Below are 41,202 nucleotides of genomic sequence, written 5' to 3'. Positions count from 1 at the left end.
GGAGACGCCTTCGGCACCATCGTCTACAATGGCGCCAAGCAGGCAGCGGCCGATCTCGGGCCGAAGGTCGACTACATCTTTTCCGGTTGGGACGTCGAAAAGATGGTGCAGCAATTGCGCGAGGCGGTCGCCGTCAAGCCCCAGGGCATCGCCATGATGGGCCATCCGGGCGACGCGGCGATCATGCCGCTGGCCGAACAGGCGCATAAGGACGGCATCAAGATGATGTACCAGAACGTTCCGGTGCCGACGGTGGTGGCGGCGTTCGGGGGCGGTTATGTCGGCGCGCAGCAGGAACAGCAGGGGCGCGCGCTCGGCGCCGAGGCGTTCAAGCTGGCCGGGCTGAAAACCGGCGACAAGGCGATCATGATCGGCCCGTTCGAGAATGAAAGCCGCGGTGCGCGCGAGCGTGGGACGGTCGCCGCGCTGAAGGAGGCCGGCGTCGATGTCGTTCAGATCAGTTCGCAAACCGAATGGGCAGCCGATCCCAATCTCGCGATCCCGCCGATCACTGCCGCGCTGCTCAACAATCCCGGCGTCAAGGCGGTCGGCTATCCCGGCGGGCAGATGCTCGGCAATGTCGCCACCTACATGCAGGCGGCGGGCAGGAAGCCTGGCGACATCTTCAATTTCGGCTTCGACACCAGCCCGCAGATCGTCGAGGCCTTCAAGGGTGGCTGGGTGCAACTGACGGCCGACCAGCAGCCGTTCATGCAGGGCTACCTGCCGATCCTCAGCCTTTGCCAGCAGGTGGTGCTGGGGCTGGCGCCCATGAATGTCGACACCGGCGCCGGCTTCGTCACACCGCAGAACTACCAGATCGTCTCAGAGCTCGCCAAGCAGGCGCTGCGCTGACCTCCCAAGCCGCCGGCCAGAGATCGAGCCCGGCGCCCGCAGGACCCGGCAGACAGATCGTAAAGCCAAGACTGCCATGCCGAGCGCGTTAAGCTGCTGCCTAAGGCATTAGAACGGCGGAGGGCCGCCCGGTGGGGGCATTGGCGGGCGGCCAACACCGGGAGGCGCGCTGAACCGAGGCGGGCCGGCCAAACCCCTAGGCTGTGGACCATGCGGCCGGAATTGTGATCCGGGGGGCACAACACCCGGGCGCCGCGGGCCAATGCCGCGAGGCTGGTGGCCCGGCAAGGCACGAGGACCGTGCCGATGCGGAATGTCACCTCTCCCCGACAGGCTTCTGCCGTGCGGGCCGACACGCGGCCCTGGCTGAGACATTCCTGGCAGGGAATTTACGCGGTTCCCGCCCGGCATTCTTGGCCCCGCCGCAGGCATCCCCGGAACGCCCGGGTTTCCAGCTTTGAGGTTTTCCAGCCTGGTTCCCCCAACGGTCGGGAACGAGCGGCTAAGCGGGGTCTCTCCTCCATGCGGATTGAGGCCCGCCGCTCTTTCAGTCAGACTGTTGCTGCCGTCCGCCTTCAGGTCCCGCACCAGCGTGTTTTGATCGAGCCTACCCAAATTCGATCGATCAAAAGATATCCTGGAGCTGTCGACCTTGGCCCAATCGACCTGGTTTAAACTTATGTTGCCGCTGAAGTTTCGATCGTTGAAGCAGTAGTTACATTTGATTTCGACATCCCTCCCCCAGGATCCATAGCCACTCCAGGTCTCACCCTCGTACCAATCGATCGCTGCAGCCCAAGCGGCCCCTGTGAAATAAGCGGCGTAGTAAGTTGCCGTGGGGTCATAGTAAGATGAGTAAGAACCGGAGTTGTAACTTACTCCTTCCGATCCGCCGGTGGATGCGTAGAGCTCTTCGGAGCGGTAGACGGGGATATAGATCTTGTCAGCATGGGCCGGGGTGATCGTGACTCTTTCACGCTTCTGGACGATCACGTTTTTGTCGTCGCTCTTGATGATCCCCTTGGCGACCGCCGTTCGACGCAATTTCTGGATGGCCTCAAGCAGGTCCTTTTGCTGATAGGCCACCGCGTCCCCCATCTGTTGAGTCCACTTGAGATCTTCGCTCATCATCCTGATGATCTCGGGATAGTTCAAAAGGGATATGATACTCCCGTCCCAGCTTTTGTCGGGCTTCGCCTCCGGCTGGGTGCCGACCAGGTCAAGATACCTTTGGGCCTGAACGATCTGCAGAGGATGCAGGGACGCCGCTGCAATCGCAGCGACCAGTTCATCGGGATAGAGCGCGATGCGCGCCACTAGCACCTCCATCTGCGGCTCGTTCAGCGGCTCGCGCTGAACGGTGCGCACAGAGGCGCTTTGCTCCTGCGCGTGTGCAAGGAATGGGGTATTTGCCGAAATCACCAGTGCCAGCAACAACGCTCGCAGCAAGCGTGGGCGAGCGTTGTTACCTGCTCGCCCACGCGACCCTAAAAATCCCAGCCAAGCAGGCTGTATACAAAAGAACTTCGTCATGGAATTTCCCTTAACGCTCAGCCCAGGCCAGCCAATCCACGAACAGTGAGCGAGCACACAGGTGCGGCCCTCAACCGGATTGGCAGGTTGATTGCTAGGGCCAAGCCGGAATTAACTTTCGTGATCACCGATCCTTCATGGAACTAGGATTCCGCGACACGGGATTACAGGCCGCGAAGATCGAACCCGGCGTTCTGGAGAGCCGAACGCGCAGGGGCGGTCAGCGATAGAGCTTGTTTAGAAACACGTGCACGCGAACTGACAACGCGCGAGGTGATCTCGTTTGGCGCGTTTGTCGCCTTCGACATCCACGCGTGATGCGCCGCAGCATCGATTTCCTTATCCAAGCACCTGCTAATGGTGCTATCGTCCATGTCGCCCGCACTGCCGGCCTAAAGTCCCCAAACCCCTAAGTCCCCCGCCGGCTGCGAATTGGGGACCGGTCATCTGGTCGATGGCTGGTCCCCTCCTCTCCATGTGCCGTGCCCTTGGCAGGCGGCTGTCGCTTAGCTGTCCTCCGTGGAAAGGCGCGGGCCAGGGGCTGGTGCCGGTAGACGTTGGCCTCATCTTTTTGGCCTGTTGCCAAGGAGTAGCTAACCCTCAAATCCCTGAATGACGTCGAACTATGCGGCCCAACGATCTATCTTGGCGAAGTCGAGCGGGCTCCGGTCGAAACCCGGCAAAGAGCAATGGGCAAAAAGCGTTTGGCGCGTGACAGCTATCCCTGCCCGTTTGCCCAAGCTCCTCGTCAGAAGCTGGAACCGCCGTCCGCCACTGGGGCCGCACCTGTGGAAAGTAACCGCTTGTTCACCATAAGCCGGCAATCTGATTGAAGGCGACCCAATCACGCCTGAACCTCAGTATGCGCCACCGATGTGGCGTACCCGCCCGAGTGCCGACGGTCGACGTTTTCAAGTACCCATTCCCCAACAGTATACGTCGGCCGCCAGTTCGATAGCCAATGTCGTGGCGCTTCGCCGCGATCATCGTTCCTCATGCGAGGGAACCGTTTCCCGCCTCGAGCTCATCGAACAAAACCGCCGGCTCATAGAGGATGAAATCCTTGTGAGCGCACCCGAGCTAACTGCTGCGCCTGGCAAGGCATGGCAAATACGCTCATTAGTTCGTGAGCACGGCAAGATGTCTGCAACCAAGCGATCGACCTTGCCGCAGGCGTGGGAAGGCAGATCGTGGGGTTACGCTGCCAGATTTCACGCGTGTACCTGCCGGAATGAATGAATTGACGTTACTCAGAAATTGATACCGAGCTGCGCGCCCACTACCACCGCGTTTTTGACAGCGTCGGTGCCTCCCGGATGCATGATATATTGAACGTCTGGCTGGACAAACATCGCACCGTTCCTCACGTCGAACCGGTAGGTGGCCTCCAGAACGCTCTCACGGCCTTGACCGCCGATCGGGCCCGGCAATTGCCCGTCGCGTTGAGCCTGGCGCAGGTCGTCACTGAAGCGACCGTATGCAAAGCCTAGGCTAATTGCGTCTCGCGGTCGGCTATCAATGAAGCCGCGCGCCGAAATACCCGCCGTGAAAAAAGCTGATAACGGCTGCTTGTTGGGACTAGGCGCCACCGTAAACGAACCGAACACACCGAGGCCACGATTGCTGCCTGGAGCGCCGAACGGTACAATCACTTGGTCGAAAATGCCGTAAAAGCCCCAGCTTCCCCGAACCGGATCGCCCGACTGGAACTCCGTAAGCCGATTGCCATCATACCAGGCTCCGAGCTTGTAATTTCCTAGGAATTGGCTGTCGCCCGGCTGTCCATTGATCTGATAACCAACCTCGGCCATCGCAAAAGCCGGCCCGTGCATAGAAAAGTCGAGACCGTGGTGCTCGTCGGCGCGCACCTCTTGATCGCCATTGTACACGGCGCCCATGATATAGCTGCGCGGCGTCGGCTTGAACTTGGCCAACGCTCCCCAAGCCCCTGTATAGGCGCTAATTCCTGGTGCATCCAACAGGATGCCGAATGGGTTGCCGCAAAAGGCGTTGGATACCATACCGCAGCTGTAGGCTGAAACCATGAAGTCATCGGTCGCGGCGAAGCGTCCAAGACGAAGCTCGAGGCGGTCGTCGAACAGCTGCTGCTGATAGGAAAGATCGATCAGTCGCCAGGTTTGGAATCCGTATATCTGCTGTGCGCTGAAGACGTTTCCTACATAATCCGCGGACAGGCTTCGACCCCATCGCTCGGAGGTCGACATGAAGAGCGAGCCGCCGCTTATCCCCGCGATGTGGTCGAGGTCAGCCAAGAGGCTAAGCTCGACGCTTGTCGGTGCGGTTACACCCTTGGAACGGCCGCCACTCGGATTGCCCGCTAAGTCGGTAACCATGCCTAAATTTGCTGTGATTCCGGCGTTTTCGAGTGTTTGCCGCAGCCCGCCCCAGTCACCCAACATGTGGTCGGCCGGCAACACGAGTTGGAAGACGCGGCTTGTGGGGTCGATCGAGTTCGTGTCGGTGGCACTGCTGCTGCGAGCAGGGTCCTGAGCCGAAGCTGCCGACGCGGAGAAAATGAGCGCGAGCGCAAGAAGGCAGCCCCTCATACAGCAACCTCCACAATCTTGCGCCGATCATCCCATCGGCGAAGATTCTCGCAGAGATGGAGCGCGATGCGCGCCACCATCACGTTCATCTGCGTTTCGTCCAGCGGCTCACGCTGAACGCCGCGGGGAGAGGCGCTTTGCTCCTGCGCGTGTGCAAGGAATGGGGTATTTGCCGAAATAACCGGTGGCAGCAACAACGCCCGCAGCAAGCGTGGGCGAGCGTTGTTAGCTGCCCGCCCACGCGACCTTAAAAATCCCAGCCAATCAGGCCGTATAGAAAAGAACTTCGTCATGGAATTTCCTTGGTGCTCAGCGCAGGCCGGTCAGTCCACGAACATTGCGCGAGCACCACAGGTGCGGCCCTCAACCGTATTGGCGCATTGATTACTAGGCCAAGCCGAACTCAACTTTCGTGATCACCGGTCCTTCATCAAAGTAGGATCGAGCGACAGGGGATCACAGGCTGCGAAGATCGAACCCGGAGTTCTTGAGAGCCGAACGCGCAGAGGCGGTCAGCAATCGATCTTGCTGCGATCGAATGTCTTGCCGCAAGGTCAACCCGGGGGGAGTCGTACAAGCGTTCCCGCACCCCTTTGGCGGCAAAGGTCGATTCAATTCGAAAATCCGGGTGGCGTCTTTTTCCACGGCACGCCGGCATGGCCTATCTCGTAGCCTTTTTCATAAAGGGCACGCATGTACTTGTTATCGAAAGGGCTTTTTGCTTCGACGGTAAAGTCCGCGGGGATGTCTATGACATTGTAGTCGATGCCGTCCCGCTTTGCGGTGGCGTACAGACGGTAGAGATCACCGATTGCTTGCGTCTTGATCAGCGAAGAAACGGCTTTTCCTGCGATATCAGGCAGTGTTGCCTTAACAATGCTCGGTTCCGGCATAGTCCTGCCGTTGCGAATGATATAAAGTCGCGCCTTCATCTGAGTATGGAAGGTTCGATCGAGTTCGCTCAGTCTCAGCCCTGCGGGCATTAGGAATACCTCATTGCTGGTGCCACCGTCGACATGCATTTCGTGATAGGTCCTGCCTGCCGCCGTCACTTCCAGTTGGACCGGGGGAAAGATGCCGGGGATAGCGGTCGAAGCGAGCATAACTTGCTTGAAGAGCTTCAATCGATCCGGCCGACCGCTCGCTGCGATGGCACCCATGTCCCAGATTACAGCTCGATCGGCATCAAGGTTAGTTGTTCCGATGAAGAGCCGCCGCCCCTTAGCTGACTCCCGGACGATCTGATCGAGCATGGTGTACGTGATATGTTGGTCGAGCATCCTTGCGAGGGGCGCGTTGCTTGTGAACGATGAACTCGACACAAGACCCAGCAGGCTGTGCTTGATATAAATGTCGCTGTCACTGATTTTGGTAAAACTCTGTTTCAATTCGTCATCGTAGGCCGGCCCAAGGAATGCGAACGGCGCGATTAAAGCTCCGGTGCTGATACCGGTGACAATGTCAAATTGCGGCCTGGTTCCGGCCTTGGTCCATCCGGCGAGAATGCCAGCTCCGAAAGCGCCACTGCTGCCACCGCCGGAAAGTGTAAGCGCATTGAGCTCTCGTAATTTTATGGATGCGTCCGTCTTTGCCGCTATTTTACGTTGATCTCGCAGTCGCACGAGTCGATCGGCCGGGAAGCTTGCGTAGGAGTCTCCCCACACGCGAATGTCGCCTGGGTAGCCACTCACCTCGGCTTTCGACACGTATTGTGCAGGCACACCATCGCGAGGGTAAGCTGCTATGCAGCCTGTAAGTTGACTGGTGCACAGGGCAAGTAAGAGGATTTTGAGAAGGTTTTCCCTGAGCCCAGGGGTAGGCATCGTGCCGGGGGTGCGATGCAGCACCATGGATTGCTTGAAGAACCTCATCGCCATGAGCCTTTCATCCTACCGCAACTGGGTCAGTTCGAACCGGCAAGACTCCGCAAAGTTACGCAGGATGTCATTTGCGGCGATCTCCGGCTTGAGTGGTTCTAGAACAGTAGAAGGGGCCCCGTAGGTTTTGACGATGCTTGCCAGCGCAGCCTCAGCCGCCTCGATCGTGGCCGGCCTGGCAAAGAGACGTAGCTTGTTGATGGTGGCGTACATCGGAACCAGCTTGGCCGGGTCGTCCAGGCGTTCCTGGATTACGCCGTCAGCATAGGCCTTCGATGCCTGATCAATGAACTCGGCGAACAGTCGCTCGCGGCGCGACCCTTCCTTGTCGAGCCGCTTCATGTGATCTTGATGGTTTTGGGTGAGCCAAGTCGTGGCGAACGACGCCATAGCGCCAATGGCGGAGCCCGATAGCGCGGATACGGCCGAGATCGTTGCTGGGTCCATCGTCATTGGATTGTTCTTGGGTTTTCCGGTTGGAGAACGACACGACCCTGGGCACACCAAGGCTCTCTTTCCCGGCTGCCAGAAATCGACGTGGGCCGAGGCGCATAGCGAAAACGCTTGAGTTCGGCGTGATCAAACATTTGCGTGGATGAGAATTGTGTAGATCGTCGTCGCACCGATTCCGATCGTGAGAAAGCCGACGGCTGCTTGCAGGCCATGGTTCATACCGGTGAGCAGACGCGCGGACGCCATGAGCGGCACCGCAATGACACTCGACAACGCACCCATCCCGATCATCGAGCCCAGGCCGAACAGCATAATATAGACCACGCCCTGAAGCGGGTCCGCGACCTGGGACACCGTAAGCACCAGCAGTGCTGCCGAGCCGGCCATGCCATGCATCAGTCCGACGGCCAGGGAACGCCAACGAAATCCGTGCTTGGTGGGACGCTCCGTACTCCCATTCGCAGCACCATCGCCGACGTGAAGATGGCGGACATCAAGGCCATGCAAGAGGCGAATGCGGTCGCGCCATAGCTGCCACAGTAAGTTGGATCCAAGGGCGACGAGCATGACGCCAACTGCGGCTTCGAGGTGCCCAGCAAGTACAGCGGGAATGGTCCGACCTAGTATGATCGCGACGCCCGCGAACGAAGAAAGTGTCAACGTATGCCCCAGCCCCCAGGTCAGGCCATGCTGAACGATATCGGTCATTCTGGTTCGACCAGCAGCAATGGTCGACACCGCTGCTATATGGTCGGCCTCCAGGGCGTGACGCATTCCCATGAGAAAGCCCAGTCCCAGTATCGGCATCGAGATCATCAGACACCTTTTTTCAATATCGAGATGCCACCTCGCCTGCCCAGCCCACCTGCAAGTCGAGTTGACGGCCCGCAGCTGCAGCCGCGTAGGCAAGATTTCCCGTGTAGGTAGGAAACGCGAGTGGAACCCGTCCCAAATCATCCACCCGCATCTCGGCAGAGATCGCTATTGCGGCGACTTGAGCAATCTCCACTGCTCTTTCTCCAACAACGTGGCAGCCTAATATCTTCGCGGTCTTGCGATCTACGATAAGCTTGCAGAAGCCAACTTTGCGACCGTCGATAATCGTGCGGATTGTCGAGTCAAAATGTACTATCGAGATCACGACATCATGCGTCTCACGAGCTTTTGCTTCCGTCAGGCCCGCGCTCGCATACTCCGGATCCGTAAATCCGGCGCTCGTATTCACGCCTTCGTCGAGCCGCGTAGTGGGCCCCAGGACAGCGTTCGAGGCCGCTAGGAAACCCTGCTGTATGGCATGCGGAACGAGCATCAATTGGCCGGTCACATCGCCGGCCGCCGAGATATTGGAGGCCGAGGTTCTCAGAAAAGGATCTACCTTCACGAACCCCCGATCATCGCTCATGACGCCCGCTGCAGAGAGGTTCAACTTCGCAGTATCCGCGACCCAACCGGTCGCCATCACAACCAGCGCAGCCTCGGCGCAATCGCGTTCGCCGTCCTTCCGGAAATTCATCCGTACTCCAGTCGATGTTTTCTCGAAGGAGTCGATGTCGCCGAAATTTTCACGCACGATCATACCTGCCTTGCGGAAGGCTGCTGTGATTGCCGAGGCCACATCCGCATCCTCGGTTGAAAGGATGCGAGGTCCTCTCTCGAAGAGATGGACCTGCGAACCGAATGCGCTGAAAATTGAAGCGACCTGCACGGCGGTAGCTCCGCCGCCGACCACGAGCATCGATGGAGGAACTTCGGTCAAAGCCAAGGCACTGCTGTGGGTGCTCGTCAGCTCGAACCCTGGTCTTAGATCTCGCCGACCGACTCCGCCTGTACATATGATGATCTTTTCGGCATGCAGCCGCAACCCGCTTTCCGTTATGACCGTGTGGGGGTCGACGAAACTGGCATTGCCAGCCTCCTCGTAAACGGTGACCCTGGCGGAATCGATCTGCTCCCGCAATGAGGAATGCGTGACGACATCCCCGAGGACTGCCCGCACGCGCTCAAGCAGCCGGGAGTAATCTAACCGCGGTTCTCCAACGGCGATGCCATATTGATCCAACTGTGGGGCCTCGCGGAAGAGCTTCGCGGCATAGGCCAGGGTCCGCACAGGGACTGGACCGTCGTTTGCGGCCATGCCACCGAACCCAGCGCTCGTGACCAAGGTGGTACGCGCACCGAGGTCTGCGGCGCGCAGCGCCGCGACTGCACCCGCTGGACCCGCGCCGATTACGAGAACGTCCGTCACCTCATTGTGCCTTCAGCATGTCAGCCGTTTTGCCGGCACTAATGCTCATGCCATTCCCTGGCGAAAAGCGCCGTGCATTGCGCAGCGCCTTGTCGAGGAGGCGCCGTGAGCGGGGGGTGTCGCGGATCTTCCGATTGGCCACGGCCAGCTCAACGGCGCGCTGCGGCCGGTTTCCGACGCCAAGGAAGAAGGCCGCCGCATGATCAGCGTATGCTTCGGGCCGCCGCGCCAGCAAGATCTCGTACGCTGTAGCAGCCCTTAGCGCTTCGTGCGCAGCTTTACTGTCCCCCATCGCGGCAAGGATCTCGGCGTAGGTCGCGCGATACTCCGGATCGTCAGAGGTCTCGACCAACGGCTGGATGAGCATCATCGCCAGGTCCAATTGTCGCCGCGCAAGCGCCACTTCGGCGCGATGGCCTCTGCCCGGCACGTGCCCCGGCAAAACCGCGTGCAGCTCGGAGAATATCGCCTCCGCGCGGTCCAGTTCCCCTCGCCGCATCGCGCTCACGCCCCATTCGAAGAGCAGCTGGCCGCTCGGCAAAGGCGACACACCTTGGTCGGCTTCGAGCGCACGCGCGTAGGTGATTTCTGCAGGCCTCCATCGATCCATTTCTGCCAAAAGCGACGCCAGGGCCCCGAGTGTGTGAATCCCGGGATCCTCCTCCGCCAGCCTTTGGCGCAGCACAAGCGCGTCGTCGTATGCGCCGGTTGCCTGCAGCAATGCGGCCCTTTCGGCATCGATTTCGGCACGAGGCTGGCCCATCGTAAAGGCCTGGTCGAGACATGCGCGTGCTTCCTCGAACCGATGGAAACGCCCCGCAACTTGCGCCTGAATATAGAACGCGATTGCATGGTTGGGCGACGACGAAACCGCCTCGCCAACGGCGAGTTCCGCCCGTTCGTGGTCCACTATACGACCGAGCACGTCACCGCGAGCGAACAGCAACTTCGACAGTGCCACCAAGCTGTCGAAATCTGCCCCTTCGTCACAACGACGTTCGAGGCTTTGGATCGATGCCGAGAGGTTGGCGAGCGCGATGGTACCGCTGGTGTAACGACCAGGCTCGATCATGACGCTTTTCTCAAACCAGTCAGCAGTGCGGGATATCCACGGGTCAAGGAGCCACCGTCGATCGCGATCGTGTCCCCGTTGATCGACCGGGCATGTTCCGACGCGAGAAACACTGCAGCTGCAGCAATCTCTTGCGCGGCCACCGGCCGCTTCATCGGGATGATACCGAGAAAGAGGTCGCGCATTTCGGGATCTGCTAATTCCTTCCGGGTCAAGGGAGTTTCGACCAGGCCGGGTGCGATGCCGACAACGCGGATGCCCCGACCGCCAAGTTCCAGCGCACCGCAGCGGGTGATCATATCGACGCCGGCCTTTGCAGCGCAGTAGGCCACCTGCCCCTCGCCAGGCTGCCGACCGTTCACCGATGAGATATTGATGATGACACCCGGACGGCCCTGTTCGAGCATTTGACGGGCGGCGTGCTTCACCCCATAAAAGACGCCGCCGAGAGTCACGGCCTGCACAGATTTCCACTTGTCACCGGCGAGCTCGGTAAGCGGTGCAATCGCACCAAAGCCGGCACAATTGACCACGATATCCACCGACGCGAATGCCTCGCGAGCCGCGCGCATCGCGCCTTCGACCTGGCTCTCGTCCGACACATCGGTGACCCGGCTGATCGCTCGAGTGCCGAGCTCGGCGGCGGCGGCCTCAAGTGTTTGCGCGTTCAGATCGCAGAGCAGCACGCTAGCGCCCTCTTCGATGAATGCGGCCGCGATCGCTTTGCCTATGCCCGATGCAGCGCCGGTTACGACGGCGCCTTTACCCTTCAGCAAATCCATTTTCAGTTCTCCTTTGATGGCAGTGGAGCGCGCTCTCCACATGCGCGGTTAGCGGGAATCGTCTTTGCTGCTGTTGAGCGCTGCCCAATTGGTTGGGAACATTCAGAGGATCGTCGCCATCTGGTCGAACGAGAACCGCGGGCTGCGCGGGAACAGCTTGGCGTCATTACCGTAGCCGATGTTGACAATGACGTTGGCCTTGATCTTGCCGTCCGGGAAGAACTCCTGCTCGACCCTGGCCGGATCAAAGCCAGTCATCGGCCCCGCGTCCAATCCGACAGCCCGCAACGCGAGAATGAAGTAGGCGACCTGAAGAGTGCCATTCTGCGCGGCGCTACGGGCTGCGAAATCGGGATCGCCTGCGAACCAGCTCTTGGCATCGACGTGCGGGAAAAGGAACGGCAAGTGATTATAAAACTCGACATCGTGGCCCATGATCGCGACGACCGGTGCAGCCATTGTCTTTTCTACATTGCCGGCCATAAGCGCCGGACGCAGCCGCTCCTTGGCTTGCGTCGAACGCAGAAAGAGCGCGCGCAACGGCTGCTGGTTAGCCGCGGTAGGCCCCATCTTGGCGAGGTCGAGCGCTTCGCGCAGAAGCTCTTCTGGAACCGATATCTCGTGGAACGCGGTGTGGGTCCGCGCTACCGTGAAGAGCTGGGCTAGGGCGGCGGCGTCAAGCCGTTTGCCACGGGGTAGACTTTTGGGATCGACGAGGACCGTCATGAAAGCGCTCTCTTGCTTTTAGAGGATTGCATGTTCAACTCCGTAAGAAGGCCGGCAGAGGGATGTCGGCCCGCTTGTTAGGCTCGCGCACATAAGGGAATGAAACGCTGGCAGGCCTGGTGGGAGCGTCGACGCCGTCGCCGAAGCGCTCGCCTTGCCCCCCATTCACCATTAGCGTCAGCAGCTCATCGAGAATGTCGTCGTCTAGCCATCGCCCGCCGGCCGTCATATGGGAGCCGTTGGCGAGCAGAGCGCGCTCGATCTCGAGGAAACTGCCTGGTGTAAAGGGGCGTGAGAGATCCAGCACCAGGAAGTCATCTATGAGCAGATCGCGCAACGGGTGGCGCCCGTCCGATCCTGACGGCCATGCAGCCTTGCCATCAAGACCGTCCCAGAAGGCCAAGTTTGTGTCGAGACGCGTTTCGTAGAGAGGTCGATACACGTTTGAGAGCGAGAAAGCGTCTTCGTGATTGTAGAGATCGCGAAGCTCCACGCCCTTCGTTCGCGGATCGCGAGCCGAGTTCGCCATTATGACGTTCTTGATCTCCGGGCGCCCGACGCGTTCGATGCGGATAGGATTGCCGCGGCGCGTCACGACAGTTTCCGAGATGGCCGCGATCAGTGATGCCCCACCGAATTGTTGGATGATTGGAGCGGACGGGATCTCGACGACAATCGACAAGACATCGCGATGCTCGACGGTGTTTACCGCCGTGTCGAGCGATAATTTGCCCGACATATCGGTCCGGAGCGCGGCCTCCACATCCATGAAGAAGGGGTCACTCGCCAGTCCCGCGAAGACGCGCATGCCATCCTGTTCCAGCGGCTCGCCAACGACAAAGCTGGCTTCCCGCCCATCGGATGTAACAATGCTTCCTTTCTGGACCGCGGTTCCTTCCGGCACATCGCCAAAGCGAACATCGATCGTATGTTCCGTCGCGCCCGCGGCGATACCCCGCTCGGAGCGGGTGAGTGGCCGCAGTCGAAACCGGTGAGTGACAACGTCGCTGAAAAAGGATTGCGCCGTCGCCAGCGGAAAAACGTTCATAATCAGGACGAGGTTGCCGGGCCGCCCGGGACTCGGGAACGCATAAAAGTCGGTGATGTCCACCGCAGGATCGCCCATCACCGCTGGCCCACTGAAATGGTCTGACATTGCGCTTAACTCCGTTGTATTACTTCAGAATTTTTATTCAGCGAGTAGACGGATGCCGTCCGCCAGGACCTGCACTGCCAGCGCCACGAGGAGCACGTTCATGACACATCCGAGAATATCGAGGGCGGGCTTGCTGAACGGGATTTTTGCGATCCGCCCGGCGGCCAGCATGGCCGCCAGGTCCAGCACAAGCACGAAGCCCGCGGTCGCCAGGATCCAGAAACCGCCGGAGCCGAGAGGGTGCAGCGTGAACAGCAGGACCAGCAGCCCAACACCATACGGCGTGATGATGATGGGGAAGGCGATAGGGGCGAAGGCCAGTCGGGACTCAGAGGTAGTCGATGCGGAAATTTGCGCTGACGCTTGTGGTTGGGGCTCCAGTAGATCGTAACCTGCCAGAACTGGTCGCAACGCGATCAAAAACAAGATGATCCCGGCCGCGAGAAGTAACGCTGCCCCTGAAACGCCCCATGCCTGAAGCGTGGCCGCACCCACCGTGGCGGCGAGAAGGACAGCGATGGTCGCGATCAGAAAGGCTTTGAGGGCGATCCGACGCCTAGTGGCGACGCCATGGCCGTCCGTGATCGCAGTGAAGGGGCTTATGACGTTGAGCGGCCCAAGCGTAACGAACAAGAAGGTAAACACTTCGCTGACTGTCGTGAGATGTTCGCCAAGCACGGACGATTGGGCGGGAACGGCTTGCGCGAAAGCAGCTGGCGCCCCGGTCATGAGGCAAACGCCCGCAACTGCTATTCCCAGCATGACGGTCAGGCCGCTATAGAGCCTCGGCTTGGAGTTTCCCTTGCACTTCCCGATAGCCATCGTTTGCTTCCTTCACCCAGCAGAGATCAGAACTTCTGCTCGATGAGCCCTTCGAGCGCTTTCAGTCCGGGAACGAACAGGTATTCACCTCCCTTTACTGTCACGAATGTCGGAAGATCGAACAGGAAGGGCTGCTTGGCGCCGGGCACCATCATCTGCGAGCCTTCGCCGCCGACGCCGTTGATCGGGTCCTGCTCATTTGGATCCAGGCCGATGAACTCGCCCCCTTTCATCCATTCCTGCTGGATGAACTCGAACTGCCGTTCGATGTCAGCCTGAATGAATAGATTGACGAGGCCCCGGTCGACGCCGTCATCCTCGAGCGCTCCGTCTGCCAGGTGCGGCCCGTATTCGACTCCGCGCCGGATCAGCCGGTGCCGCCGGACAGCAGTCGCGCGCTTCAACGGCGTCGCGCGCGGATTTGAGCGCCTCAAATGCGCGCCGAGCGGGCATCGCACGCCGTCGTCGTCCCCCTCGTAGCTGAAGTTATTGCGGCGCATAGGGTCGGACGCGATCGCAGGATCGTCCTTGTCCGGCGAAAGGTCTATAGGGCAGCCGCTGCGCCACCGGCCCATCATTTTTGCGGCTACCAGTTCCTGATGGCCCGGATCGTCGGACCCATAGAGTGCCTTGGCTGCGGTATGCAGATATTTGCGAAAAGCAGCGACGTCCTGATAGAGTTTGCGGAAGACCATGTAGGTCCCATTGGCACGCAATTCGAACGGCTCCGGCGCCGCGATGCCGCTAGGCCCGGCCTCATCCTCGTAACCCAGCAGGAACTCGCCCGGCTTCAACGACCGCCACTTTCCATCGGCTTCCTGCACACCGTCGCCGGGGTAGTTCGGTGTATCCGCACCTTCGATCGGGGGCTGGGAAATTGGGTCGGCAAAGCCGAAATGCTCACCCTCTGACCCGATCCCGTTTGCATGAGCGAGTGCCATCGTATCCTGTACAAAGCGGATTTCGATGCCGCCTATCGCTTCCATCTCGGCGGTAAGAACCTGCGTGGCAATGTCGCGACTGTCGGCGGAATGGGTCCGAATCCAGGCCATGGCGTGAATGTCGGCCCCGCCCAGGCCGCCTTCCCAGTGCTCCGGCGCATGGGGGCCGACGTCGCCTACGACAGCGGCCCGTCCAGCTGCACCGATTCGGAAAGCGTCTGGAAAACTGTCAAGCGACCGCCGGGACAGGCCCAGCGCCTTCAGCCCTTCGAAGGTGAACCCGACGTTCACTGTGAAGCGAGTTCCGCGTTCACCCGATAAAGCATTGACGCGCGCCATAAGGACACGCAGCCATTCACGCGCCTTCCCGCCATCCTTGAACTTGAGAAAGATGTGCCGCCCATATCGCATCAGGACGGGTGCGACGACATTGTCCTGAATGTCGCCAAGATTTGCTGTGAGGTCGGCGGCCCCCAGAGCCCGGGAAGCAACTGCAATGCTCATTGACTTGTTGTCCTTTGAGGTGATCCAGCGGCGCTGCCGGCGTGGATCGACCTTGAGTCAACCAACGCCGGCGAAATGATGCCGCCCTACGCGGCCTTCTTCACGCCCAGTCGCTCGGGGACGTCGGTGTATTGCGGCTGGTGGGCAACGTCCGTGTCTATGGCCGCGGCGCTACGCACGTGCTCGTACGGCTTCGCGAGCTCGCTGAGGAAGGTGTCGACCAAGTCCTCGATCTTGCCGGCGCCTTTGGCAACTGCACGCTGGAAGTTCTGGGTCTTCGTGTACCAGTCGGCCTGCTTTTCGATCTGACTGTTGCTCAGGCTCGGGAACGCATCGTAACAAGCCAAGGTCTTGATCTGACCGCGCGCGATATACTGGACGATGTCGCGAGCCGTTGCGTCAGGCCCCGTTGGACAGCCGATGCACTGGCCCCAGATCGCTGCCAGGTTCTCGCGCCCGTTGAGCACGAAATCGTCGAAATACTTATTCAGGCTGCTATCGAATTGTGAGACGAAGTAGAGTGTGGGGCCGAATTCTGTGCTCGTGCCGACAAACCAGCGTGCAGCGCGAATTAGCCCGAGTAGGGTAGTTGCTTTGGCGAAGTTCAACTCCGGCGGATTCCAGAACTCATGGAATGCGAGCGTGTTCGTAAACTTCACAAGGTCGGCATCCGGCTTGAGTGGCCACATGCCCGTAAACTCGTGCACTTCGCGGTCGCCGTCCTTCATGAGGAGGCCGGGGTGACGCAAGTCCCACGAGGCGGCGCTTGAACTTGATCCGGACTGGAATTCTGAATTGGCGGGCTTGTTGTTCATTGGGAACCTCGGTTGAAGTGAATTGGGGATCGATGCTGCGCGCCGGGCAGCAGGCCGCTGGGTAATTACTCAGAGCAATTGATGCCGGTACTTGCGCCGATCCATGTAGACCAAGTAGGCTCGGCGGATATGAATTGGAAGCCTATATTGGCGAACCTTGGGTTCTCACCCACCGAACACCTGCACGAAGCCGTGAATTGACTTTACCGGATTTGTCGGCAGCTGCTTTCTGGACGATTTTTCTGCGTCCTGCACAGACTTGTGATGGACAGGAAGATCGAGCAGTCAGGATAAGGACCGCGCAGCTTAGGCGACGAAAGGACCGGGCGGACGGCCTCGTGAGCGCCACCGCCACGACGCTCGGCTATCAGACGCATTCGGCCATATCGCGCAGGCTTCAACTCGTCTCTTAGCTCAAGGGCACCAGTGTAAATACGAATGTAGGGTTCGTAAAAATCAAACAGGCGGATCAGTTCTCAAGTGCTACGTCTTCGAGGGGCCGCGCGCCTTGGCGTCAGATATTGAAACTCGACTTACTGTAGGGCCGCAGACATGCTCCAAGTAGCAAAGACCGATCATGGCACTCCTCAATTGCTGCGTATGGTGAAGTCACGTTCTGGCAGCACAGCGCCGAAGATCGTCATCGTAGGTGGTGGTGTTGCTGGGCTGGTTCTCGCCACCCGACTAGGTGATACGCTGGGCCGCCGCGGAAGAGCGCGAGTGACCTTGATCGACCGCAGCTGGGTCCACGTCTGGAAGCCAATGCTCCACACCTTTGCCGCTGGCACCTGGAACATCTACCAGCAGCAGGTGCACTACCTGGCGCATGCGCATGCACATCACTTCGAATATGTGCCTGGGCAGGTGGACTCGATCGACCGCACGGCTCGTCACATTCGCTTGGCGCCGCTGAGGACAGGAACCGAAACACTCGCTCAGGGCGGCGATCTGGACTATGATCTGCTCGTTCTCGCCTTCGGAAGCCGCGCGAACGACTTTGGCACGCCTGGCGTGGCCGAACACTGTCAGTTCATCGACAGTCAGGACCAGGCCGAGGGCTTCAATGCCCGGCTTAGGGCGCAGGTAGTGCGCAGCTTGGCCGAGGGCGGCCATATCGATATTGGCATCGTCGGTGGCGGTGCCACTGGTGTGGAACTGGCCGCGGAACTCAGCAGGATGGTCGAGCTGGCTTCGAGCTACGGCGGCACCGACATCCGCCACCGATTTCGCGTGACCCTGCTGGAATCCGGACTGCGCATCCTCGGCTCATTTCCGGAGAAAGTTTCCACCTCCGTGTTATCGGAATTGCGAAAGCTGGGTGTGGACGTGCGCAGCGGCGTGAAGGTCGTGGGTGCCAATCCGGGTGGTTATCTGCTCGACGGCGGCGAGACTATTCCTGCTTCGCTGAAGGTCTGGGCAGCGGGCATCCGTGCCTCGAGCAGCTTTGACCAGAGCGGGTTGGAATTGAACCACGCCGGCCAGATCGTCGTGGGCGCTGACTTGAGGGCCAAGGGCGACCAGCACATCTTTGCATTGGGAGACTGCGCGACATTTTTACCTGAGGGCGGAGAGCGACCTTTGCCCGCAAGTGCACAAGTGGCCAGTCAGCAAGCGCTGCATCTCATCCGCCATTTGCCGGCGTTCCTCAGAAAAGGCACGCCGGTGCCGCCATTCAGATTCCAAGATTTCGGCGCATTGGTAGCGCTCAGCCAATACAACGCCTTCGGTACATTGGGCCGCTTCGGATTTTTCAAGGGTGGCTTCATCAAAGGTCGGTTCGCACAGCTTACTCACGCCGTGCTCTACAGGCGCCACCAGCTCACACTTCACGGGCCCTTCCGCGCGGCCCTACTGTGGGTGGCCGAGCGAATCAACGCACTCGTGCAGCCCCGGATCCGAATGAGTTGACAGCGAATTGTGCGTCGGGGCTGGAAGCAACCTACCAGCATTAGCGGTGCTCACAATATCGCCTGGCGTCGGCGCCTCACCGCTAGCACATGCATGCGCGACTTGGATACAAGCCCAGCCTCCAGAGTTCAGCATGACTCGGGAAAAGGCCTCCCTTCGATCTTGTCCCAGCACCGCAGTCTTACGTGGAGGAGCCGATGCTTGATCGCGATATCTGCGGCTCCGGCAACCGGCGCCGGAAACGGCAAGAGAGTCGGGGAGAGAACGTTGCCCGCATTCTCAGTGCAGCACGGACTTTGTGCGCGATATACGGCTCTGGCAAGACCAATGTAAGCGACATCGCGAGCTACCTCGAAATGTCGCCGGCAAATGTCTACAGGTTCTTTCCTTCCAAACTGGCGTTGTACGATGCGCTTGTTGCGCGTGTACTCGAAGACACTTTCCCGATCATGCAATCCAATTCCGACAGGTCGACGAGTGCCCAAGCGCTTCGAGAGTTCATCCTCGGATTGCATCGAGGTTTATATGCTCTCATGCGCGATCAGGAAAAGCTCTTCGAGCTGCTCACCGTCGCCGACGACGAGCGCTGGCCAGCCTTTGAGGCACATGCACTAGGCGTGAGGGACGTCGTCGTTGAACTTGTTCAAAAAGGTGTCCTCGCAAAGGAGTTTCGCGAGCAAGACAGTCTTCGGGCGGCTGAATGCCTTTGCGCGTCAGCTGCCGCACTCTTGGAGCCGAAAGCGATCAAGACCTTCCATTTCAGGCGTTCGCTCATCAGGCCCGAAGACTTAATTTCCTTCGGCGTTGAGGCTCTGCGGAACAGGCCCGTCAGTGCCGGCGACTATGCGGCGCCCTGACTGGAAGGCAAAGTAGCTCACCACGTTGGGCTCCTTTCCGGGAACCGAGAGCTGACAGAAGGCTGCTAAGACCTCGGCGAATGGGCCGGACCTGAGGCTACGAGTCGGCCCCTCATGCAGGCCGCTCCGCGCGACTGAAAGGTTACCTCAGGAACCGACCTCGCGTTCACCCCGAGCGATCCGGAACGCCGATCACCCAACTGCCGGCGGACATTGTCAGGCCGACAACTTTGACGGCTCGACCCGCGGTCTGCTCCCGCGCCTAGGCCGCAACCGACGCCCGGTGTGTGGCTCGGCTGCTTTTGAGATCGTCTCCCTCGTTCACTTGCGGGCACCAGGGCCGCGGCGGGGCGAGAGAGGCAACTAAGTGATCGATGAACCTTCGCACCTTGAGCGAGACATGCCGAGTATACGGATAAACGGCGGAAATCGTGTCGGCCCGAGCTTTGATGTGGGGCATGGCGGGGATTAGAGTTCCTTCCCGAAGTGACTCGGCTGCCAAAAATTCAGGCAACAAAACCAGCCCCAATCCAGCGATCGCCATGTCTTTCATTGCCTCGAAATTGTTGGCTACAATTCGGCTGCGCATCAGAACGGGTATGGGTCTTCCGCATTTTCCATCATTTTCGAACTGCCAAAGGTCGCTGGCGCGAACATGCGCGTAGTCGATGCGGGTGTGGTTTGCCAGTTCAGCGATGCTTTTCGGCAAGCCGAAATTTCTCGAATATTCGGGACTGCAGCACACTATCCGTGCGTATTCGCAAAGCTTGCGAGCCTTGAGGCTCGACTCGTTCAACGGTCCCATCCGTATGCCGAGGTCATAATTGCCCTGAGTCAGGCTCACCGGCCGGTCCTCGTAGTCCACCGCTATTTCCAGATCCGGATGTTGCCTAGCAAACTCGGCAATGATCGGCCCAAGAAACTTAGTCCCGAACGACACTGGAACGGCCATCTTGAGACGGCCGCTCAAGCCTTCAGTCCGGTCGGATACGCCTTCAGTTGCTTCGGCCATGGCTTGGACCAGCGGAACAATTTGCTCGTACAAAGAGCGCGCACGTTCGTTGGGCTTGACGCTGCCTGCGGACCGACGAAACAGTTCTACGTGCAGTGCCGCTTCGAGATCACTGATGCGCTTGCTTACTACTGATTTCGACGTGTTCAGACGGGTCGCTGCGGAGGTCACGCTTCCGGCTTCGACTACATTTATGAACGTGAGAATGTCCTCGAAACGCCATTTCATGGTTCGCTCTTGCCTTTAGAGGCTGCTGTTCTAGCCGTACCGCTTACGCGGCGATGAGGAAGCAGGACCGTCCTACTCTACGTTTCCCGCTGTCCAGGTGATGTCTTATTCAGTGCTGCATGTGCAAATCCATCAGCTCAGCCGGCAGAACCATATTCTGGTTCAGGTCGGTCATGATCCAAAGCGAGCCCGCGACGACCAAGATTACAATGAGAACCCCGAAGGCCAGTGCGAGCACTTTGTTTGTGTCTTCCGGCCCAGTGGAGATGTGCAGGAAGAACACAAGATGAACACCCATCTGAGCAATCGCCAATACCGACAATCCGAGCGGAACGCCGGCAGACCAAAGTATCGACGTGTTTGCAGCCCAGAACGACGTCGCAGTTAGAACTACAGCTAAAAATAACCCGATTATATACATGCGATTTGTATTTTCCCGAGAAACCTCGCCTGTGTCATCGGACGCATGATCGTGTTGCATTGCGCTCATTGGTGCACCCCAATCAAATAGACGACCGTGAATAGCCAAACCCAGACAATGTCGAGCGCATGCCAGAACAGGGCGAAACAGAGAAGGCGACGCTCTACAGTCGCGCTAAACTGCCTGATTTTGACCTGCACCATCATCACCAGGAGCCAGACCAAGCCAACAGCGACGTGGAGCCCGTGGCAACCGACAAGGGTGAAGAAGGCAGAAAGAAATGCGCTGCGCTGTGGCGTTGCGCCGACCGCAATCATGTGGGCGAACTCATGAAGCTCAAGGGCGAGGAACGCACCGCCAAGCGCAAACGTGAGTAGAGCGTAGAAATAAGTCGTGCCGAACCGCCGCGAACCGATGGCCAAAGACATTAGCCCGCAAGTGAAGCTCGAAGCGAGCAGGCAGGCGGTCTCTATCGCAACGCCCGCCTGGTCAAAGAGCTGGGCGCCGTTCGGACCGCCTGCAGTCGCACGCGAAAGGGTCGAGTAGGCCGCAAAGAGGGCCGAGAACATCACGATATCGCTGAGGAGAAAGATCCAGAAGCCGTAAGTTACGACGATCCGCTTCGGAGCGTGACTAGCCTCCCTTGCAGGGACCGGGATATCGCGTAGGACATGGCCGTCGAGCGCAACAGTGATGTTCATACTGCCACCTCTGCATGTCGGACTTCTTCGAACCTGGCGATCTGCTCGACGGTAACTTCGGTGTCTTCTTTTTCGCGGAAGGCAAAGGCTAACGTCGTCAGAAAAATCCCCAAAACGCCCAGCTCTGCCAACCACCAGATGTGCCAGATCATTGCAAACCCAACTACCACCGCAAAGAATGCGGTGACGAAGCCGACAGCGCTGTTGGCCGGCATCTCGATCGGCTCGTAACCGCTCGACTCAGCCGTCTGCGCTTGTTCAATGTGGGCTTCCTTTTTTTGCTTCCAGAAAGCGTCAGTATCCGTGACCACCGGGAGTGTCCGGAAATTCCACGCCGGCGGCGGTGAGGCGGTCGCCCATTCCAGAGTGCGACCATTCCATGGATCCGCCGCCGCTTTGAGCGTCTCGCGGGCTCGGATCGAGACGACGAGTTGAACGATCTGGCAGACGATCCCTGCCAGAATGACCACGGCCCCGACCGCAGCTGCCAGCAGCCAAGGCTGCCAGCTGACCACGTCATAATGCTGCATGCGTCGGGTCATGCCCATCAGACCCACAACGTAGAGCGGCATGAAGGCAAGATAGAATCCGATGAGCCAGCACCAGAATGATGCCTTGCCCCAGCGTGCGTCGAGCTTGAAGCCGAACGCCTTGGGGAACCAATAATTGTAGCCCGCCATCACGCCGAACACGACACCACCTATGATGACGTTGTGGAAATGAGCGACCAGGAAGAGGCTGTTGTGCAGTTGGAAATCGGCGGGAGGTACTGCCATCAACACACCCGTCATCCCGCCGATGACGAAGGTCACCATAAATCCCACCGACCAAAGGATCGGCACCTCAAAACGGACGCGCCCGCCATACATGGTGAATAGCCAGTTGAAGACCTTCACGCCTGTCGGTACGGCGATGATCATCGTCATGATACCGAAGAAGCCGTTGACGTTGGCGCTGGCACCCATCGTGAAGAAGTGGTGCAGCCAAACCAGGAACGAAAGGACGCAGATTGCCATCGTCGCCGCCACCATGGACCGATAGCCGAACAGCGCCTTGCCAGAAAAGGTTGAAACAACCTCCGAAAACACGCCGAACGCAGGCAGAATCAGGATGTACACTTCAGGGTGGCCCCACACCCAGAACAGGTTGATGTACATCATTGCGTTGCCCTGATCATCGACCGTAAAGAAATGAAACCCGAGATACCGGTCGAGAAGCAGCATCGCGAAAGTAGCGGTCAAGACGGGGAACGATGCGACTATAAGCAAGTTGGATGCAAGCGCTGTCCAGCAAAACACCGGCATGCGCATGTAGGTCATTCCCGGAGCCCGCGTTTTTAGAATAGTGGTGACGAAATTGATGCCCGTCATCAACGTCCCTACACCCGAAATCTGGAGCGACCAAAGATAGTAGTCGACGCCAACACCGGGAGAGAATTGCAGCTCGCTGAGCGGCGGATAGGCGACCCAGCCGGTCTTTGCAAACTCACCGACCACCAGGGAGATATTCGTCAGAAGTATACCCGATGCCGTCAATCCCAAGCCGATCGAGTTGAGTGTCGGGAAAGCCATGTCCCGGACGCCGAGCTGCAGGGGAACGACAAAGTTCATCAGCCCTATCACGAAAGGCATCGCCACGAAAAAGATCATGATGGTGCCGTGCGCGGAGAATACCTGGTCGAAGTGCTCGGGCGGCAAATATCCTTGCGCGTCTCCAGCCGCGACGGCCTGTTGTGCGCGCATCATCAACGCATCTGCAAAGCCCCGCAGCAGCATTACAAGCGCCAGGATGACGTACATTACGCCGATCCGCTTGTGGTCGACCGAGGTGAGCCACTCCCGCCACAGATATGGCCAATGCCCCCTAAGGGTGATCCAGCCAAGGATGGCCGCGATGACCAAGATCATGACGAGGGAGACACTCATGATGATCGGTTGGTGTAACGGAATCGCGTCCCAGCTCAGCTTGCCAAGTATGCTCATCTTTCCCTCATCGACGTGCGGGTGCATATCTCTTCATGATTCATTTCGGCGGCTACGATGCGATCGAATAGCCCTGGCGTAACTGCTCGGTATGTGACCGGCGCGATCCCTGCGCTTGGCTTTGTCAGATACGTGTAGGTGCCCGCGTCGAGTGCAGAACCTTCGTTGCGCGCTGCCTCGACCCATCGGGCGAAGCTTCCCGCGTCAACGGCATCAACGTCGAAATGCATATCCGCAAAGCCGTCACCGCTGAATTGCGCCGACATCCCACGGTAAGTCCCTGCATGGTCCGCCTGCAATTGAAGATGGGTGAGCATTCCCGACATCGCGTAAATCTGGCCACCGAGCTGCGGCACGAAGAAACTGTTCATCACGCCCGCCGATGTCACCTCAAAGCTGACCGGCCTGCCGACGGGAATCGTCAATTGATTGACGCTCGCGATGCCCTCGTCGGGATAGATGAAAAGCCATTTCCAATCGAGCGAAACGACCTGAATGGTGACGGGCTTCATGCGAGCGGGAAGCGCCTTGCCCGGATCGAGTTCGTGCGCGCCAAGCCAAGCAACGCCCCCAACCAGAAGCACAGTCATGAGCGGGATGGACCAAACAAGCACCTCGAGACGGCCCGAATGGTTGAAGTCCGGCAGGTACCGGGCCCGCGAATTCGACGCGCGATACCAAAAGCCGACGGCTAGAATGGCGACAATCGTCGGGATCACGATCGCCAACATGATGCCGAGCGAATTGAAAAGAATTTGCCGTTCGCCGACCGCAACCGGCCCTTGCGGATCGAGAATCCCTTGCGCGCTAGCACCAAGGGGTAAAATCGCCAAAACGACAGTCAGTACTGATCGAATTCTGTGCATTTAGTGACCCGTTGGAATAGCGCGCTAGTTTTCACCTATACTTTTAAGGCATTGCGCTATAGATGCATTCACAGTGAGGCGTTGCGCTCATCGGCGTCTAGATTGCACCTAAGCTTAGTAAGAATTGATTGCCGCCAAGTGCGATGAACGCGACCACCGCCATGATGAGTCCGCGATGGAATCGGGTCTGCTTGATGACCCTGGCGCGCGAGGTCATAAGCAATTCGGCGGCAAGCACCGACGTCCAATCGGACTTCAACGCCTGGTGGACAAGGGCACGGACATCGGCAAAGGACTGGGGATCCACATAGTAGATCGGCGGGACGGCCGAGGCACCGGACATCTTGCTTTTGAGCTCCCTCTCCGCGCGCCGTCTGCTCGGATAGAGCACCTGGCCGAACTGGACGATCGGCATGATGACTATCCCCCAGACACCTGCATAGAACAGCGGCCCGATCGGCGGATGTGACGGCAGGAGGTCGCCAAAGCGCAGCGCCAGGTTGAGGGCGAGGATATAGCCCACGCTGACGATTTGAGCCTTCGTATCATAGGACCGCACAACTGAATGCGCTTCCTGCAGCGCAGCAAGAAGCATGTTGTCGACATACTCACGCGTGATCTCCCGGGGTTCAGAAAACATCGTGGCTTCCGATTCAAGAAAGCGGTCACGAGAGTTGGGGGGCGAATTCAACATGGCTGTTCACCAGGGGCCGGAGTAACCAATCCCAGCGGAAACCCGGACTTCGAGAACGGTTATCCCCACGTCGCCGCGAACCGAGGCCACCATCATGATCTCCATCATCGAGCCATCAGCCCGGCTCACATCTCAAATTAAACTACTAAGTCATTTCGACGATCTAGTCAATATGAGAATTGCGGATCCAAACGCCGTGGCGAATAAAGGGGTCGGCCTGGCCGCCAGGTGAACGCAAAGCAACCAAAGGCCCTTCGCCGAGCGCGGGATGAAAGCCGGCGATCGTGCTGCCCGGCGCTCTTGTTCTGCCTTCCATTGGCGCAGATTGACGAGTTGTTCGCGCCTCGGATCTTTTGCGTAGTTCATCTTCCCGTCCTTTCGGCGAGCTCAAAAACGCAAGGCCCTTGAGCCTATGGTTGACCTGCAAACTTTGCCGGCTCGTGAGGCCGCCTCTAGATCATGCCAATCGCAAGGCCGGCACCAAGCGCGACGCAAGCCGCGCCCGCCCCGCGCACCAGGCCGTGCAAGCGCGAGCCCAGAGCAAATGCGGCGGCTATGCCGAGACCGTGCAGCAGCGCAGTAGACACTCCGAAGCCGGCCATAAATTCGAGCCCGCCGGTTCCGGCTATGACCTCCGTGCCGTGCGCATGGCCGTGGAAAAAGCCGAAGGCCGCGATAGTGGCGACCCCAGCCGGCACAGGAAGGTCCACGGCGAGCGCAACCATCAGGCCGAGCGCGACGGTCGAGGCGAGGATCGCCGGCTCGACGAAAGGAACCGGTACTTGTGCCATGCCGAAGCCGGCACCAACGAGCATTACAGCGACAAAGGCAGCCGGCCACGCCCAGATGGCGCGCCCACCCTTCTGGGCCGCCCAGAGTCCGACGGCGATCATGACGGTCACATGATCTAAGCCGGAAAGTGGATGACCGAAGCCGGCCGAGAAGGACGATGTCAGCCCAGCGCCGACATGGGCTTGGGCAGGCAAGACCGCTCCGGCAAGGGCGATCGTCGAGAGTATTGCGCGTTTCGTGGTAGACAGCATGATGTGGACTCCTCGTTCAAGACAATGGAATGCCGGACACGCTTTGGCGCTGCGCGGAGCAATGGTGACGCAGTTTCCATCTTGGCGAAGGCTGGCACGCGCGGGTGTTGGGAGGAAATCTCCGCTGCAATTCCAGCCCGAGCCGCCGAAACCCTCCAAGAATTTTTGTAGATGGAGCCACTCCACTATGTAACCAGCTCCATGTTTCTGCTTGAAATACTATGGTCCTCTAAGGTTTTGCGCCATTGTCACGTGGTCAACTGCACTAATAGAAAACCAAAGAGCGCGTCACGCGACCATTCGGATGCGCTGCCCAAATTATACTTCTGTATACCGAGACTGACCGACTGCGCCGTGCGAGCTGCGCTGCCGCAGCTCAGGCCGGCCGCCATCGGAGTGAAAAAGTCGGATTCGCCTGCATATGTTGCTGGAGGCGACAGAACTTCATCGCAAGGCGCCCATAATGTCCTCCGGCCAGTCATCACGCTTGGTCGCGCACGATCCGAAGCACCAGACTTCACGTGTCTAGGGTCGGCAGTTGCGACTTGCCGCACATGTGATCGACTTGATTTGGGTATGCCTGGAAAGGCTGCCTGTACGGGCAGCATCGAGCTTTTCCTGCCGCTGCACAACCGCAGTCACATAGACTTGGTACGCCGCTGCTGTGTAAAATGACTTGAAACAGCGCCCTTGGAGCGCATCCTTGAAGCTCGAAACTGCGCCATCCGCGCCTGTGGCGTCACGATGGAACCGTTCCGCTAGGCTCCTTCCCATCGCGACCGCCGCGCTGGCGGCCGGGACCTTTATTGTCGACACGGTCGACCCAAATGATATCTCTTTCCCGCTAGCTTACATCGTGATCGTGCTCCTGGCCTCGCGCTTTTGCTATGGAAGGGACCTTGTACTCGTCGCTGCAGGGTGCATCGCACTTCTCGTTTTGAGTTATCTGATCTCGCCTCCGATCGGGCCAACACAAGATGCCTTGATGCGTATGTCTATCAGGAGCATTGTGATCGCAGTGACGGCATATCTCGTCCTGCAAAGCCAATCGGCTCAAGCGGGCGAGCGCGAGAAGGCCGCCCTCCTCGACCTGACGAAGGACACGATTTTCATCCGCAACATGGACGACGTGATTACTTATTGGAACCGCGGCGCTGCTGAATTGTACGGATGGAGCGCGGAAGAAGCCATCGGGCGGGTCACGCACGACCTTTTGAGAACGCGCTTCCCCGCACCACTCACCGCGATAAATGCAGAATTGCACTCCCTCGGACGCTGGGACGGCGAACTCGTCCATACCAAGCGCGACGGCTCGGAGCTAGCAGTGGCGAGCAGATGGGCCCTCCAGCGCGACCGGCAAGGCAACGCGGCCAGCATATTGGAAACTAACAACGACATCACCGAGCGCAAGCGGTCAGAGGATGCCCTCCAACTCGCGCAGGCTGAACTTGCGCATGTTGCGCGCATGAGCACGTTAGGCGAACTTGCCGCTTCGATCGCCCACGAGATCAACCAGCCACTCGCTGCTATCGTGAATGGTGCCGGCGCCGGGCTGCGCTGGTTGGACAGACAGCCGCCGGACCTCGATGAGGCGCGGCAAATGCTTGCCCGCATTCTGAAGGACGGCAACCGCGCGGCCGAAGTGATCGGTCGAATCCGCGCTTTGGTCAGCAAGTCTCCGGTCAAGATGGATCGGCTCTCCTTTAACGACATCGTCCTCGATGTAATCGCGCTAGCACGCGGCGATATCGAGCGAAATCGAGTTGTGGTCCGTACCCAGCTCGCGGACGATTTACCGCCCATCCTAGGGGACCGGGTCCAACTGCGGCAGGTGCTTCTCAACCTTGTTACCAACGCGATTGAGGCGATGCACGATCATGACCCCCGAGAGCTGGTGATCACTTCCGGAAACGACGAGGCGCAGAACGTCGTCGTGTCGGTGCGCGATTCAGGCCCGGGGCTCGATCCGGAGACTGTCAACCGCATCTTCCAGTCCTTCTTCACGACCAAGACGGAAGGGATGGGAATGGGACTGTCGATTTGCCGGTCCATCGTGGAAGCGCATGGAGGGCAGCTCTCAGCTCGCGCAAACGAACCGCACGGCGCCCGCTTCGAAGTCGCGCTTCCCCGAGAGGAGGCACAAACCAGCACGGCGCAGCTGCGAGCCACGCAGCCGCGTTGACTATACCTTCGTATAGTTCGTATCTCCTTTTGATCAGCTAGGGATCTCAGTAGATTAGAAGCGTTCACGGCGAGCGAGATTGAGAGTTTCGAGGTTGGAGCGAGAGGCAGTCATTGTCGTCGTCGATGACGACGAGTCGGTTCGGGAAACCACCAAGGGTCTGATTAGATCGGTGGGATTCTCCGCCGAGGTGTTTGGCTCTGCGGAGGATTTTTTGGCTTCCGACCATATTGGCCGTACTGATTGCCTGATTGCTGATGTCAACATGCCCGGCATGAGCGGGCTCGATCTGCATGAACGTCTCGCGGGAGCCGGCAGGACTATTCCGACCATTCTGATCACCGCCTACCCCAATGAAAGGATTCGGAGGCGCGCTCTGGATGCCGGAGTGCGCTGCTACCTGCCTAAGCCCTTTGCCGAAGGCGATCTGCTGGGCTGTCTCCGTGCGGCCTTAGGCCTCGGTATTTCCAATCGTTAAATCGTGCGATCGGTCCAACCCGATCTTCAGCCTGTCGGCCATCCGCGCCAACTCAGGCAGGGAGGCAGCTTTCATTTTTTTCATCACCTGCCCGCGATGAACTTTGACCGTAATCTCGCTGACGCCCAATTCGTAGGCAGTCTGTTTGTTTGCCCGTCCAGCCACCACCAAGGCCATGACCTCGCGCTCACGCTGACCGAGGCTCTCGAAACGGATGCGCAGCTCTGTCAAGGACTTTTCGTCGTCCAGCCGTATCCGGTCCCGCTCGAGGCCCAACTGGATCGCGTCGAGTAGGTCCTGGTCGCGGAATGGCTTGGTGAGGAACTCGATCGCGCCATCCCTCATCGCTCGCACGGTCATGGGGATGTCACCATGTCCGGTGATGAAAATTATCGGAATATGCATGTTGTCGGCCGCGAGGTCCCGTTGGAATTCGAGGCCACTGCGTCCGGGAAGCCGGACGTCGAGCACGAGGCACGCGGGCCCCTCAGGGCGACCGCCAGCAAGGAATTCGCGGACGTGGCCGAAAAGCTCCGCGTGCAGGCCTACCGATCGCACAAGGCTGCCTAGCGTCTCGCGGACTGCCGGATCATCGTCGATGACGACAACGGTCGATTGTGGGTGGGCCACCTCGATGCTCAACGCCTATATTATCCGTACAAATTATGACACTCGGGCTTGCGCCCATCAAGCTCCATCCTATCCCTACGATTGCCTGCGGGCATTAGGAATGCGTGCTGGCAGGAGCCGAACGAAGCGCTACCGCAACTGAAGGGTCGCGATAGCGAAGGCAATGAACCGGCTCGCAGGCCTATTTTCTCCAGGGTAGAGTTGCCCTCTAGCTTCGTACCGCCGACCGGCGCCTATTTGGCCCGCGCCGGCTGTGCAGTGACACCCAGGCTGTCCGCCATTCGAACCAGATCAACCAGAGACTTCGCCCGCATTTTCTGCATGACGTGACCGCGATGGACCTTTACGGTCACCTCACTCAGACTCGTTTGACCTGCGATCTGCTTATTGACGCTGCCGGTGACCACCAAGTGCATGATCTCTCGCTCGCGGGCCGTCAGCGTATCGTAGCGCGTGCGGAGGTCCGCGATCAGCTTGGCCTCCTCCCGCCGAGCGCGATCCCGCTCGATCCCAGCATGGACTGCGTCCAGCAACTCCTGTTCGCGGAGCGGCTTCGTCAGAAACTCGATGGCGCCGGATTTCATTGCTCGCACAGAGATCGGAACGTCGCCGTGGGCGCTTATGAAAATCACAGGAAGTTGAATGCTTAGATTCTGGAGAATTCTCTGCATTTCTAGCCCACTCCGCCCGGGCAGCCTGACGTCGAGGATAATGCACCCAGGAGCGTCGGGGCGCTTTGTGTCCAGAAACTCCTGACCAGAAGCGAAGGTCTGCACCTCGAGCCCGACTGAGCGTAATAGATCCCCGACGCCCTCCCGGACCGACACGTCATCATCAATGATGTAGACAATGTCCTTCATCTACGCGCCCCAACTTCGATCCGATCATGCCGGCACGTCGGATGCTGGAGCTTATTGCGATTTCGCCTCAACTGGCAACGTGAACTGAAAAATGGCGCCACGAGGGCCGTTTGGCATGGCCCAGAGCCTACCGTTGTGAGCCTCGATGATTGAACGGCTGATGGTCAGGCCGAGCCCCAAACCCTTTGGCTTGCTGCTGTAGAAAGCCTCAAACATTTCCTCGATCTTCGCAGAGTCAATCCGCGGCCCGCTGTCACGCACCGCCACTAGGACGGTGTCGTCTGCCGACGGCTCGGTACTTATCGAGAGCTCGCGTGGTCCTATCGGATCAGCCGCCATAGCATCCTTGGCGTTCATGAGTAGGTTGAGAATGACTTGCTGTAGCTGGACTTGGTCCCCCAGAACCACAGGCAGATTGTTCGACAGTTTAGTGGTTAGCGAAACGGCGGCCCGTTGCAGGTCCGTGGTTATCAAGGCGATCGTTTCCAAAACGACGTCGTTGATGCTTAACCACTCGCGACGTTCCGGCGATTTCTTGGCCATTGCCCGTATCCGCTCGATGACCTCCGACGCCCGGAATGCATCACTGACCATCCGCTCCACAGCGCGACGAGCGGAGATGATGTCGCGTGGATCCGCGTCCAGGTAACGAAGAGCCGCGTTGCCGCTGCCGACGAGACCGGTGAGAGGCTGTCTGACCTCGTGGGCGATTGAAGCCGCAAGTTCACCCATCATGGTCAACCTACTGACATGAGCCAGTTCGGCTTGCGCGAGTTGCAGGGCATTTTCCGCCTGCTTGCGATCAGTGATGTCACGCACGAGTGAAAGACGAAACCACTCTTGTCCCAGTTGAAATCTGCCGGCGCGAATTTCGACCGGAAATACGGTCCCATCCTTTCGCCTGTGGAGGGTCTCGAAAGTCGTCGTCTGTCCGGAGTCCACATGATCAACCACCTTCGCCAGTGCTTCTTGGTCAAGACCCCCGTCAAAGTCGCGCGGGTGCATTCCAATCAGCTCCTCGCGGCTGTAGCCCAGTGCCTCGCAGGCTTGCCGGTTGACGTCTATGACGGTCAGGTCGTCGGCATGCAGGAAAAATGCGTCGGTCGCGTGATCGACAAAAGTTCTGAAGCGGGACTCACTCGCTCGAAGTCGTTCCTCACCCTGCTTGCGCTCAGACAGATCGAGCACGAAAGCGACAGCCTGGTTCGTGCTCCCTTCGAAGCTTGCTTCGCCAATCAACACCGGCACGCGGGAGCCGTCCTTGTGCCGGTACTCCTTTTCGAAGGGTTGAACGCTACCGGTGGACTGCAGCTCGGCCTCAGCGTCGGCGTCACGATCCCGCCATTCCTCCGTCGTCAGTTCTGAGTTGGATAGGCGTCCGCCGAGAAGGTCGTCGCGACCATAACCGATCATGCTGAGGAAAGCTTCATTCGCTTCGACAATTCGGCCATCGATATCCCGGATGAAGATCCCAATGATGTTGGCCTCGACCAGTCGACGGATCCGACCTTCGCGTTCCTCGAGATCGCGGTACAAGCCGGTATTCACAAGCGCCGTTGCCGCTTGCGAAGCTAGTATTTTGAGCACTGCCATTCGTGCCGGCGCGAACACGCGAGAGGCGAGATTATTTTCAACGTAGAGCACACCGGACAGCGCGCACTGATTGAGCAAGGGCATACAGAGGATCGATAGGCCAGGATGCTGAATGAGATATGGATCCTCGGCGAATGCCTCATTGCCGGTGGTGGAGTCTAGGATCACGCTTTCCTTCGTGCGCATGACATAGCGAAGCACCGAACCTGGCAACCTGATCGATTCAAGGGATTCGTCGCGCAAATCAACTTCGATCGCGTTACCATTCGTTATGGCCTCGGCCATCAAACGCGGTTCGCTTCCTTGCGACCCGATTAGCAAGCCTCGCTCGCCTCCCGCTTGCTCGAGGGCAATCCTCAGGACTGTCTCAATAAGTCTCTCAAGGACGATCTCGCCCGACACGGCCTGCGAAACATTGATTACCGTCGCGAGGTCGAGATGCTCCACCGGTGCTTCGATCGTCCCGGCCGCAGCGGCTGCAGTTTCTTCGGTCCGCAACTGTGGAAAGAGTTCGTCGAGTTGCCGTACCTTGCCGTCGGCTCCCCAGCGCTGATAGGCGCGACGAGCATTCTGCAGGTAAAGCGCGGCAATCTGATCGAGCCCGCGCCTACGGTAAAAGGCTGAAGCCCGATCGTAGGCGATCGCTTCGTCGTTAGGCAGCAAGTTCGTTCGGGCAAGTTGAGCGGCCTTTTCGTACAGGCGTTCCGCGTCCAGCGTCCGGTTGTCCAATCGCGCGCTCTCCGCTCCGAGCAGTGCTGCGCGGCTCCCAAAATTCTCTGGGCAGTGCTTGGACCACTCCTCTAGCTGGCGACGGTGGTCGCGCAGATCCTTTCGGTGGTGAGAGCTATCGGGAGCTGAAACTGCGTCGCAAAGTGCAGCCAGCGAAAGGCCGGCGTAGAAATGGTATTCCGCCCTCTCGAAAATGGCAGGTGTCATCCAAAGGAGGCCCTGCGCTTTCGAGGCCGCTTCAAGCGCGGTGACGTATTCGCCGGCGAGCCAGCGCGCCTGCAGCTTGCGGATCCAGTACAAGCAACTACCCGGCCGGTCGTCGATATCTTGCTCGAATTGAGACTCGTCGAAACCTGTGTCGTTGAAGCAACCGAACACCGGCGTCAGTCCACGAAGCGTTCGCACGAGTTGCAATTGCCCGGTAATGAAGCCGACAACCACGCCGAAGCCGGCCTGGCGCGCGAAGTCCAGACCGGCTTGCGCGTCACGTTCAACTTCGGCAAGCGGCTCACCGCCAGCAAGAAGATAGGTCAGCAAATTGTTGCGGCTCAGCACGGCATATGTGAGATCGCCTACTTGCTGCGCCGTGTCAAAGACACGCTCAGCGAGTGCGCGTCCCGTTTGCACATGCCGTGGCGAGGACTTAGCGAGGTTCCCGAAAGCGAGGTAGACACGCGCTTTGAGGCGATCCATTCCAGGTTGCTCGACCAGGTCCAAGCCGAGGAGGCCGAATTGGAAACCGGCCTCGTACCTGCCGAAATATGGTCCCAGCACAGTGCCTACTGCGGTGTAGGCATAGGGCGTGGTATCGCTGTTCCCGTATTTCAAGCTGACGTTGCCCATCCGTCCGATCACGAGGCAGCGCAAGTTTTCGTCAGTGAACAAAGCCGGGGTTACGAGCGAGGTAAGGACATCCATGGTGGCCAGCGCGACCGGATCTGCCATTGGGGGCAGGTCGAGAAGCGCTTCAATCGGACGGTCCCCGAGCTGTTGGAACAGCCGCGTGTATTCGCGGCGCACACGATTTCTGGTGGGATGAGCCGTCCACCGAATGCCAACGCGATGCAGATAGTCGAGCCCGACCAAAATGGCCAAGTCACTTCGACCAAGGCTCATGGAAAGGTCCACTCGCAGCCGAGTGACGCGGGCAAGATCAGTTAGGGCCGTGGCACGGCGCGACAAGGACGCGAGTCGCCCCTCCGCCTCCGCCGTAGAACCAGTGAGGAATAGGCACTCGGCTCTCAGCAGCTCGAGCGCGAAGGCAAGCTCATATCGTCGATCCCACGCATCGTGTGGCAGCAAGGCGGCTCCCAAGCCTGCATAGGTCAGCGCGGAAGCGTATGCCGCCGACGCCCTTGCGCGGCGGGCGGCAGCGAGGTTCAGGTCGGCTAGGCGCTCGCGCTCCTTGCCCGAGATGATGAGCGCCGTTCCTCGATTGAGGTGGCCGACAATCTCGAAAATGTGCTCTTCACGTGCCTCCGGAGGAGTGTGGGCGAGGAGCAGGCGACCGATCGACAGATGTGCCAAGACCCGTTCGTCTTGTGGAACGAGCGCGTAGGCGGCCTCTTGAACCCGGTCGTGCAGGAACCGGTAAGAAACCTGCTCGCGCAACACCAGCCCGGCCCGTGCCGCAGCCCAAAATGAGGCGTGCACAGCTTCGTCGCTATCGCCCCGGATCATGGTGAGCGTATCGATGGTTGCCTGATTGCCAAGGGAGGCCAGCATGTGCAGGGCACGTTGAGTGGGGGCTGGCAGGCGCCTGAGCTTACCGAGCATCAGATCCGCAACATTGTCAGCATAGCCCTTCGCTCGAATGCCTTCGAGATCCCAATTCCAGCGCCTGTGGCCACGATCGAAGCCAAGTAGTCCTTCCTCCGGCAGGGCCAGGATGAACTGAAGGGCAAAGAAGGGGTTGCCAGCGCTCTTCTTGTGCACCAGTCGTGCAAGCGGCAGGACACGGTTGCTTTCGCAATGAAGAGCATCAGCCAGCATCCGACATATGTCGCTCAGCCTGAGTGGGGTCAGTCCGACCTGATGCACTCGCCCCCCAGCTTGCCGGATCGCGGTCAGCCGCCGGATCAGGGGATGGGAAGGCGCGACCTCGTCGTCGCGATATGCACCGATCAAGAGGAGGTGGCACAAGTCCGGGTGCGTGGTCAGATCCTCAAGCAGGTCGAGCGTCGCAGCGTCAAGCCATTGAAGGTCGTCCAGAAACAACGCCAGCGGATGCTCCGGTCGGGCAAACACCGCCAGCAGATGTCTTACGATCAAATGGAAACGGCGCTTGGCGTCTTGTGGTGCCAACTCCGCGACGGGCGGCTGTTGTCCGATCAGCAGCTCGAGATCCGGGACGAGCGTCGTCATCAGCCGTCCGTTGGAGCCCAAAGCTGCAGAGAGTGCTGAGCGCCAAGGATCGAGCTCGGCATCGCTCTTGCCCAGCAGTGGCCGGAAAAGGCCCCGCAGCGCCTGCGCCAAGCTCGCATAGGGAACATCGCTCTGGTTCTGGTCGAACTTGCCTGATGCGAAAAGCCCACGCGATGGCACGAGCGCGCGATGGAGTTCGTTGATAACCGTCGACTTGCCGGCGCCGGCCGGGCCGGAAATCAACACCAACTCAGGCCCGCCCGCTGCAACAACTCGGTCGAAGGCGGCAAGCAAGATGGCGATCTCACCCTCGCGACCATATGGCTGCTCAGGGATTAGCAACTTGTCGGGCAGGTCCTGGGTGGCGAGTGGGAAGTCCTCGACCCACCCGCGCCCCTCCATCTCGGTCAGGGCGTGTCGCAGGTCGGCTTCTAGCCCGCCGGCGGTCTGGTAACGCTCCTCGGCGTTCTTGGCGAGCAATTTCATGACGATTGCCGAGACTGCGCGCGGCACTTTCGTCGCACCTTCTGACGGTGAGACGGGTCGCCTGGCAACGTGACAGTGGACCCATTCCATCGGGTCCGCAGCGGAAAACGGCAACCTACCGGTCACCATCTCGTAGAACGTAACACCCATCGAGTAGAGGTCGCTGCGCGAGTCGACAGAGCGGTTCATGCGGCCCGTTTGCTCCGGCGCCATGTATGCCAGGGTGCCGGCAATTACCTCGGGAGGTTCAGGCGCTTGGCGCTCGCGCGTAAGGTGCGACGCCAGGCCGAAGCCGGTGAGTCGAACCTGACAGTGTGCTTGGCTCACCAGGATGTTTGCCGGCTTGATGTCCCGATGAATGAGACCACGCTCATGGGCCTTGCCTACCGCTACGGTGATGCCGATAGCAAACCGCAGGAAGGTCGAAAGCTCGATCGCCCTTCCCTCCTTTCGCGGTGCTAGCAACTGGCTGAGTGGCACGCCGCCGCAGTCTTCCAGGATAAGAGTGCTATGGCCGGCGTCCTTGTTGAAAGCCAGCGGCTTCGCTGCCCATGCGCTGTCGAGCTCGTCGCGAAGCGTGTACTCATGTGCGAGCCTGTCAAGGCTAGCGCGGGTGGGGAGCTCGGCCGCGAGCCGCACAACCAGAACGGGCTGCGGCCCTTTTTGATCCTGGAGCATTTCGCGCGTGAAGATGCGATCGCCCTCGTTCCAGACGGCGTGGTGTCCTTCAAAAAGACCAGCCTGTATCCTCGCCCGCCCAGGTTCGGCAGCGTCTCGCCTGGTGTTTGCGATTTTCCTGGCGCGCCTTTTCCGGACACCTTGGACGGAGTCGTCCATCACCACACGGCTTTCTTCGCATCTGCCCTCGCCTCAAGCTCCGAGACCGGCATCAGCAGTTCTGGTCAGCGTTCCATCACTTCTGCTTTGTGTCAACGCGCTCCGCTCGCGGGGCGACCCTCTTACAAGGGTAGCCGCGCCGGTTAAGCGGGCATGTTGTTGCGGTCAAAGTGCACACCGGCGCGGCAGGTTGGCTCTGGCGGGGGATTCCAGAGGTTGCAGGAGATTAACACTGCTGCGGCTGCGGTCGGTATTATGCCGAGGTATGACGGGCTAGCCTTTTGGATGAAGTCTCTAAACCCTCAATGACCGCCCGGACTAGCCTGGATGCAGCCCGTTTAAAATCGCGAGATGGTGGCGCGGCGTGAAGTTGGGATTGCTTCGGCGTTCAGAGTGGCTGCAGTCGCTGGGCTGGAACTCTCGGCACCCTCGATGTGAATGATGGCTTCTTGGATATCGTAGTAGACCGGCATGCCGTCGTGAATGCCGTCGATGATATCCGCTCAAGACTAGATGAGTTAGATGACATCGGATGCCTCAGTGGCCGCCCGCCTCACCGGTGGACCGATCGGCGTATCTCTGCTGCGTATCGATCGTTCTTGACGACAGAACCTCGCGGAGATCCATATTGCTGGACCATGTAAGTCGGTAGTTGGGCAGTCGGGGTTTTCCTATGCAGCGGATTGACTCGAATGGCTTTTGAAAGCGACCGGTAGTCGTGAGCGTACCGAACGGGAGCCCGGCCCATCCCACTCAGGCGCGAGTATCCTCCATGGGGTGTTTGTCTTGGCGTCCTCCCAGCACATCTTTGAGCAGAAGTAATATCGGACGGGTCGCCCGTAAAAAACGCGGCAGCATGTTATACACATCATTGTAGCACCTTCACATATTCGACTCAGGCGGGTAGCCGGCACCCCCGAGCGGCATGTCGGCAGGCGCAACCCAATAAGCGACGCAGCGGCCATGCAGTCGCCGACGATGTAACGTTGGCGATTGGGGCTCGCCGCCGGCCCTTCAGGCAGGTCGCACCTCGGCGACTTCTCTACATGCGGGCATTGACGACCCTATAGTCGCGAGTTGCGCTGGAGGGGCAGTCGTTTTGATTCAAGCTGAAACTTGCGCTGTGCAGATGCGGGGCCAGGTCCGCGCATATAATGTAGTTCCGGCCTGTAGCTCGGGGCCACCCACTCCCACACCGCCGTCAGGCATCTTTCGAGCAGAGCAGAGATTTCCATGATGGTATTCCCTTCGCCGTCAGCATCAGATCATTTGTTCGAACTCGCCCACACGGCGGGCAGCCATAAATCGATCGTGGTGCCATGTCGGGGATTCGTGATTATCGAGAGTCCGCCGCCCAGGCTTTCCACGATCTGCCTGACGCTCGCCAGGCCGAGGCCGGTTCCATTTATCGTAGTCGAGAAATTCGGCTGGCCCCCCATTTTGTGCGTCCGGTCTTCCATGCCCATGCCGTTGTCGCAGACGGAAAGCCGGATCATCCGTTCTGGAAAACCCTTTTTGGTTGAAGGCGGAAACGCCAAGTCGGCAGCAATGGTGATATCCCCACCGGCAGGCATCGCGTCGCGGGCGTCTAAAACCAGATTAAGAATTGCTCGTTCGATGAGCTGCTGGTCGATCATGGCCGGCGGAATACGGTCGGCGACCTCTATGATCATCTGGATGTCAGGGGGCAGGGCGCTCGCAAGAACACCCTCAAGCTGCGTGAGCAGCTGGCGCATATCTGTCGGTTGGGGCATTACTGGTCTCGGGTTTGCAAAATCAATGAGTTGCCGGGCGAGTACCTTCGCCCGAAACGTGCAGTAGATAGCGGCATCGATTTTTCCGAGTTCTCTGCGCGTGCTGTCGCGGCGGTGCTGCAACTCTTCCAATATGTTAACAACCGGTGAGAGCAGGTTGTTGAAATCGTGAACAATCGCTAACAGCAGTACTCGCGGATCAATTTGCAGGTAGGGAGCGTCCGATCCATGAAATTCGGGACGACTGGCGTGCGAGGCATTAAAATCTAGCATGCTTCTCTCCTGACCTTTCGCCATTACTCCCAGGACAGCAGACAACAGGGCGAGTTGCGCCGCCATTGTGCGGACGTATAAACGGCTACCCTTTTGGATCATCGACCAATCGGAATCGACGTCAGAGCATCGGTGAGCCAATTTTCGTGTTGAACAATTAAGTCAATTCGACTAAGAAGTCAAATCGAAAATCGCAAGGCTACGATGCAAAGAAGGCATAACGCATGGCAAAGATCGATTTGGAGCGCAGGGCAGAGATTGGCCGCGAGCGGCGGGCCCGGACTAGGGCGCAGATTCTCGAAGCGGGAGCGTCGCTGCTCGCGGAGAAACCTCCTGAAGGCATTACGATAGATGCACTAGTCGAGGCAGCTGGCGTCGCCAAGGGTACGTTCTACTACCATTTTGAGAGTATCGATGAATTGGCTGCCGCGGTGGGCGCCTGCCTCAGCGAGAGCTTTGATGAGCTATTGAGCCCTGACCGGATGAAATTGAAGGATCCAGTCGAGCGTCTGTCTTTCGCTTTTACCCAATTCCTTGACAAGGCTAGTGCCGATACGGGATGGGCGCGCCTCGTCGTCAAGAGCGCGCAGTCCTCCCCGGAATTCGGCCGGGGCATTCGCGCGAATCTCAAAGCTGACATGGCCGAAGCCCTCGCCCAGCGCCGCATCGCCGTTCAAGATCTGGACCTCGCCGTTGATGTCGTAATGGGCATTTGGCTCCAAGTGACCCGTGGTGTCCTCGAGCGAGGCACACGACCCGGACTGACGCGCCAAGCTGTCGAGGCGGTGCTAGCAGCCCTTGGTGTGACCGAAACAACAGTTAGTGCGAAGGCCGGTAGCGGCAGAGGGGGCTCAAGCAAGTAATGCGAGCGTGTGCGTTCGCCGTGTGGACAGGGCTCGTAGGCTTCGACGACGAGCAAGCGATCTTCGCGCCGGATCAGAGCTAGCTCGATCATAGGGCGATCAGCGGCCACGATCTCGCCGGGCCCTGAGCCTAGCATCGCCGGGAGGTGGTCGACGCAGGCGCCACGACAAATGTAGGAACGCTTACGCCCCCCTCCCCCGGGTCGATTATTGCGTCGCTCGGACTCAAGGCCGCGTTAGAAGCCTAATCTAACGCGGACGTCCTGAAACTGGGTGAAGACAAGGTCTGCTCCTGTGTAGGGTTCGGATGCCGGCCGGCGATAGAGGGCTGCCGGCGATACTCGCTCCGGTACAGACGCGAGCCGCCGTCGGTGCCTGGATAACCACTCCCATTCTCCCGGAAGGGATTCGCAAGTCGCGCACCGTTCAGTCCACTGGGCCTGACGGCGATGGCGAGCTACGGCGTCGTTCGTAGCTCGCCGTTCAATCATGCCTGCAGCACAAGGTTTCCCATTTCCGATCTCTCAGTGGCCACCTCGGCTGAACGGGGTTCGCTGACCCGAAACCAAGCAACATATAAAGCCGGCAGGAAGATCAGTGTCAGCACCGTCGCGACGAGTAAGCCGCCGATGATCGCGAAGGCCATCGGCCCCCAGAAGACAGTCGGCGCGATTGGCACCATGCCGAGCGTGGCGGCGGCCGCCGTGAGCAGAATGGGGCGCGTCCGGTGGATCGTAGCTGTGACCACGGCCTCCCACGGGTGCTTGCCGGTCATCCTTTCAGTCTCGATCTGATCGATCAGGATGACCGAGTTGCGTGCAATCATGCCGGTCAGCGCCAGCACGCCGAGGATCGCGACGAAGCCGAGCGGAGCCTGTGCCAGGAGAAGGGCCGCCACCACGCCGATCATGCCGAGTGGCGCAACGCTCAACACCAGGAACATGCGCTGGAAGCTCTGGAGCTGGAACATCAGGATGGTCAGCACCAAAAGCCCCATGGCCGGCAGCACGGCCATGACCGAAGCTTGGGACTTGCCGCTCTCCTCCACTGAACCTCCGGTCGCGATATGATAGCCACTTGGAAGTGTCGCCGCGAACCTGTCGAGTTGTGGCTGAATGGCCTTGACCGCTGTTGACGGGAGGACCCCGGGCACCACATCGGCCTGCACGGTCAGCGTCGGTACACGATCGCGCCGCCAGAGGATGGGGTATTCCTGGGAATAGTCGAAGCTTGCAATCTGCCTGAGGGGAACCACCCTTCCGCCCTGTAGAGGGATCTGCAGTGAGCGGAGCGACTCAAGGGACGTTCGCTGTGTTTGTTCGGCGCGCGCGACGACGTCGACCAGGTAAATGTCGTCGCGAACCTGTGTCACTGTCGTGCCGGACACGACGGCGTTGAGCGCGGTGGCCACCACCGCGGAACTGAGCCCCAGCTGCCTCGCCTGGTCCTGGTCGACGTGAATACGCATGACCCGAGAGGGCTCGACCCAGTCGAAATTGACGTTGCGCACGCCCGCAGTCTTGCCCACGACATCGGCAAGCTGCATGGCAATCTTGCGAACCTGCTCGGGGTCCGGCCCGTCCACTCGGTATTTCACCGGCCAGCCGACGGGTGGCCCGAGCTCCAGCGGATTGACTCGCGCGACGACCTGCGGGAAACGCGTGGCCAAGGCCTTCTCAAGGCGCGCGCGCACCTGCTCGCGTTCCTTAAGGCCTTTCGTCACAATGACAGACTGCGCGAAGAAGGGATTGGCCAGGGCTACGTCGAGCGGCAGATAGAAGCGGATGGCACCCTGACCGACATAAGTCGAGAAATGCTCGACATCCGGATCGGCGGCGACAATCTCGTCGAGCTGTTGCACCACGTCGCGTGTCGCCAGGACTGAGGCATTGTCCTGCAGCTTCAAATCCATCAAGAGCTCGGGCCGATCGGAGGAGGGAAAGAACTGCTCCGGGATGAGGCGGGTCCCCGCCAAGGCTGCCGCGAATAGGCCGGCCGTGACAAGAATGGTGATCCACTTGGCCCGCATTGCAGCCAGCAGGAAGCGCTTGAACAGGCGCATCGGCGCGCTCAGCGTTTCACTGTGGAAATGC

The 41,202-nt window shown here is 59.4% G+C and carries 33 protein-coding genes; 7 read left to right on the top strand and 26 right to left on the bottom strand.

Annotated features, from left to right (window positions below):
• Positions 1 to 855: substrate-binding domain-containing protein (locus EOA29_RS01800; protein ID WP_127220105.1), on the top strand; the 855-nt coding region annotated here is incomplete at its 5' end.
• A gap of 108 nt (positions 856 to 963) precedes the next feature.
• Here EOA29_RS01800 and EOA29_RS01795 read toward each other — a convergent pair.
• The 14 genes from EOA29_RS01795 to EOA29_RS01730 all read right to left on the bottom strand — a co-directional run bounded on the left by EOA29_RS01795 (position 964) and on the right by EOA29_RS01730 (position 16,348).
• Positions 964 to 2,388 (bottom strand): DUF3300 domain-containing protein, encoded by a 1,425-nt coding sequence (locus EOA29_RS01795; RefSeq protein WP_127220104.1) that lies wholly within the window; start codon positions 2,386 to 2,388, stop codon positions 964 to 966.
• Positions 2,389 to 3,638: 1,250 nt separating this feature from the next.
• Complete coding sequence (locus EOA29_RS01790; protein WP_127220103.1) at positions 3,639 to 4,955, bottom strand: carbohydrate porin; 1,317 nt, start codon at positions 4,953 to 4,955, stop codon at positions 3,639 to 3,641.
• A complete protein-coding gene (locus EOA29_RS01785) occupies positions 4,952 to 5,248 on the bottom strand; it encodes a hypothetical protein (protein ID WP_127220102.1) in 297 nt (98 codons plus the stop codon). Before EOA29_RS01785 ends, EOA29_RS01790 begins: the two co-directional genes overlap by 4 nt.
• Before the next feature lie 318 nt (positions 5,249 to 5,566).
• The gene (locus EOA29_RS01780) at positions 5,567 to 6,832 is read right to left on the bottom strand and encodes a patatin-like phospholipase family protein (RefSeq protein WP_127220101.1); all 1,266 of its coding nucleotides are present in this window, start codon (positions 6,830 to 6,832) and stop codon (positions 5,567 to 5,569) included.
• 12 nt (positions 6,833 to 6,844) lie between these two features.
• Entirely contained in the window at positions 6,845 to 7,285 is a 441-nt protein-coding gene (locus EOA29_RS01775; protein WP_189478787.1) for a hypothetical protein, read from the bottom strand.
• A 126-nt stretch (positions 7,286 to 7,411) separates the two neighbouring features.
• Positions 7,412 to 8,101, bottom strand: a complete 690-nt coding sequence (locus EOA29_RS01770; protein WP_245468347.1) for an urease accessory protein — start codon at positions 8,099 to 8,101, stop codon at positions 7,412 to 7,414.
• A gap of 13 nt (positions 8,102 to 8,114) precedes the next feature.
• Complete coding sequence (locus tag EOA29_RS01765; protein WP_127220100.1) at positions 8,115 to 9,530, bottom strand: NAD(P)/FAD-dependent oxidoreductase; 1,416 nt, start codon at positions 9,528 to 9,530, stop codon at positions 8,115 to 8,117.
• 1 nt (position 9,531) lies between these two features.
• A complete protein-coding gene (locus EOA29_RS01760; RefSeq protein WP_189478786.1) occupies positions 9,532 to 10,602 on the bottom strand; it encodes a hypothetical protein in 1,071 nt (356 codons plus the stop codon).
• Entirely contained in the window at positions 10,599 to 11,384 is a 786-nt protein-coding gene (locus EOA29_RS01755) for an SDR family NAD(P)-dependent oxidoreductase (protein WP_127220099.1), read from the bottom strand. The genes EOA29_RS01760 and EOA29_RS01755 overlap by 4 nt, the downstream gene beginning before the upstream one ends.
• Positions 11,385 to 11,486: 102 nt before the next feature.
• Positions 11,487 to 12,110, bottom strand: coding sequence for a malonic semialdehyde reductase (locus tag EOA29_RS01750; RefSeq protein WP_127220098.1), 624 nt, complete (start codon positions 12,108 to 12,110; stop codon positions 11,487 to 11,489).
• A gap of 34 nt (positions 12,111 to 12,144) precedes the next feature.
• The gene (locus tag EOA29_RS01745) at positions 12,145 to 13,266 is read right to left on the bottom strand and encodes a DUF4331 family protein (RefSeq protein ID WP_127220097.1); all 1,122 of its coding nucleotides are present in this window, start codon (positions 13,264 to 13,266) and stop codon (positions 12,145 to 12,147) included.
• Between the two features lie 33 nt (positions 13,267 to 13,299).
• Entirely contained in the window at positions 13,300 to 14,088 is a 789-nt protein-coding gene (locus tag EOA29_RS01740) for a MarC family protein (protein WP_127220096.1), read from the bottom strand.
• A 26-nt stretch (positions 14,089 to 14,114) separates the two neighbouring features.
• Positions 14,115 to 15,533 (bottom strand): Dyp-type peroxidase, encoded by a 1,419-nt coding sequence (locus EOA29_RS01735; protein ID WP_127220095.1) that lies wholly within the window; start codon positions 15,531 to 15,533, stop codon positions 14,115 to 14,117.
• An 86-nt stretch (positions 15,534 to 15,619) separates the two neighbouring features.
• Positions 15,620 to 16,348: a hypothetical protein gene (locus EOA29_RS01730; protein ID WP_127220094.1), complete on the bottom strand. Its 729-nt coding sequence runs from the start codon at positions 16,346 to 16,348 to the stop codon at positions 15,620 to 15,622.
• 600 nt (positions 16,349 to 16,948) lie between these two features.
• Between EOA29_RS01730 and EOA29_RS01725 the strand changes: the two genes are divergently transcribed.
• Both EOA29_RS01725 and EOA29_RS01720 read left to right on the top strand, forming a co-directional pair.
• On the top strand, positions 16,949 to 18,256 hold the full coding sequence (locus EOA29_RS01725; protein WP_127220110.1) for an NAD(P)/FAD-dependent oxidoreductase: 1,308 nt from the start codon (positions 16,949 to 16,951) through the stop codon (positions 18,254 to 18,256).
• 197 nt (positions 18,257 to 18,453) lie between these two features.
• Positions 18,454 to 19,113 (top strand): TetR/AcrR family transcriptional regulator, encoded by a 660-nt coding sequence (locus tag EOA29_RS01720; protein ID WP_127220093.1) that lies wholly within the window; start codon positions 18,454 to 18,456, stop codon positions 19,111 to 19,113.
• A 262-nt stretch (positions 19,114 to 19,375) separates the two neighbouring features.
• On the opposite strand, the gene EOA29_RS01715 is transcribed toward EOA29_RS01720, so the two are convergent.
• From EOA29_RS01715 to EOA29_RS01690, 6 genes are all read right to left on the bottom strand, one after another.
• Positions 19,376 to 20,353: a LysR family transcriptional regulator gene (locus tag EOA29_RS01715; RefSeq protein WP_127220092.1), complete on the bottom strand. Its 978-nt coding sequence runs from the start codon at positions 20,351 to 20,353 to the stop codon at positions 19,376 to 19,378.
• A gap of 109 nt (positions 20,354 to 20,462) precedes the next feature.
• Positions 20,463 to 20,834, bottom strand: coding sequence for a cytochrome o ubiquinol oxidase subunit IV (cyoD, locus tag EOA29_RS01710; protein ID WP_245468349.1), 372 nt, complete (start codon positions 20,832 to 20,834; stop codon positions 20,463 to 20,465).
• Positions 20,835 to 20,839: 5 nt separating this feature from the next.
• Entirely contained in the window at positions 20,840 to 21,475 is a 636-nt protein-coding gene (locus EOA29_RS01705; protein ID WP_127220090.1) for a cytochrome (ubi)quinol oxidase subunit III, read from the bottom strand.
• Positions 21,472 to 23,451 (bottom strand): cytochrome o ubiquinol oxidase subunit I, encoded by a 1,980-nt coding sequence (cyoB, locus tag EOA29_RS01700; protein ID WP_127220109.1) that lies wholly within the window; start codon positions 23,449 to 23,451, stop codon positions 21,472 to 21,474. Before cyoB ends, EOA29_RS01705 begins: the two co-directional genes overlap by 4 nt.
• Before the next feature lie 2 nt (positions 23,452 to 23,453).
• Positions 23,454 to 24,290 (bottom strand): ubiquinol oxidase subunit II, encoded by an 837-nt coding sequence (cyoA, locus tag EOA29_RS01695; RefSeq protein ID WP_210213102.1) that lies wholly within the window; start codon positions 24,288 to 24,290, stop codon positions 23,454 to 23,456.
• A gap of 130 nt (positions 24,291 to 24,420) precedes the next feature.
• Positions 24,421 to 25,017, bottom strand: coding sequence for a hypothetical protein (locus EOA29_RS01690; RefSeq protein WP_245468345.1), 597 nt, complete (start codon positions 25,015 to 25,017; stop codon positions 24,421 to 24,423).
• Between the two features lie 94 nt (positions 25,018 to 25,111).
• Between EOA29_RS01690 and EOA29_RS41080 the strand changes: the two genes are divergently transcribed.
• The gene (locus EOA29_RS41080; protein ID WP_189478785.1) at positions 25,112 to 25,249 is read left to right on the top strand and encodes a hypothetical protein; all 138 of its coding nucleotides are present in this window, start codon (positions 25,112 to 25,114) and stop codon (positions 25,247 to 25,249) included.
• A gap of 220 nt (positions 25,250 to 25,469) precedes the next feature.
• Here the strand turns inward: EOA29_RS41080 and EOA29_RS01685 are convergent, their stop codons facing one another.
• Positions 25,470 to 26,057 carry a HupE/UreJ family protein gene (locus tag EOA29_RS01685; RefSeq protein WP_127220107.1) on the bottom strand — a complete coding sequence of 196 codons (588 nt, stop codon included), beginning with the start codon at positions 26,055 to 26,057 and terminating at the stop codon, positions 25,470 to 25,472.
• A 706-nt stretch (positions 26,058 to 26,763) separates the two neighbouring features.
• Between EOA29_RS01685 and EOA29_RS01680 the strand changes: the two genes are divergently transcribed.
• Positions 26,764 to 28,242 (top strand): PAS domain-containing sensor histidine kinase, encoded by a 1,479-nt coding sequence (locus EOA29_RS01680; RefSeq protein WP_127220088.1) that lies wholly within the window; start codon positions 26,764 to 26,766, stop codon positions 28,240 to 28,242.
• A 94-nt stretch (positions 28,243 to 28,336) separates the two neighbouring features.
• Positions 28,337 to 28,720, top strand: a complete 384-nt coding sequence (locus EOA29_RS01675) for a response regulator (protein ID WP_127220087.1) — start codon at positions 28,337 to 28,339, stop codon at positions 28,718 to 28,720.
• Here EOA29_RS01675 and EOA29_RS01670 read toward each other — a convergent pair.
• From EOA29_RS01670 to EOA29_RS01655, 4 genes are all read right to left on the bottom strand, one after another.
• Positions 28,694 to 29,362, bottom strand: coding sequence for a response regulator (locus EOA29_RS01670; protein ID WP_245468343.1), 669 nt, complete (start codon positions 29,360 to 29,362; stop codon positions 28,694 to 28,696). The genes EOA29_RS01675 and EOA29_RS01670 overlap by 27 nt on opposite strands.
• A gap of 221 nt (positions 29,363 to 29,583) precedes the next feature.
• On the bottom strand, positions 29,584 to 30,210 hold the full coding sequence (locus EOA29_RS01665; RefSeq protein WP_127220086.1) for a response regulator transcription factor: 627 nt from the start codon (positions 30,208 to 30,210) through the stop codon (positions 29,584 to 29,586).
• 51 nt (positions 30,211 to 30,261) lie between these two features.
• Positions 30,262 to 36,219 (bottom strand): PAS domain S-box protein, encoded by a 5,958-nt coding sequence (locus tag EOA29_RS01660; RefSeq protein ID WP_127220085.1) that lies wholly within the window; start codon positions 36,217 to 36,219, stop codon positions 30,262 to 30,264.
• A 1,265-nt stretch (positions 36,220 to 37,484) separates the two neighbouring features.
• On the bottom strand, positions 37,485 to 38,312 hold the full coding sequence (locus tag EOA29_RS01655) for an ATP-binding protein (protein WP_245468341.1): 828 nt from the start codon (positions 38,310 to 38,312) through the stop codon (positions 37,485 to 37,487).
• Positions 38,313 to 38,470: 158 nt separating this feature from the next.
• Here EOA29_RS01655 and EOA29_RS01650 point away from each other — a divergent pair, with 158 nt between their 5' ends.
• Positions 38,471 to 39,109 carry a TetR/AcrR family transcriptional regulator gene (locus tag EOA29_RS01650; RefSeq protein WP_127220083.1) on the top strand — a complete coding sequence of 213 codons (639 nt, stop codon included), beginning with the start codon at positions 38,471 to 38,473 and terminating at the stop codon, positions 39,107 to 39,109.
• Positions 39,110 to 39,596: 487 nt separating this feature from the next.
• On the opposite strand, the gene EOA29_RS01645 is transcribed toward EOA29_RS01650, so the two are convergent.
• Positions 39,597 to 41,202: efflux RND transporter permease subunit (locus EOA29_RS01645; protein WP_145969615.1), on the bottom strand; the 1,606-nt coding region annotated here is incomplete at its 5' end.

The sequence above is a fragment of the Mesorhizobium sp. M1E.F.Ca.ET.063.01.1.1 genome, from assembly GCF_003998155.1.
GTDB lineage: Bacteria > Pseudomonadota > Alphaproteobacteria > Rhizobiales > Rhizobiaceae > Mesorhizobium.
Note: the sequence above shows the minus strand (reverse complement) of the source record. Positions and strands in the feature narration are given on the sequence as shown.

Coding starts and splice junctions, on each gene's coding strand:
- EOA29_RS01795 (WP_127220104.1), bottom strand. CDS start 2,388: ATGACGAAGTTCTTTTGTATACAGCCTGCTTGGCTGGGATTTTTAGGG.
- EOA29_RS01790 (WP_127220103.1), bottom strand. CDS start 4,955: ATGAGGGGCTGCCTTCTTGCGCTCGCGCTCATTTTCTCCGCGTCGGCA.
- EOA29_RS01785 (WP_127220102.1), bottom strand. CDS start 5,248: ATGACGAAGTTCTTTTCTATACGGCCTGATTGGCTGGGATTTTTAAGG.
- EOA29_RS01780 (WP_127220101.1), bottom strand. CDS start 6,832: ATGGCGATGAGGTTCTTCAAGCAATCCATGGTGCTGCATCGCACCCCC.
- EOA29_RS01775 (WP_189478787.1), bottom strand. CDS start 7,285: ATGACGATGGACCCAGCAACGATCTCGGCCGTATCCGCGCTATCGGGC.
- EOA29_RS01770 (WP_245468347.1), bottom strand. CDS start 8,101: ATGATCTCGATGCCGATACTGGGACTGGGCTTTCTCATGGGAATGCGT.
- EOA29_RS01760 (WP_189478786.1), bottom strand. CDS start 10,602: ATGATCGAGCCTGGTCGTTACACCAGCGGTACCATCGCGCTCGCCAAC.
- EOA29_RS01755 (WP_127220099.1), bottom strand. CDS start 11,384: ATGGATTTGCTGAAGGGTAAAGGCGCCGTCGTAACCGGCGCTGCATCG.
- EOA29_RS01750 (WP_127220098.1), bottom strand. CDS start 12,110: ATGACGGTCCTCGTCGATCCCAAAAGTCTACCCCGTGGCAAACGGCTT.
- EOA29_RS01745 (WP_127220097.1), bottom strand. CDS start 13,266: ATGTCAGACCATTTCAGTGGGCCAGCGGTGATGGGCGATCCTGCGGTG.
- EOA29_RS01740 (WP_127220096.1), bottom strand. CDS start 14,088: ATGGCTATCGGGAAGTGCAAGGGAAACTCCAAGCCGAGGCTCTATAGC.
- EOA29_RS01735 (WP_127220095.1), bottom strand. CDS start 15,533: ATGAGCATTGCAGTTGCTTCCCGGGCTCTGGGGGCCGCCGACCTCACA.
- EOA29_RS01730 (WP_127220094.1), bottom strand. CDS start 16,348: ATGAACAACAAGCCCGCCAATTCAGAATTCCAGTCCGGATCAAGTTCA.
- EOA29_RS01725 (WP_127220110.1), top strand. CDS start 16,949: ATGGTGAAGTCACGTTCTGGCAGCACAGCGCCGAAGATCGTCATCGTA.
- EOA29_RS01720 (WP_127220093.1), top strand. CDS start 18,454: ATGCTTGATCGCGATATCTGCGGCTCCGGCAACCGGCGCCGGAAACGG.
- EOA29_RS01715 (WP_127220092.1), bottom strand. CDS start 20,353: ATGAAATGGCGTTTCGAGGACATTCTCACGTTCATAAATGTAGTCGAA.
- cyoD (WP_245468349.1), bottom strand. CDS start 20,834: ATGCAACACGATCATGCGTCCGATGACACAGGCGAGGTTTCTCGGGAA.
- EOA29_RS01705 (WP_127220090.1), bottom strand. CDS start 21,475: ATGAACATCACTGTTGCGCTCGACGGCCATGTCCTACGCGATATCCCG.
- EOA29_RS01690 (WP_245468345.1), bottom strand. CDS start 25,017: ATGTTGAATTCGCCCCCCAACTCTCGTGACCGCTTTCTTGAATCGGAA.
- EOA29_RS41080 (WP_189478785.1), top strand. CDS start 25,112: ATGATCTCCATCATCGAGCCATCAGCCCGGCTCACATCTCAAATTAAA.
- EOA29_RS01665 (WP_127220086.1), bottom strand. CDS start 30,210: ATGAAGGACATTGTCTACATCATTGATGATGACGTGTCGGTCCGGGAG.
- EOA29_RS01660 (WP_127220085.1), bottom strand. CDS start 36,219: ATGGACGACTCCGTCCAAGGTGTCCGGAAAAGGCGCGCCAGGAAAATC.
- EOA29_RS01655 (WP_245468341.1), bottom strand. CDS start 38,312: ATGGCGGCGCAACTCGCCCTGTTGTCTGCTGTCCTGGGAGTAATGGCG.
- EOA29_RS01650 (WP_127220083.1), top strand. CDS start 38,471: ATGGCAAAGATCGATTTGGAGCGCAGGGCAGAGATTGGCCGCGAGCGG.